The sequence below is a fragment of the Paracoccus sediminis genome (assembly GCF_900188295.1).
Classification (GTDB): Bacteria; Pseudomonadota; Alphaproteobacteria; order Rhodobacterales; family Rhodobacteraceae; genus Paracoccus; species Paracoccus sediminis.
Genome location: NZ_FZNM01000016.1, coordinates 1 through 57,671, shown reverse-complemented (window position 1 = coordinate 57,671; position 57,671 = coordinate 1). Strand labels below are relative to the sequence as shown.

The 57,671-nt window shown below is 61.5% G+C and carries 47 protein-coding genes and 1 pseudogene (1 of these 48 running past the window's edge); 32 read left to right on the top strand and 16 right to left on the bottom strand.

What is annotated here, in order from left to right; genetic code table 11:
- The 7 genes from CHB77_RS16035 to CHB77_RS16010 form a co-directional block, all read right to left on the bottom strand.
- Positions 1-741: the 5' portion of a phospholipase D family protein gene (locus CHB77_RS16035; protein WP_089389193.1), read on the bottom strand. 252 nt of this gene lie to the left of the window's left edge; only the first 741 of its 993 coding nucleotides appear in the window; the start codon lies at positions 739-741; its stop codon lies beyond the left edge, outside the window.
- Between the two features lie 324 nt (positions 742-1,065).
- Positions 1,066-1,440: a hypothetical protein gene (locus CHB77_RS18150; RefSeq protein ID WP_131023382.1), complete on the bottom strand. Its 375-nt coding sequence runs from the start codon at positions 1,438-1,440 to the stop codon at positions 1,066-1,068.
- A 186-nt stretch (positions 1,441-1,626) separates the two neighbouring features.
- On the bottom strand, positions 1,627-3,930 hold the full coding sequence (locus CHB77_RS16030; RefSeq protein WP_131023383.1) for a hypothetical protein: 2,304 nt from the start codon (positions 3,928-3,930) through the stop codon (positions 1,627-1,629).
- 237 nt (positions 3,931-4,167) lie between these two features.
- Positions 4,168-5,391, bottom strand: a complete 1,224-nt coding sequence (locus CHB77_RS16025) for an MBL fold metallo-hydrolase (protein ID WP_207303058.1) — start codon at positions 5,389-5,391, stop codon at positions 4,168-4,170.
- Positions 5,392-5,393: 2 nt separating this feature from the next.
- Positions 5,394-6,341 (bottom strand): hypothetical protein, encoded by a 948-nt coding sequence (locus CHB77_RS16020; protein WP_089389190.1) that lies wholly within the window; start codon positions 6,339-6,341, stop codon positions 5,394-5,396.
- A gap of 59 nt (positions 6,342-6,400) precedes the next feature.
- Complete coding sequence (locus CHB77_RS16015) at positions 6,401-6,847, bottom strand: WapI family immunity protein (RefSeq protein WP_089389189.1); 447 nt, start codon at positions 6,845-6,847, stop codon at positions 6,401-6,403.
- 2 nt (positions 6,848-6,849) lie between these two features.
- Positions 6,850-7,041, bottom strand: a complete 192-nt coding sequence (locus CHB77_RS16010; RefSeq protein ID WP_089389188.1) for a hypothetical protein — start codon at positions 7,039-7,041, stop codon at positions 6,850-6,852.
- Between the two features lie 106 nt (positions 7,042-7,147).
- Between CHB77_RS16010 and CHB77_RS16005 the strand changes: the two genes are divergently transcribed.
- Positions 7,148-8,434: a COG3904 family protein gene (locus CHB77_RS16005; RefSeq protein ID WP_131023384.1), complete on the top strand. Its 1,287-nt coding sequence runs from the start codon at positions 7,148-7,150 to the stop codon at positions 8,432-8,434.
- A gap of 69 nt (positions 8,435-8,503) precedes the next feature.
- Here the strand turns inward: CHB77_RS16005 and CHB77_RS16000 are convergent, their stop codons facing one another.
- The gene (locus CHB77_RS16000) at positions 8,504-9,301 is read right to left on the bottom strand and encodes a GIY-YIG nuclease family protein (RefSeq protein WP_089389186.1); all 798 of its coding nucleotides are present in this window, start codon (positions 9,299-9,301) and stop codon (positions 8,504-8,506) included.
- A gap of 330 nt (positions 9,302-9,631) precedes the next feature.
- On the opposite strand from CHB77_RS16000, the gene CHB77_RS15995 reads away from it, so the two are divergent.
- Positions 9,632-10,513: a recombinase family protein gene (locus CHB77_RS15995; RefSeq protein ID WP_089389185.1), complete on the top strand. Its 882-nt coding sequence runs from the start codon at positions 9,632-9,634 to the stop codon at positions 10,511-10,513.
- Positions 10,514-11,606: 1,093 nt separating this feature from the next.
- On the opposite strand, the gene CHB77_RS15990 is transcribed toward CHB77_RS15995, so the two are convergent.
- The gene (locus tag CHB77_RS15990; RefSeq protein ID WP_278185027.1) at positions 11,607-11,939 is read right to left on the bottom strand and encodes a BLUF domain-containing protein; all 333 of its coding nucleotides are present in this window, start codon (positions 11,937-11,939) and stop codon (positions 11,607-11,609) included.
- Between the two features lie 175 nt (positions 11,940-12,114).
- On the opposite strand from CHB77_RS15990, the gene CHB77_RS15985 reads away from it, so the two are divergent.
- Together CHB77_RS15985 and CHB77_RS15980 are read left to right on the top strand one after the other, a co-directional pair.
- Complete coding sequence (locus tag CHB77_RS15985) at positions 12,115-12,525, top strand: response regulator (protein ID WP_089389183.1); 411 nt, start codon at positions 12,115-12,117, stop codon at positions 12,523-12,525.
- 10 nt (positions 12,526-12,535) lie between these two features.
- Positions 12,536-13,372 carry a VOC family protein gene (locus tag CHB77_RS15980; protein ID WP_207303059.1) on the top strand — a complete coding sequence of 279 codons (837 nt, stop codon included), beginning with the start codon at positions 12,536-12,538 and terminating at the stop codon, positions 13,370-13,372.
- Between the two features lie 557 nt (positions 13,373-13,929).
- On the opposite strand, the gene CHB77_RS15975 is transcribed toward CHB77_RS15980, so the two are convergent.
- Complete coding sequence (locus CHB77_RS15975; protein ID WP_089389182.1) at positions 13,930-14,991, bottom strand: hypothetical protein; 1,062 nt, start codon at positions 14,989-14,991, stop codon at positions 13,930-13,932.
- Between the two features lie 390 nt (positions 14,992-15,381).
- On the opposite strand from CHB77_RS15975, the gene CHB77_RS15970 reads away from it, so the two are divergent.
- Positions 15,382-16,074, top strand: coding sequence for a type 1 glutamine amidotransferase domain-containing protein (locus CHB77_RS15970; protein ID WP_089389181.1), 693 nt, complete (start codon positions 15,382-15,384; stop codon positions 16,072-16,074).
- A 316-nt stretch (positions 16,075-16,390) separates the two neighbouring features.
- Here CHB77_RS15970 and CHB77_RS15965 read toward each other — a convergent pair whose 3' ends face one another.
- The 3 genes from CHB77_RS15965 to CHB77_RS15955 all read right to left on the bottom strand — a co-directional run bounded on the left by CHB77_RS15965 (position 16,391) and on the right by CHB77_RS15955 (position 18,261).
- Positions 16,391-16,672, bottom strand: coding sequence for a hypothetical protein (locus CHB77_RS15965; protein WP_089389180.1), 282 nt, complete (start codon positions 16,670-16,672; stop codon positions 16,391-16,393).
- A gap of 64 nt (positions 16,673-16,736) precedes the next feature.
- Positions 16,737-17,372 (bottom strand): ParA family protein, encoded by a 636-nt coding sequence (locus CHB77_RS15960; RefSeq protein ID WP_207303060.1) that lies wholly within the window; start codon positions 17,370-17,372, stop codon positions 16,737-16,739.
- A gap of 43 nt (positions 17,373-17,415) precedes the next feature.
- Positions 17,416-18,261, bottom strand: a complete 846-nt coding sequence (locus CHB77_RS15955; RefSeq protein ID WP_089389179.1) for a replication initiation protein — start codon at positions 18,259-18,261, stop codon at positions 17,416-17,418.
- Between the two features lie 483 nt (positions 18,262-18,744).
- Here CHB77_RS15955 and CHB77_RS15950 point away from each other — a divergent pair, with 483 nt between their 5' ends.
- The 19 genes and pseudogenes from CHB77_RS15950 to CHB77_RS18700 all read left to right on the top strand — a co-directional run.
- The gene (locus CHB77_RS15950) at positions 18,745-19,752 is read left to right on the top strand and encodes a purine-nucleoside phosphorylase (RefSeq protein ID WP_089389178.1); all 1,008 of its coding nucleotides are present in this window, start codon (positions 18,745-18,747) and stop codon (positions 19,750-19,752) included.
- A gap of 103 nt (positions 19,753-19,855) precedes the next feature.
- Positions 19,856-20,545, top strand: a complete 690-nt coding sequence (locus CHB77_RS15945; protein ID WP_341273567.1) for a pyridoxamine 5'-phosphate oxidase family protein — start codon at positions 19,856-19,858, stop codon at positions 20,543-20,545.
- 56 nt (positions 20,546-20,601) lie between these two features.
- Positions 20,602-21,786, top strand: a complete 1,185-nt coding sequence (locus tag CHB77_RS15940; RefSeq protein ID WP_089389177.1) for an ABC transporter substrate-binding protein — start codon at positions 20,602-20,604, stop codon at positions 21,784-21,786.
- Positions 21,783-23,759 (top strand): ATP-binding protein, encoded by a 1,977-nt coding sequence (locus CHB77_RS15935; RefSeq protein WP_089389176.1) that lies wholly within the window; start codon positions 21,783-21,785, stop codon positions 23,757-23,759. Before CHB77_RS15940 ends, CHB77_RS15935 begins: the two co-directional genes overlap by 4 nt.
- On the top strand, positions 23,752-25,023 hold the full coding sequence (locus CHB77_RS15930; protein WP_089389175.1) for a sigma-54-dependent transcriptional regulator: 1,272 nt from the start codon (positions 23,752-23,754) through the stop codon (positions 25,021-25,023). The genes CHB77_RS15935 and CHB77_RS15930 overlap by 8 nt, the downstream gene beginning before the upstream one ends.
- 162 nt (positions 25,024-25,185) lie before the next feature.
- Positions 25,186-26,508: an ABC transporter substrate-binding protein gene (locus CHB77_RS15925; protein WP_089389174.1), complete on the top strand. Its 1,323-nt coding sequence runs from the start codon at positions 25,186-25,188 to the stop codon at positions 26,506-26,508.
- A 69-nt stretch (positions 26,509-26,577) separates the two neighbouring features.
- On the top strand, positions 26,578-28,308 hold the full coding sequence (locus tag CHB77_RS15920) for an ABC transporter permease (protein WP_089389173.1): 1,731 nt from the start codon (positions 26,578-26,580) through the stop codon (positions 28,306-28,308).
- A 17-nt stretch (positions 28,309-28,325) separates the two neighbouring features.
- Entirely contained in the window at positions 28,326-29,369 is a 1,044-nt protein-coding gene (locus tag CHB77_RS15915; protein ID WP_089389172.1) for an ABC transporter ATP-binding protein, read from the top strand.
- A 3-nt stretch (positions 29,370-29,372) separates the two neighbouring features.
- The gene (locus tag CHB77_RS15910) at positions 29,373-29,930 is read left to right on the top strand and encodes a histidine phosphatase family protein (protein WP_089389171.1); all 558 of its coding nucleotides are present in this window, start codon (positions 29,373-29,375) and stop codon (positions 29,928-29,930) included.
- An 88-nt stretch (positions 29,931-30,018) separates the two neighbouring features.
- Positions 30,019-30,816 carry an HAD-IIA family hydrolase gene (locus tag CHB77_RS15905; RefSeq protein WP_089389170.1) on the top strand — a complete coding sequence of 266 codons (798 nt, stop codon included), beginning with the start codon at positions 30,019-30,021 and terminating at the stop codon, positions 30,814-30,816.
- Between the two features lie 134 nt (positions 30,817-30,950).
- Positions 30,951-31,175 (top strand): AbrB/MazE/SpoVT family DNA-binding domain-containing protein, encoded by a 225-nt coding sequence (locus CHB77_RS15900; RefSeq protein ID WP_089389169.1) that lies wholly within the window; start codon positions 30,951-30,953, stop codon positions 31,173-31,175.
- On the top strand, positions 31,172-31,558 hold the full coding sequence (locus tag CHB77_RS15895; protein ID WP_089389168.1) for a type II toxin-antitoxin system death-on-curing family toxin: 387 nt from the start codon (positions 31,172-31,174) through the stop codon (positions 31,556-31,558). The genes CHB77_RS15900 and CHB77_RS15895 overlap by 4 nt, the downstream gene beginning before the upstream one ends.
- Positions 31,559-31,732: 174 nt before the next feature.
- Positions 31,733-32,968, top strand: a complete 1,236-nt coding sequence (locus CHB77_RS15890; protein WP_089389167.1) for an exonuclease SbcCD subunit D — start codon at positions 31,733-31,735, stop codon at positions 32,966-32,968.
- A gap of 2 nt (positions 32,969-32,970) precedes the next feature.
- Entirely contained in the window at positions 32,971-36,693 is a 3,723-nt protein-coding gene (locus CHB77_RS15885; protein WP_089389166.1) for an AAA family ATPase, read from the top strand.
- A 117-nt stretch (positions 36,694-36,810) separates the two neighbouring features.
- Positions 36,811-39,447: a type I restriction-modification system subunit M gene (locus tag CHB77_RS15880; protein ID WP_242626680.1), complete on the top strand. Its 2,637-nt coding sequence runs from the start codon at positions 36,811-36,813 to the stop codon at positions 39,445-39,447.
- A gap of 196 nt (positions 39,448-39,643) precedes the next feature.
- Positions 39,644-40,738 carry a restriction endonuclease subunit S gene (locus CHB77_RS15875; RefSeq protein WP_089389164.1) on the top strand — a complete coding sequence of 365 codons (1,095 nt, stop codon included), beginning with the start codon at positions 39,644-39,646 and terminating at the stop codon, positions 40,736-40,738.
- Positions 40,739-40,753: 15 nt separating this feature from the next.
- Complete coding sequence (locus tag CHB77_RS15870; protein ID WP_089389163.1) at positions 40,754-44,020, top strand: type I restriction endonuclease subunit R; 3,267 nt, start codon at positions 40,754-40,756, stop codon at positions 44,018-44,020.
- Positions 44,020-44,772, top strand: a complete 753-nt coding sequence (locus CHB77_RS15865) for a M48 family metallopeptidase (protein WP_089389162.1) — start codon at positions 44,020-44,022, stop codon at positions 44,770-44,772. The genes CHB77_RS15870 and CHB77_RS15865 overlap by 1 nt, the downstream gene beginning before the upstream one ends.
- A gap of 536 nt (positions 44,773-45,308) precedes the next feature.
- Positions 45,309-45,482: pseudogene (locus tag CHB77_RS18700) on the top strand (IS21 family transposase); the annotation flags it as partial.
- Between the two features lie 212 nt (positions 45,483-45,694).
- Here CHB77_RS18700 and CHB77_RS18900 read toward each other — a convergent pair.
- Positions 45,695-45,847: a type II toxin-antitoxin system antitoxin gene (locus CHB77_RS18900; protein ID WP_131023385.1), complete on the bottom strand. Its 153-nt coding sequence runs from the start codon at positions 45,845-45,847 to the stop codon at positions 45,695-45,697.
- A 138-nt stretch (positions 45,848-45,985) separates the two neighbouring features.
- Here CHB77_RS18900 and CHB77_RS15855 point away from each other — a divergent pair, with 138 nt between their 5' ends.
- The 3 genes from CHB77_RS15855 to CHB77_RS15845 all read left to right on the top strand — a co-directional run bounded on the left by CHB77_RS15855 (position 45,986) and on the right by CHB77_RS15845 (position 49,784).
- Positions 45,986-46,510 (top strand): hypothetical protein, encoded by a 525-nt coding sequence (locus CHB77_RS15855; protein ID WP_131023386.1) that lies wholly within the window; start codon positions 45,986-45,988, stop codon positions 46,508-46,510.
- Between the two features lie 160 nt (positions 46,511-46,670).
- Positions 46,671-47,687: a hypothetical protein gene (locus CHB77_RS18405; RefSeq protein ID WP_165456303.1), complete on the top strand. Its 1,017-nt coding sequence runs from the start codon at positions 46,671-46,673 to the stop codon at positions 47,685-47,687.
- Between the two features lie 48 nt (positions 47,688-47,735).
- Complete coding sequence (locus tag CHB77_RS15845) at positions 47,736-49,784, top strand: AAA family ATPase (RefSeq protein ID WP_089389159.1); 2,049 nt, start codon at positions 47,736-47,738, stop codon at positions 49,782-49,784.
- A 712-nt stretch (positions 49,785-50,496) separates the two neighbouring features.
- On the opposite strand, the gene CHB77_RS15835 is transcribed toward CHB77_RS15845, so the two are convergent.
- Positions 50,497-50,742: a helix-turn-helix domain-containing protein gene (locus CHB77_RS15835; protein ID WP_089389157.1), complete on the bottom strand. Its 246-nt coding sequence runs from the start codon at positions 50,740-50,742 to the stop codon at positions 50,497-50,499.
- Between the two features lie 263 nt (positions 50,743-51,005).
- On the opposite strand from CHB77_RS15835, the gene CHB77_RS15830 reads away from it, so the two are divergent.
- The 5 genes from CHB77_RS15830 (at position 51,006) to CHB77_RS15810 (ending at position 57,463) form a co-directional block, all read left to right on the top strand.
- Positions 51,006-53,075, top strand: coding sequence for a hypothetical protein (locus CHB77_RS15830; protein WP_089389156.1), 2,070 nt, complete (start codon positions 51,006-51,008; stop codon positions 53,073-53,075).
- A gap of 62 nt (positions 53,076-53,137) precedes the next feature.
- Positions 53,138-53,614 carry a hypothetical protein gene (locus CHB77_RS15825; RefSeq protein WP_089389155.1) on the top strand — a complete coding sequence of 159 codons (477 nt, stop codon included), beginning with the start codon at positions 53,138-53,140 and terminating at the stop codon, positions 53,612-53,614.
- Between the two features lie 67 nt (positions 53,615-53,681).
- Positions 53,682-53,984: a hypothetical protein gene (locus tag CHB77_RS15820; RefSeq protein WP_089389154.1), complete on the top strand. Its 303-nt coding sequence runs from the start codon at positions 53,682-53,684 to the stop codon at positions 53,982-53,984.
- 353 nt (positions 53,985-54,337) lie between these two features.
- Positions 54,338-55,981, top strand: coding sequence for a plasmid recombination protein (locus CHB77_RS15815; RefSeq protein WP_131023387.1), 1,644 nt, complete (start codon positions 54,338-54,340; stop codon positions 55,979-55,981).
- Positions 55,982-56,590: 609 nt separating this feature from the next.
- Positions 56,591-57,463 (top strand): DUF927 domain-containing protein, encoded by an 873-nt coding sequence (locus tag CHB77_RS15810; RefSeq protein ID WP_089389152.1) that lies wholly within the window; start codon positions 56,591-56,593, stop codon positions 57,461-57,463.
- Between the two features lie 49 nt (positions 57,464-57,512).
- Here CHB77_RS15810 and CHB77_RS15805 read toward each other — a convergent pair.
- Positions 57,513-57,671, bottom strand: a 159-nt coding sequence (locus tag CHB77_RS15805; RefSeq protein WP_217896910.1) for an ATP-binding protein, incomplete at its 5' end; no start/stop codon positions are given.

Genomic DNA, 57,671 nt, shown 5'->3' with positions numbered 1-57,671 from the left:
TTTCCCGCGTTTCCCGCGATGAAGGCTGATGTAGTAGCCGTCCAGCTCCAGCGCCTTATCAAGGTCACTGAAGACATCCAGCTCGCTCTTCGGCACCCATTGTGCCTTTTCGACAACTTCCGACGAACGGTGAAGCGCCGACCTCTGCAGGCGCCGCCCGATTTGTTCTCTAGTAAGCAGATATCCCCACAACCCCGCCTCCTCCTCCGGTCCGGCGACAGCTTCAAAAAAGGTCTTAGCCTCGCTCTTGTGGCCGGACGGCGCACCACGCTTGTTCGCTTGCCATCGAACTCTCGCCCACTCGATGGCCTCGGGTCCGACGACGTTGGCATCCTCCCAAATCTCGTCGAACCAAGCTGTGGCAGCTCTGCAGGCCTTGTCGTCGGGTGCTAGAAAAACTGAAGCCTCGATGAGTGTCGCCTGCGACAGGAACCCGACCCCACGGTTGGAGAGGTTTGCAGACCCAATCACGCAACCCTCGTCGGAGATGTAGACCTTTGCGTGAAAGTTCGGAAGGTGGCGAAGACTGTCACCAATCTTCTTAGACAGCACGGTCAGAACCTCGGGATTAGTTCCCCCCATGCTGATATCGCAGATCACGCGGGTGCCTTTCGAGATCAGATCCTCCGCTCCCTTGCCCAGGAATGCCGACGCGATGCGGACATTCTTTCCCGCGAGGATGCTCTTGATCTGCGGACTGCTGCCAACCTCGGCTGCCGAGCTGACGAGAAACTGTGTCAAAATTATCTCCTTGTAACTAACCAATAACGATTTCTTAGCCAGCCAGGCTCAAAGCAGCCAGTCGGAAGAATATTAAGTGTCAAGACTACATATGTGTTCGCTAACGGCGGTCTCTACATGCGGCATGCTCCACGCTTCTATCAGCCGTGATGTTGTGCGAATTTGAGGGCTAAAATTATCAAAGTTTGTCCTTCAACTCCAACTCCCCGCTTGGCTTCCCAAAGCGAGCACTGCTTGGTCGATATTACTACGCCTACCAACAACGTCCGGTCTGGGGACACTGCGCTGCAGCATCTAAGCTGTGCTAACGGCTGCAATGAGTCGCTAAACGTTTTGTTGAACCCATCCAAGGACAGCATAAGCATCTTTTAGGTCCCGGAGGCGAATTTTGACCTCGTTCTTATTGTTAAGTTCAGCATTAGGAAAAACCCGCAACAGCATTTTGGCGTCTTTTAGTGGCCCGGTGAAAGCCGGCTTTCTGAAATACCAAAGCACCCACGATTTGTTCAGAACGGCCGAGAAGAGCCATCGCTCGTCTATTTCGAAGCGTAACTCTTTCTGTATATACCCATTGCTTGCAGGTCTTATCTGAAAGCCATCAGGCAACTTTGCCTGCGCGAGTAATAGATATACGGCTCGAACACGATCGTCGAGAGGATCAGCAAGCTGACGATGAAGTTGCTCGTCGTCGACTAGCATTACGTGCCCTCCACAACCTGTATGGCCACTATTAGTCGCTATCTGGCATTTATCTGCAAGTAGAGACGCTGTTTTTGAACGTCCGCTTTGGAGCAGCTACTGCGCAGCTAACGTGACTAGTGCGAATAGCAGCTTAGGGCCGTTCAGAGCTGACCAAGCGGCGACGACTACCCTGGACAGTTACATCTATTGTGACACCCTTCCGGCATGCCCTCGGATAGCTTCACTGACCTTCGCACCTAGTTCTTTCGCTGCGTCCGTGGTGGAGGGCTTCGCGGCAAGGCAGTGGGCAAGCCTGTGTCGAGCACGCAGAACGTTGTAATTAACCATATCGGTAGCCGAAGCCTTCACAAGCAGCTCCATTGCCGCCCGCAGGGACGAGGGCGGCGGCATCCGGTCGCGAGCTTCAATGGCGGCGATCAGATCATCTGCCATGCGCGCCTCAAGCCAGATGAACAGCTCACGTGGTAGCGTGCTGTCGGCCGTGCGGAGCCGATTCAGACGGAACGTTAGGGCTGTGATCTGACCGTTCGCCGCTTTCAGCAAGGCAGCATGCATGTCGCGCGCCACCTTAAGGACCTCTGCGCGCCATTCACTCCTGATTCCCCGATCCAGCAGATCATGCGCGCGTCCCGTTCCAAGCAATGCCGCGACCCCTGCAACCGGACCGAGTATCAGCGCACCCGCAGGACCCAGGGCCACAAGGCCCAGGATCGCGCCCCCCGCTTGTCCCGCCCCGGTCAGACCGCCACGGATGGTCAGGTCGATGACTAGCCATGCGGGCAAATCCTCAACCGGGATCTGTCCTGTCCACGCCTTGTGGGCTGCGCGCGCCCCACCAATGATCGTCGCATAGAGCGGCACAGGCACGTCCGCCAATCCGGCGGCTGCCTCAAGCGATCGGTCCACAAGGCTCTGGACATGATCGAGGTCGAAGCCGCTTGCGGTCGTCACCATTGGCGCCCAAGGCTCATCCAATGCTTGGGCCTGTGCGGCCAGATCAGTATCGGCGATGACCGGAACGTCGGGGTATTTCGCGAAATGGTCTTGCAGCAACGAGATGCTGGTGCCGCATTTGACTTGGACCGGAACGCCGTCGACGATCAGGTCGTAACCGGGCATTGTGGCACTCTCGGGCAAGACTACGTCGTGACCCTCTTCGATCAGCTGCGCCATGACCAGCTGCTCGGCGCTGTAGCCCCGCAGCGCAACCCGGGCACCCTGAGAGGCGAAGTTCTCGACATGAACCGCAAGATCTAGCGGCGTGTCGAACTCGGTCACTCGCGAGAAATCAACGGCAGCCAAGACTGCCGGATCGACCGCGGCCGCGTGATAGAGCATGTCGCCCGCTGTCAGACCTGCAACCAGAGCGGTGTCTTGGCGGTCGGTGCTTTGCTCGACGGCGATGTGCGCACCCCAGAGACCGGGCGCCTCCGCTGACATGGGAGGAATGCTCGTAGACATCGTGGCGATGATTGTCTCGGCTAGGCCGCGAACTGCCTTGCGCTGCTTGCCGTTGAGATGACGCAACTCGGTGTCGGGCATTTGGTGAAGCCCTCGAAACGCGTCTAAGAGCGCGGCCATCCCGTCATCCGCACCCTGACCGCGCACTGCCAAGAGGATCGCGACCCTCGCGGCGGCAACCTTGCGGGCGGCGCTGGCCCGGCCGCTGATTGCCAAATAGCCAAGGGCCGCGCTGCCGGCGATGACTGTCACGGGATTAATCATCACGAACAGTAGCGATGTGAGCGTCGGTCCGGCAACGAAAGGGATCACGGCAGACAGCTTGGCCGCTACCAGATAAGGTGCAAAGCCCGCCGATCCAATCGCACTGGCCATTGCGGCCCATCCGCCGCCGGCGAGGACCGCAGCCGAGATTGCCTGTTGCCCCTTGCGAATGGCCGCGGCAACCTCGGGGTCCAACTCGCCCCGGTCGCTTGCCGCCGCGAGGCCCTCCATCATGACCATCATCTCATGGGCGACGACATCCGGAAAGGTCACCGCCGCTCGCGCACGTCCGCCGGCGCCCGTCGCACGGCGCAGCAACTGCCGTCCCGCCCTACCCATGAACGACAGCTCGGCGTCCGCCCTCTCTTGCTGTGAATTGGCCACGGCGGGGGCAAGGATCTCAGAGGCGCGGACGGCGATGGCGGCAGCCTCCTTCTCTAAGCCGCGGGTTGAAAGAGGATAAAGGTCTGGCAGCCCCAGGCCCTGCTTGACGCCGAGCCACAGCCTTGACCGCAGCGTATTCGTCGAGAGTGGTCCATCCAATAAATCCTTGGCAAAGGCGGTCAAACGATCGGCGCGCTGTTTGTCGTCAGAGACAAGCTTTCGCCGGGCGGCCTCGCCCATGACGCCTACAATTTTCGAAAGCCGGGCGGCGTTCAGGAGGGCCAAGAGGCCACAAATTTCCTGGCGAGACGCGTCGCCTAGACCGGCGGCGATGTGGCGGGGAGACGGAGCGGCCCGCTGGCAGATCATGTTCGGCATCTTAGAAGCCTACCTAGAGGGTCGGATGCAGGGCACCCCAACTACATCGAAATGGCCCCTGATTTGGCCGAACTCTACTTGGATGCACATCAGCGACGTTCCTTTGTCAGTGTCGCTGCAGTGAGTATGAGCGGATGGTCTGGGGCCCAAGCTGCAGTTCACTGCTTGCCCGACCGGCAGCTTAGGGCCAAATCGACGGCCTCGTGGCTGGCGCGGCTTTGCTCACCCCTGCTGGAGTTAGATCGTGAAGGTTTCGGCGTCACCCAGCCTAATAATACTGCCGAAGCCATCCTGTTCGGTGTTCCAGTTGCTACCATGAACAGGGATCACCGCTTTAGCCGAGATCGCTGCGGCGAAGGCACGCAATGTAGCAGGCGAGGCATGGCCGCTCGTATGGATGTGCTTGATCGTGCTACCGGCGCTTCTGAACCAGTCCAGCATCTCGGTCTGGTCCTTGAGATAACCGGACCACATCGAGAAGCTGTAAGCATCTTCGGCTGTCGGAACGACTCCCTTCGCCAAGTAGTCCCGGTGCAAGTTACCGCGGCGGATCATTGCGATGTAGTTGTCGCGTTCCAGATCCGCGGCCCCGAAGCCAACCTGGGCCATTTTTGCCAGCCAATCCTCCCGGCCAAGCCGCTTATAATAGGCAACGAGGTTGCGGGTCAGCACGACTTTCAGCTTGTCGATCCCCAGATAAGGCGCGCTCAAATGCTCGCGGAGGGCGTCGAGGACTTCCGCCGTGTAAAGGTCGACCGCTAAGGTCCGGCCCGATTTCGATGCCGCGCGGTAAAGCGTGACCGTCCTGTCAATGTTCTGGCCCGACCAGGTAACAAATACCCGCCCCGCCGTCCGTCTGGCCAAGTCGACGAACCTGGCCTCAAGCTCATCCTCGCTTTCTGTCGGCTTATTGGTCCCCAGATTGGTGCCCTCGATGATCAGGACATCAACGTCTTCAGGTGGCGCCGCGATCAGCCTGTCGACAAGGTTGCCCTTGCGACCATGGTTCCGAAAATCTCCGCTGTAGAGGATCCGTCGGCCGTCGACTTCGATCAGCAGCATGTAGGCATCAAAACCCGAGTGATCCGTTAGGTAGGGCCTCACCTGAAATGCGCCCCGTGAGAAACTTCGTCTGCTGCTCCAGGTGGAAAGCTCTCGATCAAGGGGTTGTTGTGCGAAACGGGCCGTGATGCCGATCAGCTTCGCCGAAGCGACGCCGGTCATCACTTCCCAGCGCGCTGGCAGTTCGTTGATGAGCCCCCAATGGTCTTGGTGCGGGTGGCAGATCAGCACTGTCGCATCGCCGGTGAGATCAAGCGACTTGGGCAGAAGCCCGGTGGCGCCCGGTGGCGCATCCAAAGGGCGTCCTGCATCGAGGATCAGGCGCTGGCCCGAGGCCGATCTGATCTCAATGCAGGAGCCGCCGATTTCCGCCGACCCGCGATGGACGGTGACGGACACTTTCAAGGCAGCTGGTCCAAAACGAAAGAACCATCAACTCCGATGAGCTGCACATGACCTTTGGTCTCATCCCGCAGCTTCTTGTCATGTCTATTTTCCACAAAGCTCTTGCCTGAGCGCCCTCGGGTATCGACCACGTATCGCACAACGGGATCCACGGTCAGCACAATGTTCTCTCTCGAGCCTATGGCGCGGATACCCTCGCCAAGCGGGTGCAGCGTGATCCCCGATTCGGACGCGAGATCATGAGCATGAACCAGTGATCGGCACGCGTCGCGCGCTCCTTGCAGGAAGTCGGCGCGGTTCTGTTCGGAGCGGAGCCACGTCGTGTAGGCCTCATACTGCTTCAAGGTCTTAGGGTTCGTCAGAGACCGGCTGCCAGAATTGGCAGCCAGTTTCGCTTCCCACAGCACGATGCGCCAGCCCCTGCCGTGCGGCTCAAGTGCAAGAAGATCCATCCTCGGCGCCGTGGCCCCACCCGGAAGACCAATCTCGACGTCGAAGACGTCTGCATTCGCTCCGATCAGTTCTTCGACGAAGACCTTTTCCCCCAAGACCAGTGCTCCGTCCTTGTCCCGGCCCTGCTTGTAGAGGGAGCGCTGGATGCGTCGATCAAGTTCAACGCCCTCCTCGCCGGGCTGACAGGGAGGCACATCAACCGTCTCTGCTTTGAGTGGCTTGTCATCCTGCAGGTAGGTCAGGTCTGCACTTGCGTGGAACTGCTTCTTGGAGCACTTCACCTTCGCGATCTGCTGCCCACCACAATAGAAGGTCATGATGTCCTGGGATCGGATCGCCAGTCTGAGAGAGAGGATCTGACCCCTCTCGTTCTTCAGCGGAGCCTGGCCAGCAGGCCGCCACCGTTTCAGAAGCTCCTCGAACCAAGGATGCTCTTCTACCAGCTTCGGGGTCAAACGGGATAGTTCGACACGCCTTTGAAATCTGCTCATCCTTGGTCCTGTGAAATGATGATCTGCGTTGGAGAAATGGTGGTCGGGACGTTCACGCTTCACGAAATATTTTGCAGTGTCGTGCGCGGAGGGTAATCTCGCAAGATAGCTGCAAGGCCATCGATCCAGTTCCGCAGATCCTCGTCTGTGACGATGACGTATGCCGTGTCGCCACTCTCATGACCGAATCCAACATCAACCTGCCCATCGCTTCGCCGCTTCGCGGTGATCATGCAAATCTGCTCGGTCGGATAGAACCCGAGTTCTGATGCAGCATGATCGGCAAGTGCGATCAGGTCAGCCTGAAACCGAGCCAGTTCTACAGCTTCAAAGCTCGTAGAGCCTGGCGATGTCGTATGCTGCCCCTTGAAGGTCGAGCTTGTTGTGAGCCAGTCAAAGTCAAAAGGATCGGTTTCTTCCGGGTGGAGGCGGCCCTGGATCCGGATCGTCAGAGGCCCGATCAGGAGGTCGTGGGCAGAGGATTGGTCTAAGTGAGAAAGAGGCATCTTCAACCTGCATGAGAGTGCATGCCTCTATATTCACGTTGCCCCTTTTTCTGATGGACACCTGGGGAGAAATTGTGAAGGCGCTGCGACATTTCAGCAACGTCAGAAATCCCCATGATCGGGAAAGTATTCTCTACTCGTCCCTCGAGCAGCTTTTGGCTGTATTCAAGATACTCTTCCTTGCCGCAGATCATCCCATTTCCTTGTCACTATGGTCAGGACCCATAAACTTGCTTGAAGGCGCATTCCTGTCTGCCGTGCAGCAGGGGCACATGCCGGCATTCCGGAATGCTATTGGCCTTGAACAAAGAACGCACCCAGGGAAAATGCGGCGACCTCGCCTTTCGGCTCCGCTGGCGCAACTCGAAGAACTTCCACAGGAGCCTTGCCCTTATGCATGTATTCCAATTCCTGTTATGTCTTTCCTTGCTGATCCCTTGGGCGACCGTAGCCCATTCCCAGCAGACAGGCGGCGAGTGCCCTCGCCCGCTAGCTATGGAAGAAGGGGCTTTCGAGCGACCCATGGTCTTCTCGATGGCGACCTCGAAAGGCAACATGACGACGTCGACATGGATCGCGGCGACAGGCCGGATCGAACTGGATTCGGCGGATCGGTTCCGTGAGTTTCTGGCGCGGGAAAACCTGACGCAGTCTCAGGTCGTGCTGCATTCCCCGGGTGGAAGCCTCCAAGCTGGCATGGAACTCGGCCGCCTGTTTCGCGAACACGGCATGACGACCCATATTGGCCGGACCCGGCGCGACATCGAGAGCTACGCGTCTCCATGCGATACTTGGTTCGACATGGTGGAGGCAGGCATCTGCGCCAGTTCCTGCGCCTATGCGTTCCTTGGCGGCGAGGTCCGGTTCGTTGACTCCCCTTATTATCCCACCGAGAACAGCCGTCTCGGCTTCCACCAGTTCTACCGCGGCAGCTCCGAAGAGGGTGCCGAGATGCTCACCTCGCAGCAGGTTGCAGAGCTGAGATCGAGCACGCTTTCCGTGGCCCAGGCGGTGACTGGGCAGATCGTCCTCTACGCTATGGAAATGGGTATCGACCCTCGTATTGTCGCCCTGGCTGCCGCAACCCCTAGCGACAGCCTGTATTTTCCAACCGCCGCCGAGATGGAGGAACTCAGCATCGCTTCCGGGAAGGGCCTGTCCACCTGGTTCATGGAGCCATATTCGGACGGGCTAGTTACCGCGACACGGCCGAACCGAAGTGACTCGGTCCTCCAGCAGGTCACAGCCTTCTGCTCCGGGCCGAGTGGTGAGCCTAAACTGCTGATCAAGATGCGGATGGGTTCGACCGGCGATCCTGATCCCGTGCGATCCTATGTGAATGCCATTCTCATCAGTGTCGATAGCAAGACATATGCGATCCCGAAGTCCGACCTCTCGATACGATACGAAGGAGGTTCTGCCTTCCTGACCGTTCCGGTGGTGGGCCTGCCTTCGCTCTTGGTCAGTGCGCACCGCCTCGAGTTCGGAATCGACGCGGCACGCGTGATGGGCCTCTTTCAGGAGGGTGGCGAACTCGACCCGATGTCCCGGAGTGCGCTGGCTCTGGCCTGGAAAAACTGCATATGAGCGGAGTTCCTCTTCCGCCTCTACACGTGCCAGGGAGAGGCCCATGCGGCAGATGCGAAAGGACGCTTTTCAGCGGACGAGTTTGCTCACCACGATCCGTTTCTGCGCACGGATGACACAGGAAAGTTGATCGTCCGGCTCGCAATTGGCGACGAACCAGTCGCGCAACCCTACACAGCGGATGCGCGCGGAGCCGTTCGGGTTAGAAACGCGGTTGATGAATGCCCCGACTGAGGGCGAACCGTCCTCGAAGTCGATGGTGACAGGATCGCCATGTGCGCCGAGGTGGACGCTGGCAACGGTCGGGACATTGATTACGCCATTCTTGCGATACCAGTCCGTGAGGGTCACAGTGAAGACGGCCTCCGCCGGAGCAGGGTCGCTTTCCTGCGTTTCGCCGGCTGTGCCGAAATCCTCACTTTCGATCTCGGCTGTCTCGGTGACCACGCGGCCACGGTCCCGTCCGTTCCATGACGGCGAGAACCGCGCAATGAGATCGTCCTCGAGTCCTGCAGCCAAGTTCAGCCGAAACTCTCCGATGCGCAGGTCGGTCGTGGGCACGAAGCCCAGAACGCCGATCACCTTATCAGCAGCAATCGCTTCGAGGATGTTGCGGTTGCAGCGCACATTGGTAGACTGGTTCGACCGCGGATTGGCGTAATAGTAGAAGCGCTTGCGGATACCCTGCGTGGTCTTGCCGATGTAGAGGACTTCCGTCTTCTCGGTGAAGGCATAGCAGGCATTGGGCACGAGCGTGAGCTTGGCACCAATCTCGCTTGCAAGGCAAAGGGCGATCCTGTCCTCTGTGTCGAGGCGCCATTCGCCGATTTCAACAAACCCGATCCGCTTGAGGTCTTCAACATCCATTGCGGACCTATACCGGCTTTCTCCTCTTTCACCATAAGACACCGCAGTATGATTTGCTTCATGCCCGCTCGTATAATTCTTAGTGCGGATTACAGAATTGATTTTTATGTCACGGCCGCTCAACGACAGAGGGGTCTTCAGGATGCAGGTAGCAGGGTGAAAGTTCCAGTTGTGGGAACGCCCGCAGACAGGAGAAGAAGTCAGCTAACGCTTCCGCTTGGTGAAGTGCTTCTAGAAGGCGGCCACTAATAGGCGCCTTCAAACGACCGTTTTATCCTGCGATTTGATTGTGTATGGAGGGTTACCAACAGCCTAAACCTGGAGCCATCCATGCCTCTCATCGGCTATGCCCGCGTCTCGACGGGCGAACAGACGCTCGATCCGCAGCGGATGGAGCTGCGTGCGGTAGGCTGCGCCATCATTCACGAGGAGCACGCCTCAGGTGCCGACCGCACTCGCCCTGCCCTCGCGCGGCTTCTGGCGACGATCCGACCGGGCGAGACGCTGGTGGTTGTGCGCTTGGACCGGCTGGCCCGCTCCCTGAGCCATCTTCTGCAGGTGATCGAGACGCTGGAGGCCAGAGGCGCGCATTTCCGGTCGCTGGGCGATCCCATCGACACCACCACGGCGCAGGGCAAGTTCTCGTTGCAGGTGATGGGGGCGGTTGCGGAACTGGAACGTGCGCTGATCCGCGAGCGCACCAAGGCCGGGCTGCGTGCTGCGCGCGCCCAAGGGCGGGTCGGCGGCAATCCGGCGCTGAAGGCGGGCGATCGCGAGGCGATCCGCAAGCTGCGCCTCGCGCGTGACGAAACCTACTTCCAGAAGCTCGAAGCCACGGCCGACACCTGGCTGCCTCTGGTGCGCCGCCACCGACCCGAGATGGCCTGGGACGACCTGACGCGGCTCCTGGGCACACGCACCGGTCAGCCCTGGACAGTCGAGCGGCTGAAGCGCGCGGCCCGGCGCTATGTTCGCGACGGGCTACTGCCTGCCACGGTGCTGGATCGCGCCCCGCGCCGCACGGCCGACGACCGGCTGCTGGCCATCATCGCCGGGATGCGCCATGCCGATCCCGACCTGACGTTGGCGGGCATTGCGAAGCGGCTGGAGGACATGCGCGAACGCACCCCGCGCGGCAGTTCGAAGTGGTATCCGTCTTCCGTGCGGTCGCTGCTGTTGCGGGCCGAACGGCTGGGGCTGATCACGGCCTAGACGCCTCTGCTGGGTCAAGCTGACCGATGCTGGGCGGCAGGTCCTGGCCCATCCTGCTTCCGCGCTTGGCGCCGAAGAAGGCAGGAAGGGGCACTGCACAGCCTGTGCAGGACCTCGATTAGGAAGACCGGCTGGCGGAAAAAGAAGCCCCCCGGTGGGAGCCTGACATGCTGCACCGAGGGGCTTTGCAGGGGCGGAGCTTAGGGCTTCACCAGGTCAGTAACCAGGAAGCCAGCCCACGACCGCGCTGACACAGCAACCTAAGCACAGGTCACAGCAGCCGGGGAGAGGCTTTCTCGAAGCAGACTTAACGCGGTCTTAAGAGAGGGGGCTTTCCAGCCGAGCGGCAGAACTCGGAAAACACAACACACGGAGCCGCTCGGCTGATGGGATGGTTATGCTTCAAGCTGACCTTCTCGGCAACTTGTCCAAATGGACAACTTCCGGTTGCGAACCACGGGAGCCGTGCCTGCTATGGTTAACGAGTTCCTCCGAGGCGACCCAAGCGCACAGGCGGTTAATCATCTTTAGTTTGTAAGTATCTGAATTTTATAGAAAGTCGCGGAACCTTTTGCGGTTCAGGACGTTCTTACAGAGTTGACGAGTGTTTGTGTGCCGCGTGTGTTGTTCCCAGTGCTGTGTTTCAGCAGGCCCCGCCCCTTCCCGGCGGGGCTTTTTGCTGCCCGGCAACCAGGGGCCGGTTCAACCCCCGGCTGCGATGCCCATGAGAAGAGGTTTTATGACGCGGGATGGGCAGGGGCGTGGGAGCACGCGGGATGGGCAGGGGCGTGGGAGCACGCCGGATTGTGGGGTCTAGGAGACTTCGGCCGTCTTGTGCCGTGCCTCCCGCAAGGCCTCGGGTTACGTCCACCGAACTGGTGTAATTTTCCAGATGTCCTGAGGGCGATCAGGCGGGTTTCGTAGTAATGTTGAGAATGAGGTCGATCTCCTCCTTGTCAATCTAAGCAAAGGGCTCGACCATCATGGAGCAGGTCGAAGTCTGCCATTCGTCGTTTTGCTCGAACAGCACTTTCCTCAGGCTTGCCAGTGCGCCCAATCGCAGACTGTTGCGACCCAAGCGGCGGTCGACATCTCACTCCTGCCGTGCAGCGCATTCCGTCATGAACGCCAGAACATCGGAAACTCGCGGCGGGTGAAGAGGTGCATCGTGGTCGGCCGCCCAGTCGAAGAGGGAGGTCGTCTTCGAGTTGCCATAGCCCATCGACCATGTCGGAAAGCTGCGGGTTTCTGTCTGCTGCCGGTCCAGGACCTCGACATCACCGTGCCTGTCGTCTGACCTGATCCTGTCGAAGGCTTTCAGGACTTCAGGTTCCGGGCCCTCGAGCCACTGGTAGTAGATGTCGCTTTCCCTGTGCAGGAAGCCGGTCAAACCGACCGCGGCATTCTTGCGCCGCGATGTAGCCAGAATATCTTGTTCGGCAGCCCCTCCTTTCGGCGTGCCTCACTCCGATAAAGGATTGCCATGTATCTCATCCCCATGACGTCACCGGCATTTTTGTGCGTGTCAAGTAACATGTGGATTGCCGGAACTCCTGCCAGTCCGCAGTCCTTTTGCCCGTGAACAAGAAGGATCAGGCGACATGGACCGGCACAGCCCTTATGCCCTTGTGGCAGACGATGACGCGCTCATCCGGATGGATGCTTGCGAGATCCTGAAGGAGGCAGGCTTTCGCTGCCACGACGCCGCAACGGCTGAGCAGGCTGTGGAGCTTCTCGCCACGTTCGGCCAGAATGTGCAATTGCTCTTCACGGACGTAAGCATGCCCCCGGGCAAGATGACCGGGTTCGACCTGGCGCGGCACTGTGCGCAGAACTGGCCGCATATCGGCATCCTGGTGGCCTCAGGCGGACCTCCGCCCGATCCTGGAGACATGCCGGACGGTGCCCTCTTCATCAGAAAGCCCTTCACTCCTGATGTGGTTCGCGAGCACCTCCTGAAGATCCTTCCCGAAGGCCGCCGCCCTGAACCGCTCGGAAAGGGCGTCGACTGAATTCTGCCCAATGAAGGAGCGCGCGATGCGTCATATCGATCATGTCGTGGTCGCTGTCCGGGATCTGGACGGGGCCGCCGATCTTTACGCCCGCCTTGGCTTTCAGGTCGGGCCGCGCAATCGCCATCCCTGGGGGACCGAGAACCGGATCATCCAGTTCCGGCACTCGTTCATCGAACTGATCGCGGTTCCTGCGAATGCAGACATTCCGCCGCACGCTCCGGGCCACTTCAGCTTCGGCGCGTTCGTGCGCGATTACCTGCAGCGGCGCGCAGGACTAGCCATGCTGGTGCTGAGCAGCGTCGATGCGGCAGCCGACGCCGCGCGCTTTGCACAGGAGGGCATCGGCGACTTCTCCCCTTTCCGATTCGAGCGGACCGGCAGGCGCCCCGATGGCAGCGCCACGCATGTCGCCTTCAGCCTGGCCTTTGCCGTCGACAGCCAGGCACCCGACCTTGGCTTCTTCACCTGCCAGCAGCATTTTCCAGAGGCTTTCTGGAACGAGTCCTTGCAACGCCATCCGAACGGCGCCACCGCCATCACAGGCGTCACCATCGCCGCGCCGCGTCCCCAAGATCATGGGGGCTTCCTTTCGGCCTTCACCGGATCGCCGACGGCGGAGCCGATGCAGGTTCCTCTTGCCGGGGGCGCGATCACAGTGCGCCCGGGCACGGCGCCAGCCTTTCTGGGCTTCAACGTCCTGGTGCCGGAACTGGGACCTGTGGCCCGAAGCCTCCGCGCCTCAGGCATTGCGGTTGCCGAGCAGGCAGGAGAGATCGTTGTTGAGCCTGATGTTCTTCATGGCGTCCGACTGACCTTCGTCTGCCAGCCAACCTCGCAGACGTGACCTCGACAAACGGTGCAGCTTGACCCTTCACGCGGCGTCGATGTCTGAGCCACCGGATGATAAACCCGCACTGGATCACTCCCTTCGCCTCACACGCGGTCACAACCCATGGCCGAGGCGGAAAAGGAAAGCCCGGCGCAGGAACGCCGGGCATCAAAGGAGGGAGAGAGAAAATTGTGACCGCATCCGCCGGCCACTGGGCTTCGGGGTGATGAACGCGTTGCCGTGATCGCGGTTCCGCTGGAAAACGGAGCGGCTCTGTCGGCACGCAGGCTTGCCACTGTTCGGCCGGCCTTCAGGTGCATGAAGTCGATCACCAGGATCCGGGCCTCCTGTTCGCCGTGACCAGTGCCACGATTGTTCATGCAAATACGCCCTGCGGCTCGAACGATAACTTCGTCCGCTCTCAAAACATAGAAACACCACTCTAGGCACTGCGGACCTATCACACGTTTGAGTTGTAAATGGCCTGTTGTCTTGCCCCTCTAGTATTGTTAGCCTTCATGTTGACCAAGGCAAGAACCAAAGGCCCGCCCTGCCAGGCGGGTCTTTCTTGTTCACAGAATGGCCCGCGCCACGCGGATCATCTGAAGCAGCTCGTAGTTCCTGTCGTTCAGTTGCACGACCTGACCGTTCACCACGGCATAGTTCTCATCGTCACCCAGTTGCGGCAGACGGTATACGCTGGCCAGTTCATCCTGGGTCAGGGCTGCCGTCGGAGCGATCGGCATGCCCAATTCTAAATCAGGCACCTGTGCCATCTGGTTCACCAACAGCAGCGCGTCGTAATCCTTCTGGTCGAGCAGAACAGGCATTCCGTCTATCAGGGCATAACGATGGCCAGCGGGGGCAGGATCGAGGTCGAAGAGGGTCTCAATCTGGTCCGACTGCAAGAGCAGAAGCTCTGGATCGGGATCGACGTCGGCCTCGGACCTGAGCCATTCATCGCGGCGCTCGACCCAGATCGTGTCATAGTCATCCTGATCATATGATGCCCACTCGTCGTAGGTTACGCCTTTCCGGGCCAGTCCGGGGGGAACACAGGGAGGATCCTTCCTGGCAAGGCCCGGCGGACAGTTGCGGTAGGCGATCAGCTCATCGTCAGGGATATCGGCGACGAGCAGTTGAGGGGTGACCACTGCAAGCGCTGTTGCGGCCAGAAGGCGCTTCATGTCACGCCCTGCGGGGGCCGGCGTGGAAATGATGCGGCTCAGAACCTCTTCGCGTTCTGCTGCCGTAAATCCGCGGCGGCCGTTTCCATGTCCATGCGATGCGTGCTCGGCAGCCTTGCCATTCATCTTGAGCTTCGGCCCACTGGCATGGTCCGGCTTTCCGGCGCGACTGGGGGGATGATCCCTCCCCTTCCCTGCCCCGGGCTGTTCGTTGCGGCCATGGGCCCTGTCCGGGCCGCGGTTGCCTTTCCCGGCATTGCCATGACCCTTCCCCGTCGCCTTGCCGTTACCCTGCCCTTTGCCGTTGTTGTCCTTGGCCAGCCAGAGCTGTTCCACAGACGTAGCTCCAAAGGGTGCGATAGGACTCTGGATCTGGATCGGCCCGGCAGCCAGATGGGTCGATGTCAGAGCGAGCACCACGGCGCTGCTGATAAGGAACGTGTTCATGTCAGACGCCTTTCGTTTCGAAAAAAACAACATGGCACTCCTGCGAAGCGTTCCCTTCGCCCTGGAACCAATGAAAGAGGGCGTGCAGGACCTGTCGTGGCGGACCGTGGGAAGAAGCTGACAGAATAGCGGCAGAGCTTATCGAAAAGGTCCTGACCGAACGCGGCTATCACCAGCATCGCACCGCGACGATCCTGGCGCCGCCCCTGAAGCGCCCGGCACTGCCAGGGCCGGTAGTGTCACGACAACCAGGAACAGGAACTGCAAGGGGCACGGGGCGTTCCTGACACCGATCAGACATATTCACTGCAAGGCCATGACGTCTTCACTGCAAGGCAATGACTTCGAAAGGATGGTCTTCGAACAGGCAAAGAAGGGAAAAAGCGTATAATGAAGATCCTCATGGTTCTCACCTCCCATGATCAACTGGGAAACACCGGCAAGAAAACCGGCTTCTGGCTGGAAGAGCTTGCTGCGCCCTACTACGTCTTCAAGGATGCGGGTGCCGAGATCGTGCTGGCATCCCCGAACGGGGGCCAGCCGCCGCTAGACCCCAAGAGCAACGAGCCTGACTCCAAAACCGACGCAACCAACCGCTTCGAGGCCGACGCCGAGGCCCAGGCAAAGCTGGCTTCGACCGAAAAGCTTTCATCCATCAACCCGCATGACTTCGATGGCATCTTCTATCCGGGCGGTCACGGTCCGCTCTGGGATCTTGCCGAGGACCCTGCCTCTATCTCGCTGATCGAGACGTTTATCGGCGCTGACAGACCCGTTGCCCTGGTCTGCCACGCTCCGGGCGTTCTTCGGCATGTGAAGGGTCAAGATGGCAAGCCACTTGTTGAAGGCAAGGAGGTCACGGGCTTTACCAACACCGAAGAGGAAGCTGTTGGTCTCACCAAGATTGTTCCCTTCCTTGTGGAGGATGAACTGGCTGCAAAAGGGGGACGCTTCACTAGGGCCGACGACTGGGCTTCTTACGTGGTGCAGGACGGCCTTCTGATCACGGGTCAGAACCCGGGTTCATCCGAAGAAACGGCGCAGCGGCTTCTGGCCGCCCTGAAGAGGTCGCAGACCGGCTGATCAGCGGCTTGCCAAACGGAACCGCCTCTCCCCTTCTGGTAGGGCATAGGGACATTATACTGGGGAAATCATGCGCCGAGGGCCTACCCCGGTATTTTTTGCTGCCTGCCTCGACGTTTCTCCTCTTGAGCCGGTTACGGGCATCGTCGCCCTGCGCCGGCGCTGCATGGCTGCAATGTCCTGACCTATCGCTAAGAGAAGACTCTAACCTTTGCTCAGAACAAGTGCATGCAAGTGGCGTCATAGCGTATCTTGATCAAGCAACCTTTTTGTGCACAAGTGCACAAGTGCAGAAGTGCAACTATGCAGCCATGCGCTAGTCGCCGAATGCTCTTTTTGCTTCATGCCGCTTCCATAGCTCATTAAGCGCGTGCTCAATCAACTCCGAATTGGTCATGTCCAGGCGGGCGCGCAGAATTGCCACTCGCTCAAGAATTGGATCTTTCTTATCGAAGTAGGCGCCTAGGTGCTTCTGCTCTGCCCTCTTGCCTATGGCCTTTCCGGCTGTCTCAACTTTAGACCGTTCCGGTTCGATCGTTTCCGGTTCGGGATCCGCTGCCTTTCCCATCGCCGCTAACAGCGGGTTTGGTTTCTTCATTTCTGCACTCCTGCCATCTTTCTATTCTGCAAATGTGCACAATTGCACTAATGCATAGGTGCATTTATGATTTTTTGCCGTTTTGCATTTCAGCACGGACCCATGCCCACAGGTTAGCGACTTCATTAGCGGCCTTGCTATTCGCATCCAACTCCTGCACCGACTGACCCGAAGCGCTGGCGTCTCGATGTGCCTTTCTCCGGTGCAAGACGACGGGGGCAGCTTTAGCACCCATTGCCTCGATCACCTCCCGCGTCTGCGTCACTTCCGCCTGGCCGGTCGGGTTAGCCATGTTGATGACGGCCCAGACCGGGCGATCAAAGCCGCGGCACAGGCGCAGGGTTCGCGGCATCTGCTCCAAGGGCTCAACGTCTGGCGTCGTTGGGATCAGCACCAAATCAGCAATCTCAACGGCGGCTGGAGCTTCAGTTGAGCGAGCAGGGGGCGTGTCGATGATCACTAGGTCAGCTGCGCCCTTGGCTTGCTCCAAGCGCCTAGGCAATTCATTCTCGGTTGAAAACACGACTACCGGCATTTCGGCCTCCCGGCGCTCACCCCATTGGCTCACACTCTGTTGCGCGTCCATATCAAGGATCAGCACTGAAAGCCCATCACGTGCCGCAGCAACAGCCAATGATCGCACGAGAGTAGATTTTCCCACTCCGCCTTTCTGCATTGCAATCGTGATAATCTGCATCATTGCCCCTTTGCATTTGTGCACATGTGCACTTTCGGCATGTTGGTTATTTGCTTAATTCTTCAATCAGCATCTCGGGAAGGGCAGGGGGAAACAGATCGCCCTGTTGTCCTTTTTGGGCCTGCCACTGCACTTTTTGCTCCTCGACTGTCTTGAGCCACCACGACACCCTGAGTTTGGTGATCTTGCGACCTTGCTTCTCGGTTACGTCGATCCGGCAAGAGAAGGGAGCAAGCAGGTTTACCTCGCCGACAGCAGGTTCAATCGCCTTGCGGCGCAGGGCGGCAAACGAGACCAGCCTGCCTTCAGGCACACCAAGATAATCACGCAGCTCCTCAGTTTCGAAGTCGTTGTAGTAGACGTGCTTCAAGCCAATCCGCTTTGCGATGATTTCATAAAGAGCCATGCCGTATTTCGTCGCAAAGCCATGAAGGATCTGCATCTCCAAACGCGCGAATATTTGACTGTCGCGTAGGATCGGCAAGAGCTTAGGATGCAGCTCATAGGTCAGCATTGTGGCGATGCCTGGACCAAATTTTTCGATGTCTGTCGGACCGAGCAGATGGACGTTGCGGGTCGATCCGTCAGACATGCGCACGCGAACAACCGTCTGCATAAGGCTTAGAATGGCCTCCGCAACACGATCGTTGGAGGTATGGTTTCCGCGAAGCTCAGAAAAGGGGATGCGGTGTTCTTGCCCCTCGGCCGCCATCTCGGGTCCGAACGCATTAGATAGCAGCTGATTGTATATCCGTCGCGCAGCCAACGTAATTTTTTCACCGCCACGAACCTCGATCAGCTCTGCCGGTTTGATGACTTCACCGCGCCGCTGGAAAGCGTTGAGTGTGCCGCCATTGCTATTGTGACTTTTGGGGCGAGGTGCGTCCTGCATGTATTGTAACCCGTGGTGTTTGGAGGGTCACAATAGGGGAAATCCGCTTGATTTGGAAAGAAGATTACGAGCCATCACCCTGATATCGCGTGACCTCGCCCCAAAAGTCACAATAACATCGGTGACGCACAGTAACGTCGCCCAAAAAGTCACGATACCTCGCCCCATAGGTCACGATACCTCGCCCCATAGGTCACGAAACCTCGCCCAATAAGTCATTCTCGGCGTTAATTTACTATATTTATCATGATGTTATTTCTCACAAAATGGAAGAAACTAAAAAATATAAAGCCTGCCGGGCTAGGAGACCTGTTGGGATCCTCTAATCTTCATCTCAATCCTAAAGTCAGCCCTTTTCCAGCAATACCATCCGCAGTGCCTGACAGCCGCCCTGCCTTGCTCTATCCTCTCGGTTATCCTTGATGACAGCTGCCGCGGCTCACGTTGGCCTGCCTGTCGGCAGCAAAGAACAGGAGAGAACCCATGCATGTTCTTATCAACTCCCTCGCAGCCTCTGCCCTTACTCTGGCCTCAGCCGGAGCGGCATGGTCTGAGCCGATCCAGGTCAAGGTGTTCGTAGGCTCCATGTTCGAGATCGGCGAGAACACCGGCGATCGCGCGGGTGAGTATCAGCACTGGTATGAACGCTATTGGCAGGACGCCAAGGCAAACGACGTGCCGGGTGCCTTTGCGCCGGTCCACTGCAACGATGATGGCGTCTGCGGCTCGGTCCTGGGGATGGGCAAGGTCAATGCGTCTGCGTCGATGCAGGCTATCCTGCTGAACCCAGACTACGACTTCTCGCAAGCCTACTACCTGATCACCGGGGTCGCGGGAACACCACCCTCCAGGGGGACCATCGGCGATGTGGTGTGGGGAAGCTGGCTAATCGACTATGACCTCGGCCACCGCTGGGCGCCTGAAGAGGGCGAGACGGGCGCGCCCGTCTTCATCCCGCGCGAGGGCTACGAGGATTATCGCGTGCATGAGTTGAACCCGGAGCTTGTGGCCTGGGGCATTCACCTGTCATCGGACGTCGATCTGAAGGACTCCGAGGAGGCACAGACCTACCGGACGCGGTATCCCGAAGAGGCGGCCCAAGCGGCTCCCTCAGTGAAGGTCGGCACCCACATGACCGGCGACACCTTCTTCCATGGCCCCGGGCTTTCAGCCGAGGCGCAATACATGGCCGAGCTTTACGGAGCCGACGATTACCTAGTCACCGAGATGGAGGACAACGCCATCGCCCAGGTGATCAAGCGGCTGCACGGCACCGACAGGATCGCGGCCATCCGGGGCTCGGTGAATTTCGACCAGGGCAACCCGAGCGAAACCACCCTGCAGCACCTAGATCCGGCGCCAGGCGAAACAGCCGGTGGCTTTGCGGAAACGGTCGAGAACATCGCCCTGGTGGGCGCGCCTCTGGTCGATCACATCGTCAGCGAGTGGGAGACATGGAAGAACGGCGTGCCGGCGGCACCGGAAAACTGAGCCCACACCATCCAGAGCAAGTGATTGCGGTCTAAGCCGTCAGGCCGATGCCGCAATTGTCGATGACATTGCCTTTCATCAACCGACAATGGGTGACGCCTGAATGATTGACATGGATTATTTAGGGGCGGTCAATCAAATGTCTGGGGATGTATCAAACGCCATAGTATCAGAGGAGATGCCCGTGCCAGTTTGGGTTGAGACGCTGGAGGACCTGCATCGCTACTATGGAACACCAGCTGAGGCTTCGCAGATCAAGGTGACTGCACAGCTTACTTCGGGTTACCGGGCTCATATTGAACGTGCCCGCTTCTGCGTTCTGGCAACCGTCGGACCTGAAGGCACAGATTGCAGTCCCCGAGGCGACGAGGGATCAGTGGTTCGCATCCAGGATGATCGCACGCTGCTGCTGCCTGACTGGAAGGGGAACGAGCGGATCGACTCGCTGCGCAACATTGTCCGTGATGGCCGTGTCAGCCTGCTGTTCCTGGTAGCAGGGTCGAACGTGGCCATCCGCGCCAATGGGCAAGGAAAGATCTCTGCCGATCCGGAGTTGTCCAGACTGTTCGAACGCCAAGGCAAGCACCCTCGAACCGTAATCGTCATCCACCTGAAGGAGGTCTACTCGCAGTGTGCCCGCGCCTTGATCCGTTCTGGCCTGTGGACCGACGGCGACAGCTCTGCCGGTCTCCCAAGCATCGGTGACATGCTCAAGGAGATTACCGCTGGTGAATTCGACGGCGCGCGCTATGACGCCGAGTGGCCGGAGCGGGCGGCGCAGACCATGTGGTGACCCAAGTTGCCCTGTCAGCCGTGAAAGTGCCACAAGCCTGCAGGGGGAGGGGGACCATGCTGCAGGCAAGATTGATCAGGGACAGGATATCCAGGCTGTGCGCGATCCTTGGCGGGCTCATTCTTCTTCATGGACCATCCTCGGCCGAAGAGCTTCGGATCATCACGTCCTACCAGGAAGAAGTTGTCGAGCCGATGCTGGAAGCCTTTGGTCGTCAGCATCCTGACATCCGTATCAGGGTCCTGAACAAGAATACCAATGCCGCAGTCACTGAAATGCTCGCCGGTAACGAGCGGCGTTTCGACCTGTTCTGGGCGTCGGCACCTGAGGCTTTCGTGGTGCTTGATGAGGGAAAACGACTTCTCGATCTGAGTGATGGGCCCTACGCAGATTTCGCGTGGTCTGCACTTGGCTGGTCCTGGCATGTCTCCCGCGATCGTCCGGTGCCGCAGGATTGGGACGATCTCCTCGATCCTGCCTTCGCAGGTGAGATCGCCATGTCTCATCCGATGCGATCGGGCACGATGCATTCGCTGTTGGAGACGATACTGCAGCAACGAGGGTGGCAGGAAGGCTGGGCGTGGATCCTGGAATTGGCAGGCCAACTCAACACCATTTCCGCCCGCAGCTTTGGTGTTCTGGAGGGCGTAGAGGAAGGGGAATTCGGCATTGGCCTGACCATCGACTTCCTGGCGTTGACCCGGGACAACCTGGAATTCCGCTACGGCACCCCGATCACCCTCATTCCGGCGCGAATTGCTGCCTTGCAAGGTGGCATGGAGCCCGAAGCGGCAAGCCTTTTCATCACCTTCGTTCTCTCGGAGAAAGGACAACGCATCCTGCTGCGTCCCGATGTGCATCGCATTCCCGCCCACGCCGGAGTTCGAGAAGAAGCGTCGAGCCTTCTGGATCCGGGTTGGGCCGCATTGGACTTCACTCAAGTCCCCTATGATCCGAAGCTCGCCGCCAACCGGTATTGGCAGGTCAATCAGCTTTTCGAGGCCTTTGTCGCTCGAGACCTGCTCCTGCGGAGGGACTTGTGGCGCCGGCTCAACCGGCTTGCCGCGTCTCAGGCGGCCGAAACTGACAAGATCCGCCGACTGCTGACATGGATGCCATTGACGGAAGACCAGGTGCGCGCTGCGGACTCTGATCAGGCAACTGTCCTGGAGTGGGCCGCCCGATCATACTCCCTGCTGAATGAGGCCGATGCTCTGATCCGTGTGTTGGAGCAACCATGATACGTCGAGATTCGATCCGGTCGCGGCTGGTAGCCGCCCTGATCGCGATGGTCGTCGTCGCCACGGGTATCTTGGCGGTCGGAATGCTCGTGATGCTGAAGGCCGAGCGAGACTTTCGGGAGCTGGCGCAGGATCGTATTCCGGCTGTTGCTCTGGCTGGCGAACTCGCTGAAGCAACCGGTGAGCTGGCTGCGTTGGGCATGCAGGTGGTGGCTGATCCCCTGGTAGCTGCGGACCGGATGAACCGGGCAATCGAAAACGCCTCTTCGACTGTCGCAGGGGTGCTGGCCTCTCCTGTCTGGTCAGCTGAACCTGGACGGGAGGCAACCCGAGGAAAGTTGGAGGCCGCCACGCATGACCTGCAACGCGCTCTGAAGGACTTTCTTCGGATCAGCGCCCGACTGGACCGGCGGGCGCAAACCGAGGCCCGTGCGGGGACGGAGTTGCGATGGGTCCATGCTGACATCCAGGATCAGGTGCAAGGGATCCTGACCGATTTGTCGTTCAATCTCGATACTCAATTGGCAGTGCTGATGGCGGGTTCAAGTATCGGGCCGCGTTCTGACGCCGAGCAAGCACTCTCCCAGGACTGGCTCCTTCGGGACCGTGTGCAGCAGCTAGGCTCAGAGGCTGCAACCCTGACGGCACTTCTCCTGCAGGCGCAGTCGGCGAATAGTTCGGACTCGCTGGAACAGACGCGGGCGCTCGGACGTGACACGCTGGATCAGTTGAGCCTGGGACAGCTTAACCTGGCGCCCCGGGTCGATGTGGTGCTGTTGATCGAAGCCCTTGAACGGCTGAAAGAGCTTGCCACAGGAGGCGATGGCATCTTCGCTCAGGTTCAGCAGCGGCTGGATTTGCATCGTGCAGCCGTAACCCGGCTGCAGATGGCACAAGATGTGTTGGCCGAAATGCAGGCGCTGCTGACTGACATGGGCCGGGCCGAGCGCGTCTGGGCGCAACGGGGGGCCGATGCCGCGGCAACTGCAATCTTGCAAGGTTCGCTGTGGCTGGGGATCGTGACACTGCTGGGCGCAATGGCAACTGCAGTCATTCTGGCTGTGTTTGTCCACCAACGCATTCTCGTGAGGATCGAGGCGCTGTCCAGGGACCTTATCCGCATCGCGCGTGGCACGTCCGAATTACCTGAGCCGGTGTCAGGAAACAGGCAGCGGGACGAGATCGAGGAGATGGCCGCCGCAGTCGAAGTCTTCCGCGCTTCCATCCAGGAGCGCCGGCAGGCGGTGGAGCGACTGGAGGCAACACAGCGCGAACTGGTGCAGGTCGGAAAAATGGCCGCGCTCGGGCAGATGTCTGCTGCGATCAGCCACGAAATAAACCAGCCACTGGCCGCAATCGGCCACCGCCTTCATAACCTGCGTGCAACCCATCCGGATGCTGGACTGCCGATCCAGCGGATAGAGGGTCTGCTGGAGCGGATCACACGGACCATCAGTCACCTGCGCCGCATCGCGCGCCGCTCGGCCCATCAGAATTCCTGTGTTGTTCTGGCCGAGCCATTGAACGCGGCCTTGGAATTGTTGGACCACCGCTTGCGGAACGAGGGTGTTCGTATCGAATGTGCCGATCTGGCTGGTGTAAAGGTGTCTGCCGACGAGATCCTGCTCGAGCAGGTCCTGTTGAATGTCCTGGGAAATGCTCTGGATGCGATTGAAGCTCGGGAGGGGGCTTCCGAAGAAGGACTGATCCACATCGACGTTCGAGGTTCCAACCCTGTCGAGCTTGTCATTCGTGACAATGGCGTGGGCTTGGGCGGGCAGAGTGGCCAGAGCCTCATCGACCCATTCGTAACGACGAAGGAGGTGGGCAAGGGCCTTGGCCTCGGGCTTTCCATTGCGTTCAACGTCATGCAGGACATGGATGGAAACCTCGAGATCGAGCAACACGATGGAGGTGGCGCCGAGGTCCGGTTGCGCCTGAACCGCTGGAAGACGGAAGAGCGACATGCCTGACGTGATGCTGGTCGAGGACGATGCCGACCTTCGGCATGCAACGATCGAGACTCTCGAACTTGAAGGTTTCCGGGTTCATGCTTTCGATGCCGCCGTGCCTGCGCTCGAGGCGCTTGCTCCGGATTTTCCAGGCGTCATCCTCTCGGACCTGAGAATGCCGGGGCTTTCGGGCCTCGAGTTCCTGGAGCAGGCGCAGGTTCGTGCGCCAGACGTGCCGTTCATCCTGATCACAGCTCACGGCGATATTCCGGCAGCAATCCAGGCCATGCGTGGCGGCGCACATGACTTTCTTGAAAAGCCCTGTTCGCCCGATCTGATGCTGAACGTGCTTCGGCGCGCGCAGGCCATGCGGGACATGCATCTGGAAAACAGCCGTCTGCGGCAAATCCAGATTGATGAGCGCATGATCGGGCGGTCCACCGTCATGCAGGAGTTGCGGCAGCGACTGCGTGTCCTCGCAGGGCTTCAACTCGATCTCCTGATCGCAGGGGAAACCGGGACCGGCAAGGAGCTGGCTGCCCGGATCCTGCATGACCTGTCGCCTCGCTCCCAAGGTCCCTTTGTCGCCGTGAACTGCGGCGCACTGACCGAGGCCGAGGTCAATCGCGAGCTTTTTGGAACTAGCGAGTCCCCGGGGTTGGTCGCGCGCGCAGATGGTGGAACCCTGTATCTGGACGAACTCGAAGCCATGCCGGACAGCCTCCAGGTGCGTCTGCTACGAGTTGTGGAAACGCGCGAGATCACGCCTCTGGGCGCAGCTCCACACCCAGTCGATCTTCGTGTCCTGGCCAGTGTGAAGAGCCCACCAGAGAGACTGATTGAAGAAAACAGACTTCGATCTGATCTTTTCCATCGCTTCAACGCCACGCTGCATTTGCCCCCCCTTCGCGACCGCGAGGAGGACGCGCATCTGCTGGTTGCCCATTTTGTTGCCGAAGCCGCCAGGCGCCATGATCTGCCCAAGCCTCATCTTGACAGCACCTTACGCCGACGGGTCGCAGGCCATGATTGGCCGGGTAATGTTCGGGAGGCCAGGAATTTTGCCGAGGGGCTGGTGATCGGGCTGGAGATGACTTTTACGCCTTCGACTGATGCAGGCCATGAAGGAGGCCTGGATTATGATGCAGCAATGGGGTCCTTCGAAGCCCGGCTGCTGCGGTCCGCCTTGATCCAGACCGGCGGGCGGAAGTCGGAGGCCGCCGAACTTCTGGGCATCCCCCGCAAGCGGCTTTACCTGCGACTTCGTCACCACGATATGCTGTAGCAAAGGCATGGGTCAAAACCGACACATAGGCCGGGTCAGATTTGACACAGAAAATATAATTAAAACAGATAGTTGATTAGATATGTTACTTGTTGCAGAGTTTTGGTTGCGTCCGTTGAGATCCGGCTGAATCGGCTCGCTGACGCCTCTGGGAGGAGAGACATGCACAAGATTTTCAAGCTCAGCGCCATCGCGCTGATGATGACTTCGGCTGCCGCATTCGCGGATACCGTTACCGTGGTGACGTCGTTTTCCAAGGACCTGACGGACCCGTTCAAGGCGGCATTCGAAGCCGCCCATTCAGGCACCACCCTGGAAGTGGTCAACCGCAACACCAATGCGGCGGTCTCCTATCTGCAGGAAACCCGCAGCTCCAATACCACCGACCTGATGTGGGCTTCGGCTCCCGACGCCTTCGAGGTGCTGAAGGGGGAAGGGCTACTCGCGAAGGTAGATGTGCAGTTCGAGGGAATTCCCGACGAGGTCGGCGGCTACCCGGTCCATGACGCAGACGGGACCTACTTCGGCTTCGCCGCCTCGGGCTACGGGATCATGTATAACACCCGCTATGTCGAGGCAAACGAACTGACTGTTGCCAAGGAATGGGAAGACCTCAAACGCGCGGAATACAATGGCCATGTCGCCATGTCCTCGCCGTCGCGTTCCGGCACCACCCACCTGACGGTCGAGACTGTCTTGCAGGGTGAAGGCTGGGACAAGGGCTGGGCCACCTGGAAGTGGATCTCCGGCAACATGAATACCGTGACCGAGCGCAGCTTCGGTGTGCCGGACGCGGTGAACTCGGGCTCGACCGGCTTCGGGATCGTGATCGACTTCTTCGGTCTGTCGTCCAAGGCCTCGGGCTTCCCGGTCGAGCTGGTCTATCCCAGCGTGACGTCGATCGTTCCGGCCAATATCGGCATCATCGAGAATGCCCCCAATCCTGAAGGGGCCAAGAAATTCGTGGAGTTCATCCTGTCCCCGGAAGGACAGAAGGTTCTTCTGGAGCCGGCGATCATGCGTTTGCCAGTGAACCCCGACGCCTATGCTGACGCCCCCGAGGACTTCCCGAACCCGTTCTCGGAAGACTTCGCGCCCGGGGCCATCGAGTTTGACGTGGACAAGTCCGGCGCGCGCTACGAGTTGGTCAACTCTCTCTTCGACGTCTTGGTAACCTACCGGCTGGATGACCTGCGCGCTGCCGTCTCGGCCGTGCAGCAAGCCGAGGCCGCCCATGCTGACAGCGGCAATCAGGAAGCCGCCGCACTGATCGCCGAGGCGCGCGCTTTGATCGAAGCCATGCCCATCACGGAAGAACAGGCACTCGATCCCAGCTACGCCCAAGCCTTCACCGTCTCGCGTGCTGACCCCGAGACAGAGGTTGTCGGCCGTCAGGCCGAGATCGAGCAGGAATGGGACCGCTTTGCCGTCGAGAACTACGGCAAGGCAAAGCAGTTGGCCGAGCAGGCAATCGCGCTGAACTGATCGAACCCTTCCAGACCAGTCCCGCGCCGCCCGGGGCGGCGCGGGTATCCGTGATGCCCCGAGGATCCCATGTCCGCTTCAACCGATACTGCCGCACGCCGCTTCACGCTGTTTCCCACCTTGTCGGGTGCTGCGGTCGCGGGCATCGCCATCGCGATCTTCCTGTTGGCTTTCCTGGTCCTGCCGGTCGCGCAGGTCCTCTATGTTGCCTTTCTGGATGCGCGCACCGGAGCCTTCACGCTTCAGAACTTCCAGGACTTCTTCAACACGACGCTGTTCCGCGAAAGCTTCGTGAACTCGTTCTACGTCTCGGCGATGTCAGTGGTCGTCGCGACGATGATCGCCCTCCCGCTTGCCTACATCACGACGCGCTTCAACTTTGCGGGCACGGCGGCGATCCAGGCGCTCGGGATCATCCCGCTGATCATGCCTCCCTTTGTGGGCGCGGTCGCGATGTCCCTGCTGTTCGGGCGTAACGGTTCGATCAACCTGCTTCTGAACCAGTATTTCGGCTTGCGCATCCCCTTCATGGAAGGATTGAACGGCGTCATTCTGGTTCAGTCGATCCACTACTTCCCGTTCATCCTGATCAACCTGTCGGCCTCCCTGCGCAACATCGACCGGTCCATGGAAGAGGCGGCGCAGAACCTCGGCTCGCACGGCATGCGAATGTTCCGGCGGATCGTCTTTCCGCTGGCAATGCCCGGCTACCTGGCCGGGGCGGCGCTTGTCTTCATCAAGGTCTTCGACGATCTGGGCACGCCCTTGCTGCTCAACGTCAACAACATGCTGGCGCCCCAGGCCTACCTGCGGATCACCGGGGTCGGGATCAATGATCCCATGGGCTATGTGATCTCGTTCATCCTTGTGGTCTTTTCGGTCTTTTCGCTCTGGGCATCCTTCCTGTTCATGCGCGGCAAGGACTATGCCACCGTGCAGAAGGGCGGTGGCGGGCTGTCGCGGCGGGATCTGAAACCGCGCGAGAAGTGGCTCGCTTGGGGCGTGATCCTGCTGATCCTGGCCCTGGTCCTGTCGCCGCATCTGGGCTTGCTTCTTCTGGCCTTCGGCACGATCTGGTCATTCTCGCCACTGCCGGACGGTTTCACCATCCAGCACTTCGGGACGATCTTCACCCAGTCGTCGCAATATGTCTGGAACACCCTTGTCTATGCAGGATCGGCAGCCCTGATCGACGTCGTGCTGGGCAGTGCGATTGCCTATATCGTCATCCGCACGGGCCTGCCTGGCCGAAAATGGCTGGACTACATGGCCACGGCAGCATTGGCCGTGCCCGGGGTGGTGCTGGGGATCGGTTACCTGCGGATGTTCCATGGCACCCAGCTGCCCTTCGGCATGGGCCAGATGTCCAGCTTCTGGGGGATCATCATCATCGCCCTGGCTGTGCGGCGGCTTCCTTACGCCTTGCGGGCGTGCATGGCTGCGCTGCAGCAGGTCTCGATCTCGCTCGAGGAGGCTGCAGAAAGCCTTGGGGCATCGCGGTCCAGCACCATCCGCCGGATCGTGGTTCCCCTGATGACAGGCGGCATTCTGGCCGGCTTCGTCACCAGCTTCGCGACCGCGGCAGTCGAGCTTTCTGCAACAATCATGCTGGTTGGCCGGTCTTCTGACGCACCGCTGGCCTATGGCATCTACCTTTACATGCAATCACCGGCAGGTCGCGGACCAGGTGCAGCGCTTGGCATCCTCGCGGTCGTGATCGTGGCGCTTGGCACTTACCTTTCGCAGCGCATCATCGAACGCGAGCGGTCCCGCCAGACAACCGCCGGCGATCAGCATTGAGTTTCGGAGAAGAACAGATGACACAAACCAAGGCCGGGATCCGGATCGAGAACCTGCACCTGTCGTTTGGTGAAACCAAGGTGCTGGAAGGCATCGACATGGTGATCGAACCCGGCGAATTCTTCGCCTTTCTCGGTCCCTCCGGGTCGGGGAAATCGACGCTGCTCCGTGCGATCGCCGGCTTCGGGCCGACACCGCGCGGCCGGATCCTCATCGGCGATCGCGACATCGTCAACCTGCCGCCCTGGAAACGCAATGTTGGAATGGTTTTCCAGTCCTATGCCTTGTGGCCGCACATGTCCGTCAGGCGGAATGTGGCCTTCGGCCTCGAGGAACGGCGGATGCCCACCAGCAAGATCGCGCCGAAGGTCGAGGCCGCACTGGAAACTGTAGGCTTGCTGCATTTGGCCGACAGGATGCCTGGGCAGCTCTCGGGCGGGCAGCAGCAGCGCGTCGCTCTGGCAAGAACGATCGCCATAGAGCCGCAGGTGCTGTTGCTGGACGAGCCGCTGTCGAACCTCGACGCTGCCCTGCGCGTGCAGATGCGACGGGAATTGCTCGCCCTGCAGCGCAAGCTGGGCCTGACGACGATCTTCGTGACCCATGACCAAGAAGAGGCCAACACCACCTCGGACCGGATGGCCGTTCTGGACATGGGCGTGATCCAGCAGATCGGCACGCCGCAGCAACTCTATGACCACCCCGTGAACTCTTTCGTGGCCGGCTTCCTCGGTACGGCGAATGTTCTGGATGGGGCGTTCGACGGAGCGCACTTCGTGACAAAGGCCGGTCAGCGCCTGCCCGTTACTGCAAGGTCGGATAAGGCGACCCGCATCGTGTTGCGGCCTCAGAACATCCGGATCGCGAGTTCCGGCGACGGGGTCTCTGGAACGGTGAGGCACCGTGAGTTTCTGGGCAGCCAGATCCGTTATCTGATTGATACACCGGACGGCCAGATGATCGTGGATACGCTCCACGCGACGGGTCAGCCACCCTACGGCGAGGGGGCAACAGTGGTCCTTTCAATCGACAGCCAGAGTGCAGCCTTGCTGGAGGACTGAACCATGAGCGAACTCTGGTTCATCCGCCACTTCCGCACGCCTTGGAACACCGAAAGCCGCTTGCAAGGCCAGCGAGATGTTGCCCTCGATGATCCTTTGGGTGCCGATGACCTCGCGGTGCTGGAGGCAAACCGCCAGGCATTGGCGGGCCAGGATTTCGCGCTTGTGCTGACCTCGCCGCTCGGCCGCGCACGGCAGACAGCGGCGCTGCACGGCTTTCCAACGGCAGAACCCGATCCTGATCTGGCAGAGCTGTCATTCGGATCCTGGGAAGGCCGGACCTGGGCCGATCTCGAAGCTGCTCATCCCGGCGTGTGGCGCAATGAGCCGCATCGGTTGACCCTGGGTGAGCCATTTGCCGGTTTCACGCGGCGGATCCTGCGCGTCCAGCAACGTGTTCTTGCGGCAAACGGTCCCGTTCTGGCTTTCGGTCATGGCGCTTGGCTTTCCGGCCTGAGGCAGGTGCTTGATGGGACATCCGGCTTTCCTGCGAAGAGTGTCGGTAATGGGAAGTTGGTGAAGTTAGACCTGACCCGGGATGGGCGGGTCCAGGTCGGGTAGGTGAACATCATTCGAGAGGGGCAGCATCTTGCCGTCCATCAATGCAACTGAACGCTGCAGGAAGACGCAGCACGATCAAGATCGGCCCATGACATCCCAGGTAATGCTTCCCAGCAACGCGGCAATCATCAGCGACCTCGACGGAGTGACCTATCGGGGCGATGCTCCCATTCCCACGGCAGTCCGCGCCTTCCAGCACTGGCACGAACAAGGGGTGCCCTATGCCTTCGTGACCAACAACTCGACGAAAACGGCCGAGGAATTTGCGGACAAGCTGAACAGGATGGCCATTCCGGTGACGCCGGACCGGATCGTCACCAGTTCCCTAGTCGTTGCCAGGCGCGTTCGAGCTGAAATCCCTGCAGCCTCACGCGTGATGGTGATCGGCGCGCCCTCGCTGGTGGGGGCAATGGAAGCGCAGGGATTTCAGATTGCGGACAAGGACGTCAGGGCAGTCGTCGTGGGCCTCGACCGCGCCTTCACGTTCGAGAAACTGCAGCAGGCGCAGTCGGCTCTTCTGGCAGGTGCGTCCTTCTTCGGGACCAATGCGGATCGAATGTTGCCGCATGGCCTCGGATACGAGCCCGGCGCCGGATCGATCCTGGCTGCCATCGAGACGGCGTCGGGCGTGGCCCCAATCGTCACCGGCAAGCCGCAGCCCGACCTGGTCCACATGGCGCTGGAGATCCTGGGCAGCGACCCTGCGACGACATTCATGCTGGGCGATCAGATCGAAACCGATATCATGGCAGGGCAGGCCGCCGGGCTAAGGACGATCCTGGTTCGCACAGGCGTGCCGCCGAGGGAGGTGCCGGGTGTAGCGGCAGACATTGTTGTCGAGTCTCTTTTGGAGCTGACGTTGTCCTGGGAAAGGACGCTGTTTTAAGTAACGCGGTATTCGCACTTGAAGCGGCCTCTTCTGAACTTCAGGAACTTCGTGCTCCCTGAGGTGAGTGGGTTCGAACCTTGACAAAGCCTTAAAGAGAACGTATATACGAATGTATTAAGGGGGGCAGATCCATGATGCACAGCAAGGTCCGTAAGGTTGGCAACTCCGCCGTGATGACGCTGACGACCGAGATGCTTGCCCTGCTGGACGTGAAGGAGGGCGACAGCCTGTTCGTGCTGCGCGGAGATGATGGCTCGCTCCGCATCACTGCGCACGACCCCGAGGTGATGGCCGCACTCGAGGCTGCCGAGATCGTTATGGACGAGAACCGCGACCTGCTCGCAGCCTTGGCATGACAGACCCGATCTGGGTTCCGCTTGCCGCCGTCATCGCCATTCATGATCGCCAGATCGCCCGCCACGGCGGCGCTCCCGGGATACGCGACCGCAGCCTGATCGAGGCGGGCTGCGCCCGCCCGCTGAACCAGGCGGCCTATGGCACGCCTACGCTGCCCGAGCTTGCCGCAGCCTATGCCTACGGCATCGCCAAGGCGCACGCCTTTGTCGATGGGAACAAGCGGACCGCCTTTGTCACCGCCCTGACATTCCTGCGCCTCAATGGCTTGGGCTTCCGCCCTGACCCAATCCAAGGCGTCCGCATGATGGAGGATCTTGCCTCGGGCGATGTGACCGAAGCTGCCTTTGCTGCGTGGCTGAGCACGGAAATCACACCTTTTTAAGCGCGTCAAAACGACTGCTTGCAGCTACGCCGCCAATCGGCATCTCGCCGCATCCATCATCACCTCACGATGAATGTCCATAGGTCCTAGTAAGGAGTAGCGTATTTAGCCATTTTCAACTTCTAGAACGCAACATATAGTTTCTGCATGTAGATCAACGATGGTTACTTGCGGATGCGTATCCTGCACACTGCCGATATCCATCTCGGGCTTAGCCTGAACGGCTGGTCGCGCGATGCGGAGCACCGGATCTGGTTCGATCGGCTGGCCGATGTAATCGAGGCCGAAGAGGTCGATGTCCTGATGATCGCGGGGGATGTCTTCGACGGGCTGAACCCCTCAGGCGAGTGCCAGAAGCTCCTTTACGACTCCATGGTGGAGTTCCGCAGACGGCGTCCAACCCTGACCACCGTGATGACGGCGGGCAATCACGACCCGGCCCACCGGCTCGAGGCGCCAGGTGCGCTCCTGGCTGGAATCGATGCGCATGTGCTGGGCACCATCAAGCGCAAGGCCGATGCGATCGACATGCGCCGCCACATGATCCCGCTCCGCGCCAGCTGCGGAACCGTCAAGGCCTGGGCCGTGGCGATCCCCTTCCTGCGGCCGGCCGACCTGCCAGGACTGGCCGTGGCCGACAAGGACGGGGAGGGCTCGCCTATCATCCGCGCCGCCGCTGAGTTCCACGAACGCTTCGCGGAAGCCGCGCGCGCAGAGGCGGGCGATCTCCCCCTGATCGCCATGGGCCATCTCCATTGCGCGGGCGCCCAGGAAAGCGAAGGCGCCGAGCGCCGCATCCCGATCGGCGGCGAGCACGCCGTGCCCGTCTCGGTCTTTCCGAAGTGCTTTTCCTATGTGGCGCTCGGCCATCTCCACGGGCCGCAGAACCTCGACAACGGTCGGGTCCGCTATTCCGGTTCCTGCTTCCCCTTGTCCGTTTCAGAGATCGGCCACCGTCACGGGGTGACGATCCTGGAGGTGGATGGCGCCGACATCCGGCACCGCCATGTCGAGATCGAAAGACCCGCGGCCTTCCACCGGATCCCGCAGCGCGGCGTCCTTGATCCATCGCTTCTGGCGGATGCCGTGGCCGGGCTTGACCTCGATCCGGATCTGCCGCGTGACCTGCAGCCGTTCATCCATGTCACGCTGGAGGCGACGGGACCCGCCGGCGTGGTCCTTTCCGAAGCCGAGGCCTGCCTCGCCGGCCTTCCGGTGCGGGTGGGCGGCATCCGGGTGATCCGGGCCGATATGGCGGCCCAGGCGCAAGAGGATGCGGGCATGCCCCGGACACTTGCCGAGATCAATCCCGAGGAGCTGTTCCTTGCGGCCTTCCGCAAGACCAACATGTCTGACGCGGAGGACCGCCATGTGCTGGCCTTCCGCGAAGCGATGAACGGGAGCGACTGAGCATGCAGATCCTGGCCATCCGCGGCGAGAACCTCGCCAGCCTCGCCGAGCCCTTCGAGATCGACCTCGCCTCCGACCCGCTGCGCTCGGCAGGCCTTTTCGCCATCACCGGTGAGACGGGCGCGGGCAAGTCGACCATCCTCGACGCGATGTGCCTCGGTCTTTTCGGCAACTGCCCGCGCCTCGGTGCCGGAGGCGTCGACGACGATGTGCCGGACGCCTCGGGCGAGACCATCAAGGCTTCCGACGCCCGCGGCATCCTCCGCCGTGGCTGCGCCCTGGGGCGGGCCGAGGTCGATTTCATCGGTCTCGACGGGCAGACCTATCGCGCCGGCTGGACCGCGCGCCGCGCCCGGGGACAATCCGACGGCAGGCTTCAGCAGGTGTCGCGGCAGCTTGTCCGCCTTTCCGACAACCAGGTCCTCGCGACCCAGCAAACGGAGGTGAACAACGAGGTGGTCCGCCTTTCCGGCCGCACCTATGAGGAGTTCCGCCGCACCGTGCTGCTGGCCCAGGGGGATTTCGATGCCTTTCTGGTGGCGAACGCCGCCGATCGCGCCTCGACGCTGGAGAAGGTCACGGGCACGGAAATCTACCGCAACATCTCGCGCAGGGTTTTCGAGCGGCATGCCGAAGCCCAGGCCGCGCTGGAGGGGCTCATGGCCCGGCGCGGTGAACGCCAGGTGATGAGCGACGAGGATCGCGACGCGCTGGCAACCGAGCGGCAGGAACTGACGCTGACGGGTGAGGAGGAAGCAAAGGCGATCGAGGGGATCGAGGCGGACCTGCGCCGGCACGAAGCGATCGAGGCGGCTCGGAACCGGCTGCGGCAGGCCGAGCAGGCCGTCGCGGATGCCGAGCAGGCCAAGGCCAACGCAGCCGAAGACTTCAGGCGCATCGACATCATTGATCGGGCTCTTCCCCTGCGGGCAGAGCAGGGCGAGGCCGCCACGGCAGCCCGCACCCTGACCGAGGCGCAGGACGCTGCCACGAAAGCGGCCGAGACGCTGCAGAACGCGACGGAGTCCCGGCGCAAGGCCAAGGACTATCACGTCAAGGCGCTGGACGGCCATGACAGGTTAGAGCGGGTCTTCAAGGAATATGGCCCCATCTTGGACCGTGCCGCCACGCTCGACAGCCAGATCGGCGATGCCACCCGCGAGGCCTCGGAAGCCCGCGCTGCTGTCTCCCAGGCCGCAGGAGAGAAGCACAAGGCTGAGGTCGCGCTGAAGGACCTCCAGAAGGAACAGGATGACGCCACGCGGGAAAAGGACCGCGCCGAGGCGGAGGTGGCCCGCGATCCGCGCATGGAGAAGCTTGCCGTGGAATGGACAGGCATCGAGGAGTGCTTTGCCGAGCGCGCGAGGCTGATGGAGGTCCTGAAGAAGGCGAAGGGCGACCGGGCCACTGCCCTGAATGACAAGAGGAAGCAGGAAGCGGCCATTGCGGAGCGGGAGGAGACTGATCGCGAGGACAAGGCCTGCCTGGAGGAACTGGATGGGGTGATCGCGGCTAAGGCCCAGGGGCTCGATGATCTCGAAGCGGGTCAGCCCGAGGCCGAGAAGGACAGGCTCGAGGGCGCTGCGCGGCTCGTCGAGCGGATGCGGGATGAGGCACAGGCAGCCGCCCAGGCCGACGACGACGGGGTGGAGGAAGCCGGGAGGCTTGCTGACGCCCAGAAGGATGCCGAGGCAGCGCAGGCTCTGCATGATGCGGCCGAAAGCGATCGAAAGCGGACCGAGGGTGCCATGGAGGCGCTGCGCCGACCCCTCGACCGGGCAGAGGCCGCGGCCACGCAGGCCGCATCGGACATGCGAGCAAGGCTGGAGGAGGGAGAACCCTGTCCGGTCTGCGGCTCCGCCGACCACCCGCTGATGCATGACGAGGGGTTCGCCCGGGCCGCGCGCGAGTTGCGCGAGGACATGGTAGCGGAAGAGGCCAGGCTGCGCGACGCCCAGGGACGGATCTCCGATACCGGGCGCCGGATTGCCTCGGCGGCTGAGCGGGCCTCGGCGGCCCGGCGCGGGGCCGAGCAGGCCGCGGGGCGGGCAACAACGGCACGCGGCCGTCTTTCGGCATATGCGGCAGACCTCGCCGCCAACGGCCTGGTCGATGCCCCAGGTTCCGACGCCTGGACGATCGAGGCCATCGCGGGTGCAGGGGAAGACCTGGCCGGCAAGGTCGAAGCGGTGAAGGAAAGGATCAGACGCTGCACTGAGCTGCGCGGGGCCTTGACCGCGGAGCGCAGGAACCGCGACACCATCGCCCAGCGCTGCGGCGCCCGTGCGGCGGAAGTCGGGACGATGAAGGCGGCGCTGGCCGAGGCCGTGCAGGCATTTGCGCTCGCCGGCCAGGAAATCGGTGCGGCGGAGGAGGATATCGAGCGGGTCGATGGCAGGCTCGCGCCTTACCTGGCCGTCCTGGATGCGTCCCGAGACGATCTCGAAACCCAGCCTGCCGAAATCCAGTCCCGGCTTGCCCGGTCTGTCACCGAATGGCGCCGCAATGCGGAGAGCCTGGCCAAGGCCCGTGAGCGCCTGGTCGAGCTAGGGCCCCGCATCGCCTCCGCGACCACCCGCATGGAACAGGCCGCAGAGGCGGAAGCTAAGGTCACTCGCGAGTCCAAGGATCGCGAGGACCGGCTCTCGAAGCTCACGGTCGAGCGCAGGGGGCTCCTGGAGGGGGAGGCCACCGGCACCCATCGGACGCGCGTCAATGAACAACGCAAGGCAGCCCAGGCGATCCTGGAGGCGGCCACCACCGCCCTGTCAAAGGCCGAAAGCACCTTGGCGGGCGCGACCACCGGCCATGAAACCGCGCGGCGCCACGTGGAAGCCTGCGAGAGGCGGCAGCGGGAGGCGGAGGAGGCGCTAGGCAAGGCCCTCGAGGGCGCAGGTATCGAGCGCACGAAGCTCGATGCTGTCTTCTCCTGCGCCCCTGAGGTCATCAGCCGTATCCGGGAGCGGGTCAAGAAGGTTGTGGACCAGGGCCTGGAAGCCGCCACTGCCCTGCGCGAGCGGAAGAAGGACCTTGATGTCCTGATCGAGGAAGGCGTTCCCGAACGCGACGTCCTGACGCTTCGCAATGTGCGCCAGCCCCTTCTCGATGCTCGCCGCACTCGCGACAATCGCCTGGGCGCCATCGCCACCATCCTGGAGGCCGATGACAAGGTTCGGGAGGGGCTCAAGGAGCTTGACGCCGAGATCGCCAAGGCGCGCGCAACCAGCGAGACCTGGTCCGCCATCAACGCGGCGATCGGAGCCCGCAGCGGCAACAAGTTCGCCCAGATCGCGCAGGAGGTCACCCTCCATATGCTCGTGGAGCGCGCCAACCAGCACCTTGCCGATCTGAAGCCCCGCTACAGCCTGGTCAAGGCCGACAACCTCGCCCTGCACGTGATTGATGCCGACATGGCGGGCGAGGTGCGCTCGACCCGCAGCCTGTCAGGCGGCGAGCGCTTCCTGGCTTCGTTGTCCCTGGCCCTGGCGCTCTCCCGCATGGGCGGGCAGGGCGGCGTGCCTGCCACGCTCTTCATCGACGAGGGCTTCGGCTCCCTCGATGGCGCCAGCCTCGATCTGGCCATCGATGCGCTGGAACGGCTGCAAAGCCAAGGCCGAACCATCGGCGTGATCAGCCATGTCCAGGCGATGAAGGAGCGGATCCCGGTCCAGGTCCTGGTGAGCAACCGGGGTGGCGGGCGCAGCACGGTCAGGCTGGCCGCATAAGATCAGCGTCACCGCCATCTTAATCGATAATTAACGGATGGGTGTGACCTCGCCTCCCAGTCGTCCCGCGTTCATAACGAGAGTCTTTTGGGGCTTGCGCTCTACCCAGCTGCGGAAGTGCTTGACGAGATCGAACTGTTAGCCGGCGAGGAAGGCAGGCTTGGCCGGCAGAAACTCGGCACCGTCGGCGACCATCTGGCTCTGCAGCTCAAGGCGGCGCCATTCCCTCGTTGCTCTCATCATTCAGATGCAGCAATTAGAGTTCAAAATGATGAGAAAATTCTAATGCCATTGACGCTTGCACAGCTTGAGCGGCACCTGTTTGCCGCCGCGGACATCCTTCGAGGGAAGATGGACGCATCGGAGTTCAAGGAATACATTTTTGGGATGTTGTTCCTGAAGCGCTGCTCCGATGTATTCGAGCAGGCCCGGCTGGAGATCATTGAAAAGCGCATTGCAAATGGCATTTCACCGGAGCAGGCGGCAGCAGATGCTGAGAACAAGGTCTGGTATGGCCGGAGTGGGACCTTTTGGGTGCCACCGCAGTCTCGCTTTTCTTACCTTGTCGACGAAGCCCATGAGAACATTGGCGACAAACTCAATAAGGCCCTAGGGGGTATTGAATCCGAAAACATCGCGCTGGAAGGCGTGCTCGACCACATCGACTTCACCCGGAAGGTTGGACAAAGCAAGATCAGCGATCAGAAGCTGCGCCAACTCATCAACCACTTCGGGGAAATCCGCCTGCGGACCGAGGACTTCGAGTTTCCCGACCTCCTCGGCGCAGCCTATGAATACCTTATCGCAGAATTTGCAGACTCCGCCGGCAAGAAGGGGGGTGAGTTCTATACCCCGCGGTCTGTCGTCCGGATGATGGTCCGCCTGTTGAAGCCGACACTGGATCACGACATCTATGATCCCTGCTGCGGCTCGGGCGGCATGTTGATCGCCGCCAAGGAATACATTGACGAACACGGGCAGGATGGACGCAAGGCGAACCTCTTCGGCCAGGAAAACGCCGGCACCGTCTGGTCCATCGCCAAGATGAACATGCTGTTGCACGGCATCAGCAGCGCTGACCTGCGTAACGAGGACACCCTTGGTCAGCCCCAACATGTCGTCGAGAACGGCGAGCTGCGCCGGTTCGACCGCATCCTGACCAATCCACCATTCTCTCTTCCATGGGGATCGAAGGACAAGGACAGGTCCGGTGAATACTTATGGCGGCCGGAATTTTCCGAGCGCTTCTTTCACGAGGTCCCGCGCGGTGCCAAGAAGGCCGACCTCATGTTTCTTCAGCACATGCTGCACGTCACGCGCGACGGCGGCATGATCGCGACCGTCATGCCCCATGGCGTTCTGTTCCGCGGCGGGGATGAGGGCAAGATCCGCCAGAAGATCATCGAACAGGATCAGATCGAGGCAGTCATTGGCCTTGGGCCGCAGCTTTTCTACGGCACTGGTATCCCGGCCTGCGTCATCGTCCTTCGCCAACGCGTCCACGACGGTGCCAAGCTTGTCTCCGGCAAGCCGAAGGATCGGCAGGGCAAGATCCTCTTCATCAACGCCGACCGCGAATACTTTGAAGGCCGGGCGCAGAACCATCTGATGCCCGAGCACATCGAAAAGATCGTCACCACCTTTGAAGAATACCGCGAAATCCCCGGCTTTTCGGCCATCATCGATATCGATACCCTGCGCGAGAACGACTTCAACCTCAACATCCGCCGCTATGCAGACAACGCGCCCCCGCCGGAACCGCATGACGTGCGCGCCCATCTGGTGGGCGGCATCCCGAGGGCCGAGGTCGAGGCAAAGGCGGATCTGTTCCGCGCCCATGGTCTGACCCCGATGGACCTTCTGGATGTCCGCGATGACCGGTATCTGGACTTCGCTCCGCACCTGACCGCGAAATCCGACCTGAAATCGGCTATCGAAGCCAACGCGGGGCTGCAAGAGCGTGAAGCCGAAATCAGGGACGCCTTCAACGCCTGGTGGGGGGCGCATCGCGACAACATCGTCGCCCTTGCCGGGGCCGATCAGGCCGCCGCGCTCGTCAAGTTGCGGGATGAGCTTCTGTCCAGCTTCTCGGAAACGCTGGAGCAGCTGGCCATGCTGGAACCCTTCACCGTGCGGGGCATCATTGCGCAGTTCTGGCAGGCCTCGCGGTTCGACTTCCTGACCCTCATGGCGCGCAACACGCGGGGGGTAGTTGATGCCTGGCGGACCTCTATCGTCACAGCGCTGGAGGACAAGGGCAGCAAAGAAAGCTCACTGGATCACAAGCTGGTCAGCTTTCTGATGGGCGGTTTCGTGCGCGAGATTGCGGAACTGGAGGCGCGCAAGGCGGAACTCGACGCCCAGATCAAGGCCGCGACCGCCACGCCCGAGGAGGGTGAGGAAGAGGATGACGACGCCGAACCGGTGGACGAGGCGCAGGTGAAGCGGTGGAAAAAGGAATTTGCCGAGGTCAAGAAGACGCTGAAGGCCAGGCACGCGCAGTTCACCGATGCGATCAACGGGGCCGTCGACGGGCTGACCGAGGCGGATGCGGCGACGCTGATCCTGAAGATCCTGCATGATGACATGGAAAAGATCCTGACCCGCTACATCGCCGCGCAGCGCGGGCAGATCGTGGCGGCGTTTGAAAACTGGTGGGACAAGTATCGCGTGACCCTGACCGAGATCGAAGGAGCGCGGGCCGAGGCGACGGAGAAGCTGGCCGGGTTCCTGAAGGGGTTGGGGTATGTCTGAGGTTAATCCAAAGAGATTAGTCCATCCTAATTATCAGTCTTGGGACTATAGTGGACTGGAAGATTTATGCCTTCATATTGGACGCGGCACTGCTCCAAGATATGTTGAAAGTTCAGAGATTTTTGCGATTGGACAGCGCTGTGTTGCGGCTGAAGGCTTCTTACCTCAGTTCGCAAAGCCACATTCAGAACGAGCAATGCAGAACGTTCTCACGGCTGAGGTCGGCGACGTCCTCCTAAACTCAACAGGCACTGGCACAGTTGGTCGATCTGCGGTCTTTGACGATGTTGGCCAATACATCATCGATGGGCACATTACGCTCTTGCGTCCCAAGAAAAGCAAATGCTCACCCTCTTGGCTTAACTCGGTTCTCACCTCGAACTGGGGGCAGAAGCACCTTGAACGGTTTTGCTATGCAGGGTCCACCAACCAGGTGGAACTCTCGGCGTCCGCTCTGAGACGCACAGAACTCCCTACGCCCCTTTTCGAACACCAATCCAAAATCGCTGAAGTCCTCGACACCCTGGATGCGGCGATCCGGGGAACCAAGGCGGTAGTAGCCAAACTGCGAGCGATGAAGCAGGGGTTGCTGCATGACCTGCTGACCCGCGGCATTGACGCGAACGGCGACCTCCGCCCCCCACAGCCAGAGGCCCCCCACCTCTACCAGAAAACCCCGCTCGGCTGGCTGCCGAAGGAGTGGGATGAGACGACGCTGGGAGCAATCGCAGAAGTCGACCGGGGGCAGTTTACACATCGACCGAGGAATGACCCAAGGTTTTATGGTGGCGAGTTTCCGTTCATTCAGACTGGCGATGTAGCGGCTGCGAAGGGTGATTTCGTGACTCGATACTCTCAAACTCTGAATGAGCGAGGGGTTTCTGTCAGTCGAGAGTTTCCTGCCGGAACGATTGCAATCACCATCGCTGCCAATATTGCCGATACGGGAATTCTTGCGTTTCCCATGTATTTTCCAGACAGCGTAGTAGGCGCAGTGGTTCATGAAGGTCTGAATACTCGCTTCGTCGAACTGTGGATCCGTCGCGCGAAACGTCTACTTGACGCGCGAGCGCCACAAAGCGCGCAGAAGAACATCAATCTTCAAGACTTACGGCCTTTGGAAGTGTTTCTTCCACACAAAGAAGAGCAAGATGCGATTGGTGACAGCTATGAGGCATTGTTCTCAAAACTAAATCGCGAGCAGCGTTTGCTCGACAAACTCCGCCTTCAGAAATCCGGCCTGATGGACGACCTGCTGACCGGCCGGGTTCCCGTCACGCCCTTGCTGTAACCGAGGGGTCTGTTCATGGGTCACGAGTATGACGATGTGGAACTGCCCTTCCTGAACCAGTGCCGCGCCATGGGCTGGCAGGTGCAGGAGGGTTCCAAGGACGACCCCAGCCTGACCGGGCGCAGCACTTTCCGCGACACCATCGCCGAGGCCACGCTGCGCGAGCGTCTGCACGCCATCAATCCTGGCCCTGATGGCCAACCTTGGCTGGACGACGCCCGCCTTTCTGAAGCCGTCAGCGCCCTGACCCGCCACGGCCACCGCGGGCTGATGGAGGCCAACCAGGCGGTGACGGAGTTGCTTCTGCGCGGCCTGACGGTCGAGGGTCTGCCCGGCTGGGACGGCGGGCGCGGCCAGACCATCCGCTACATCGACTGGGACGATGTTGGTGCCAACACCTTCACCATTGCCAACCAGTTCCGCGTCGATTGCCCGCCGGGCCACGACGTGGGCAAGGGCTTCATCATCCCCGACCTGGTGCTTCTGGTGAACGGCATCCCGGTGCTGGTGGTCGAGGCCAAAAGCCCTGCCATCCCCGAACCGCTCGCCGAGGCGGTCAAGCAGCTTCGCCGCTATCACAACGCCCGGAAGGCTGCGCTGGAGGTCGAGGAGAACGAGGGTGCACCCGCGCTGTTCGCCTCCGTCCAGTTGCTGATCGCCACAAGCTTCGATCAGGCCCGCGTGGGTTGTGTTGGCGCCGGGCTGGAGCATTATGGGCAGTGGAAGACGGTAGTCGGCCCGGATGGAACAGGTTCCGAGGATGAAGTGGCGGCGGACCTGGGCAAGAAGGGCCTGTCGGAACAAGAACGCCTCGTTGCGGGCATGCTGCGGCCCGCGCATCTGCTGGATATCCTGCGGCATTACCTGCTGTTCATGAACGTGGGCGGCCAGACCATCAAGACCGTCTGCCGCTATCAGCAATACCGTGCTGTGAACCGCGCCCTGGAGCGGCTGCGCACCGGCAAGACCCGCGCGCAGGACGGGGAATATGATCGCCGGGGCGGGATCGTCTGGCACACCCAAGGGTCGGGCAAGAGCCTGACGATGGTGTTCATGATCCGTAAGATGCGCACCGACTCAGCATTGCGGAAGTTCAAGGTGATCATGGTCACCGACCGCCGTGACCTGCAGCGCCAGCTGTCGGAAACCGCCACCCTGTCGGGCGATGTGGTGGAACTCGCCACTAATGCCGTATCGCTGAAGCATCTGGCTCGACGCAAAGGGCCGGGCTTGGTCTTTGCCACGATCCAGAAATACCGGACGGATGAGGACGTGGCCGAGGTCACCAAGGGACCGGCCTTTGAGGTGCTAAACGAGGACGAGACGATCCTCGTGGTGGTTGATGAGGCACACCGAACCCAAGCCGGCGACCTGCATGCCAACCTGATGGCAGCGCTGCCAAACTGCGCCCGCATCGGCTTCACCGGCACGCCGATCATCATGGGTGAAAAGAAGCGAACGGCTCAGATCTTCGGCGACTTCATCGACCGTTACACGATCAAGGAAGCCGAAGCAGACGGCGCCACCGTGCCGGTCCTATACGAAGGACGGACAGCCGAAGGGGCGTTGAAGGACGGCGCCACGCTGGACGGCCTGTTCGAGGACATGTTCCGGAACCACACGGAGGAAGAACTCGAAGCCATTCGCAAGAAATATGCGACCAAGGGCAACATCCTAGAAGCCCCCGCCCTAATCGCTGATAAGGCGCGATACATGCTGCGGCATTACGTGACCAACCTCATGCCCAATGGTTACAAGGCACAGGTGGTGGCCTACAGCCGCACCGCGGTCATCCGTTATCACGCCGCATTCCTCAAGGCGCGGGATGAACTGCTGGAGCAGGCCAATGCGCTCCCAGACCAGGACAAGGCCATAGATGATGAGGCACTCTGCACGAAATCGCCTCTGACCCAGGCCCTGGTTCAAGCGTGGCGGTATCGCGATACCCTTGCTCGGATAGAGTTTGCGCCTGTCATGTCCGGTAGCAACAATGACGACCCGACTTGGCGGCAATGGACCGACGGTTCAGCCCAGGAAACCCGGATCAAGCGCTTCAAGAAACCCCTCTTCCACAAGGATCCTGCAAAGACCGATCCACTCGCCTTCCTGATTGTGAAATCCATGCTGCTGACGGGGTTCGATGCGCCGATCGAAGGCGTGATGTATCTGGATCGTTCAATCCGCGAAGCAGAGCTTCTGCAAGCCATCGCCCGCGTCAATCGGACCGGCTTCGGGAAATCCTGCGGCATCGTCGTGGATTACTTCGGGGTCGCCCATCACCTGAAGGCGGCGCTTGCCGCATATGCGGAAGAAGATATCGAAGGCGCGCTTGTGGGGCTCAAGGATCAGATCCCAGTGCTGCGGGATCGTCATATCCGGGTCGTCGACATCTTCCGTCGGGCCGGGCTAGAGAACCTTTCTGACGATGAGGGCTGCCTCAACGTTCTGGCGAGGGAGAAGGCCCGCGCGGAGTTCACCGTCAAGCTCAAGGACTTCCTGACCTCGCTCGAGATCATCCTTCCGCGTCCAGAAGGTCTGCCCTTCGTCAAAGATGCTAAACGCCTCGCCTATATCCATGCGCGCGCTCGCAACCGATACCGTGATGTCATGGCGCTGGGATCTGATGTTGGGGCAAAGGTCCGGAAGCTGATAGACGATCATGTGATATCCCTCGGGATCAATCCGAAGATACCACCCGTTCAACTGACGGATGCCGAGTTTGACACCCATGTTGGCCGGACAAATGGAAATCGCGCTAAGGCGTCGGAGATGGAGCACGCAATCCGCTCGCATATCCGAAAGCACCTTGAGACAGACCCCGTTCTTTTTAAGAAGATGTCAGAGCGATTGAAGCAGATCCTCGATGGGTTGGGGCAGCAATGGGATCAGATCGTCAAGCAGCTCCAGGCCCTCATCGACGAACTTCGCTCGGACAGCCAGCCGGTCGAGAGTGCAGCATCGGATATCCCGGAGGTTTACCTTCCATTCCTTCGAACGGTTCTTGAAGCATGTTCGACTGGCGAGAATATGGATACAAGGCAGTTGCAGGTGATCCACCAGATGACCAGGGATGCGGTGGACCGCGTCGTCGAGGAGGTCTGCACCAACCGATCAATCTGGAGCAGCTTCAAACTGGCTGATCAGGAGAGCCTTCGCTCAGAGGTCTTCGAGATTATCTTTGATACCAGGTTGGAAGGATTCAGTATCGCGGAGGCCGAAAGGCTGGCGGATCAGTTGATGCAGCAGGCGAAAGCCAACGAAGATAAGCTTAGGAGAGCTTGATGCCAAGGCTCCCCCTTTCTCCTATCAGGACCGGCGGCAAGGCCGCACGCATCAGCAACCAAAGGCTTGATGTGGACGGTCTGTCCTTTGAGGTGCATCGCAGTGAGAGGCGCAAGACCCTTCAGATCACAGTAGAACGGTCAGGAGAGTTGTCGATCGTTGCTCCGTTGCAGGCGGAACACCACCAGCTGATCGATTTTGTCCAGGAGAAGCTGGTCTGGATTCACACCAAGATCGAGGAAAAGAGCAGGCTGCAGCAGCGTGCCCCGATTAAGGAGTTCGTGGACGGCGAAGGCTTTCTATATCTCGGCAAGAGCTACAGGCTCCGCCTAGTTGACGAGCAGCTTGTAGACCTTTCGCTGAAAAACGGCCGCTTCTGCCTTCGCAAGATGTCGGCGCACCGTGGACGCGAAATCTTCATATCCTGGTATACACGCCGTGCTCAGGGGTGGTTTGAAAAGCAGGTGGCAGAACAAGCGAACCGGATGGGCGTCGAAGTGGAAGAAGTAAAGGTTCAGGACCTTGGCTATCGATGGGGATCTTTCGGGACCGCTGGCCGAGTCCATTTTCACTGGAAGGCTGTTCTTCTACCCCCTCGGATAGCGCAATACATCGTTGTCCATGAACTGGCGCACGGACATCACCCGGACCACTCCGCAGGCTTCTGGATCAAGGTCGAGCAGCATCTTCCGGACTGGAGGTGGCGAAAATCGTGGCTCGCGGAAAACGGGATACAGGTTGAGGGGATCTAGAAAAGTGGATCGGTCGCGCGGATCGACGCAAAGGACCGTGAAAAACGGGCGTAGGCATCGATGAGATGATGATCAAATTCGAAAGCGCGCATAGCGGGGCCCTAGAGATTCTTGCTGCGGCCGCGACGCGCCGGCAAATTCGTTTTTACAAAGGTTCTGTTGATCCGGAATCATCTTCTGCCGCTACTCCGCAGCAACATTAGTGCCGGTAGCGCTCAGCCGCTGCACATAAGATTTAAAGGCGGCGGCCGAGGTGAAGCACCGAAAGCCGGCAGCACTGGCCATTGAAATCAGTTCTGCACTTTCTCCCAGGAGAACTGCCGTAACCACCCGATTTCCACCGCCTGCCTGAGCGGTGCTGCGCGACAAACAGGGTGAGACTCCACGTCAATCTGGGTGAGACGCCGTAGTGGGCTGTGACGGAAGGAGGGCATAGCCCGACTGGAGGCACAGCCCACTACGGTGTGCAAATCCTGCGTCTGTGATCGCGGCCGGTCCGATATGCTGGCGGTTTTCTGGAAGGGAGAACCACCTTTGTGCCGGGTCGCCATGTAACTGATCAACAGACGAGGCTTTTCATGAAGCTCCGACAGGACCACCCCCTCGAGGTGGCCGCCGCCAAGGCCGATATCAGCCGGGCAACGGGTTACCGCATTGCGCAGGATCCGCGGCCTCCATCGCAAAAGGCGCAGCCGCGGGGGCGGCGGCGGCAGGGCATCCCATCACTTGGGAGGGTGTGGATCGAGACGAGATGATCAATGCTTCGATCATGGCTTACAGCGGAGACTGCGAGAGGCTCGAGGGCATCTTGGTCAGGCAGATTAGAGCTGCGTCACAGGACGACGATTGAATTTTTGTAGTTCAGCGAACTTCGAGAGGTTAGCTGAGCCGGTTAGCTCGGCATTTGGGGCAGACCACACCGCTACTTTGGGAGATATCCTTCTTTCTTCAAATGGGTCGTCAATAGTCGCTCCACATAGGATGCAACCGAACGACCGTCCTCCTCAGCTGCCTTTTCAACAGCTTGTTTGGTTTCGTCAGAAACCCTCACGGATATTGCTGAAGTTTTTGCCATGGATTCGATTGTGTGCAGTTGACATTCATCTCTGATGAGTGCATATTATCTTCAGTTGCACACAAATGCAACGGGCTGAGGGGAAGATGGAAGCTCCCCGCCCAGCCCTAACCACAACTGATCCTACGGAGATCAATCATGGCTACTTCATCACCTACCACGCCGTTCGGCGTGACAAAACCCTCTGCCCACTTCACGCACACCGAGATCTCGCGGACTTTTTCCCGCCTGATCGGCGCAGTCAGCACCTATATCGAGGCCGAGCGCGACATCGAGGATGCCGCGTCCTGGCATCCGGCGTTCCTGCACTGGCATCGCGACGCGGAAACCGCCCGCACCCAGGTGTTGACGCCGATTGACCGGATCCGGTCCTCTGCTGTCGTCCGGCTCGAGGATCTGCCCCTGAAGCGCATGGCGCTGCTGTTGTTCGCGCTGATCGAGTCCGGCTCATCATCCGAGTTCCTGCGGCTTGCCGCCTGCCTCGACCAGCCGGACGGTCTTTTCGACTGCCCGGGCACTGATCCTGTCGCGCGGCGCGTCGAGGCGATGCTGACGGCGGCGCGGATGCAGGTCGCGGACTTGACCTCACTGTCCGCGTTTGTCGATCCGCTGGAGATCGCGACGGCAAACAGCCCCGACCACCCGGTCCCCGCCGCGGCCTGACGCCCGCCTTTCCCTAATACCCATCCATGCCGTGACCGGTGCGCGCCGCGCGCACCGTCCAGCGGCGCATCGCCGCGTGCCCGCCTGTCGGCTTCCCGCGAGGGATGCACGGCGATGTCCCCGCCCGGCACTTTCACCCATGTCTTTCAGGAGCATTCCCATGACCAGCCTGCATCATTCCACACCTGCTGCGCCGCATCTTGCCGATCTTGCCCCTTATCCCGGCCCTCTCCACGCCCGCTGGGCCGAGGCGGCACAGCAAAAAGGCTTTGACCTGATGGCGCGGGTCCAGGACCGCTATCACCTGGCCCTGCGGTGCCGGCACTGCGGGGCCGTCAGCGTGACAAAGCTCTTCGTGCTGATGAACAACCGGCCGCTTTGCCGGTCCTGCCTGGAAACGGCGCGGGCCGCGCGCGCAACGGCGGCGGGCCTTTCCTATCTCGGCCCGGACCCCGATCATCCGCAATACGGCCTGTATCGCGCGGCCTGCGGCCATTGCCTCCGGCGGCAGTTCGAGATTGTCGACCGCGTCGCCGATGGCCGGACCGGCCTGCGCTGCGAAACCTGCTTTGCCGAACGTGAACGGCAGACCGCCGCCCGACATGGCTGGACCCGGGTGAGCGCCGATCCCCGTGGCAATCCCAACTATCACCTCTACTGTCACGACGCCTGCGGCCACACCCAGCGGATCGCCCGGGCCAATCTGGGCTGGGGCCAATGCGATTGCGCGGGCTGCGGGGAAAGCTGGACCGCCAAGCCGAGCTTCCTCTACCTGCTGGCCATCCACCACGGCGGCGTGGACCTGCTGAAGTTGGGCTACAGCGCCAATCCGCTGAAGCGCCAGAGGCACCAGCTGGGCCTGCCGCGCGCGGCGCAGGTCAGCCTGCTGCGCAGCGTCGCCATGCCCACGGGACACGCGGCCTGCACGGTCGAAAAACGCCTGCATGCCCGGTTGCGCAGGCGCCATCCCGATGCCGTGGTGGTGCCCGAAGACTACCGGGGCATCCTCAATGTGGTCAGCGAGGTCTACCGGCCCTGGCTGCGGCCCGAGCTGGAGAACCAGCTCGACCGCATCGCGGAGGCCGCCCGGGGCGACGGGTCATCTGGAGCCGAGGAAAGCGAAGGCAAAGGCGGCGACCGGCAGGACGATGGGGGCGAAGACGGGGCGGCCTGCTGAGCCGCGCCTACTCCCCTCCCGTCCGCGCCTGTCCCGAAGGAGCTTTCCATGCCCACCATGCCTGCCTGGCTGACCCACTACCACACCGTCGCATCCTGCCTGGACGCGACACCCTGCCCGCCTGCCCCGGATGAGCCGGAGATGTCCGAGGCGGTCTTCCAGGCCCTCGTCGAGGGACGCCTGGATGAGGTCGAGGACCAGATCGAGGAGCTGCCCGAGTGGGGGCAGCGCAAGCGTCCGGCAGCCCCGCTGGCGGGCGACCCCCTGCGCGCCATCGCCCTTGCCGGGCTGTGCCGCGCCCTGCCCGACTCAGAAGCCATCGCCGCGCTGACAGCGGTCGGCGCGGTGACCGTGCTGCATTGCCCGCCCGGCGGGATGATCGATGATGCGGCGTCCTTGCTGGCGGCCGTGCTGGCCCGGGGCACCGGCAGTCCGCCGGTGCAGATCGTCACCCTGCGCCTGGCTGCGGACGCCCGCGCGAAGGACCGCGCCTCAGAAGCCCTCGACCACGCCATGGCGGCGATCACCGCGACAACCGCCCCGCATGTCCTGCTGATCGAAGAGGGCGTGGCCCTGTCCGGCGAGATCGCCGCCATGCTGCCCGCGCCTCTGCGCCTCGGACCCGTGGACGGGTGGCTGATCGCCGCCGCTCTCGCCCTGCGCGGCGGCGGCGTGGCGCGCCTGCGGGCCCGCCTGCCCAATGACGCCGCCCTGCGCGCACTGTCGCCTGGCCAGCTGCGCTTCGCCCTGCGCCACCGCATCCGTGACCGGCAGATCGACGAGCTGCACCGCCTCGTCCGGTCCAACCGGTCCAACAGTCCAACATTGGACGACATCAGGGGCTACGGCACGGCCGAGGAGGCCGCCCGCCGCTTGGTCGCCGATCTCGCCGCCTGGTCCGCGGGCCGGATTGCCTGGTCCGACATGACCCGCTCGATCCTGTTCTGCGGCCCGCCCGGCACGGGCAAGACCTGGCTTGCGCGCGCCATCGCCGCCTCGGCAGGCGTGCCGCTGATCGAGGGAAGTTTCTCGGCCTGGCAGGCTGCCGGGCATCTGGGTCATATGCTGGGCGAGATGCGGGCGAGCTTCGCCGCCGCTCAGGCCGCCGCCCCGGCGATCCTGTTTCTGGACGAAATCGACAGCGCCGGCGATCGCAACAGCGTCGACCGACATGCCGAGAACTATCGCCGCCAGGTCATCAACAGCCTCCTGGAATTGCTGGATGGTGCCACGCGGACGCCGGGTGTGGTCGTCGTCGCGGCCTGCAACGACGTGGACGCGCTTGATCCGGCGCTTCTCCGCCCGGGCCGGATCGACCGGATCGTCGAAGTGCCTCCGCCCGGTCACGCCGCCATCGTCCATATCCTTGCCCGGCATCACGACGGCCAGCTTTCGGGAAAGGCGATCGATACCCTGGCCCGGCGCGCCATCGGCCACAGCGCCGCCGCCATTGACGGCGCCCTGCGCGAGGCCTGCAGCCGGGCGCGGGCGGCCGGCCGCGCTCTGACCGCCGCCGATGTCGCCAAGGCCATGGGGTTGGCCCGGGAAGAGCCCGCCATCATCCGCCGGGTGGCGGTCCACGAGGCCGGCCACGCCATTGCCGCCACGCTGCTCGCGCGCGGCCGCGTCCACGAGATCCGCGCCGGCATGGCGGGCGGGCAGATCATGCTGGTGGACCAGGCGCCACTACTGACCCGGCGCGACCTGGGCGACCACCTGACCTATCTGCTGGCGGGCCGGGCGGCAGAGGAACTGGTGCTGGGCAGCGGATCCAGCGGCGCCGGAAGCGGGGCTGACAGCGATCTGGCGAAGGCCACCGAAATCGCCCTGCGGCTGGAACTGGTTTATGGCCTCAGCGGCCATTGCCTGGTCCGCATCCCCGACCCCGCGCGGATGCTGATGTCCGACCCGGGCGTGCGGACCCAGGCCGACCGGCGGCTGCGCGCCGCATTGCGCCGCGCGCGGCAACTCCTCGCTGTCGAGCATCTCTGGCTGCGCGATCTCACCGAGCGGCTCTGCGCCGAGCGGGTCATCGTGTTCGGCGACGACGGCTTAGACCGGCCCGGCCCAGACCCGGAGGCGGGCCATGAGCCGTGAGACGGACCTACCGGCGCGCCTGGCTGAGGTGCGCGACGAGGCGGCGGTCGTGGACAAGATCCTCGATCTCCTCTTCCTGGCCGCCGCAGGGACTGGGCGGCAACTCCGGCGCTACCCCGGCCCGCGACCCCCCTGCCCCGTCCGGCGGAGCGCCCCATCAGCAGGCCGTGGCCATGGGGCGCAGGGGGTTAAGGATCACGGTCACGGCCCTTTCAAGACCTGTGGGGTCATCCGCCCCGGAAGGATCCAATTCCTCTTCCAGGCGCAAAAAGGCCTTCCTTGAGCGGTCTGGCGAGGTTTTTGGTCACGACCCTGCCGATCCGCTCCTCTGGAAGAGCTTTCTTCAAGGAACATTGCCAAAAACAGAGAACGGCAAAAGTTCCAAGATTTGTGTTCGTCAGAAGATTTTTTCCGGGGAGATGAGCAAGAACACCGGCGGGGGACGCAGGCGCCTCGTCTCGGGACAAGGTCGGCGGCTGTCGCACGGGACGTGGGCCGGAAACGGGATCCAATCGGCAGCGCGGCTCTCGGGAAAGGCCTTGCCCGATCGCAGGCCCGCCCGCCAGGAAGATCGGCCACATCTGACTATACGACCTCATCGCCAGCCCTTGCGCCGAGCGCGTTATCGAACCTGACGCGGGCGATTTGGAAAGAACCCATACAGCTGCTAGAGGCACATCATGAACCGCAAATTGACCTTCAGGTTCATCCCCTACCCGTGCTCGCCTTCCAGGATCAGCGCGAGGAGGCGTGCCGGCTCCACCCCGATGGCACGGGCATATTCGACGAACTCGACCACATCCAGCCGGCGTTCGCCCGTCTCGACCTTGGCCACATATGACTGCGCCCGGTGCAGGCGCCCGGCCAGATCGGTTTGTGTGAGGTTCCGGCGTGTCCGCTCCTGCCGAAGAACGGTCATCATCGACAAATGGAGCAGGGACCGGAGGGAACGGGGCATGCGCAAGCCTTTGCTTTCGCTTGCGCCAATAATCCTATTTCAGTATTATCCCATTTTGGGATATTTACATTTCATTCCCCGGAGATTGCCTGACCCTTGAACATCTCCAGCCGGTGTTCCCGTTTGACAGGCCCTGATCTCATCGGCGTCCCAGATGTCCGGCACGCCAGGGATTCAGGGCCCCGTCCGCGGCACCCGCACCCTGCCCTCCCACGACTTGCCACGCCTGCCTGCTGCTCTTGCCCGCACAAGAAGGAATTCCCATGACTCGATCTGTCACCGCCCTCCTCGGCTCCGTCGCCATCCTGTCTCTTGCCACCCCCGCGCTTGCCGACGAGGCCCGCTACTACACCTCGCAGTCTGTCACCTGCGACGGCCGCAGCCATGTCCTGGAGCTGCGCGTCGCGCCCAATGACGAACCGAACATTCGTCTCTTCTGGCGCGGGCAGGACAACCGCATCTCGGGACGAGACTGGCACTTGCCTGCGGAGTTCCTCGAAGGGCAAAGCGTTGTGCTGGACCAGCTTGCGAACTACCCGAAGGGTCAGGTGAGCGGCCTGGAAAGCGACGCCCCGGAACTGCAGCTGCTGGGCTTCGATGGCGCTCCCCTGCCGGGCTGCGAGGCCTTTAGGTTTGCGCCCGCCAAGGTGCCCCAGGCCCGCTACGACGCCGTGCTTGCCATGCTGGAGGCGGACGCGCCCACCCCCGCCGCCGTGGCGGCCGCGCGCGCCGCCGCCGAGGCCCTGCCCCCGCCGGTCCTCCTGCCGCCCTTGGACCAGCAGGGCAAGCGCCGGGCGGTTCAGGACGGGCTGAAGACGATGGGCAGCCGCATGGTCGAGCGTGCCCGTGCCCTCGCCGGCGAGATCGAGGGCGACGAGGCGGCGGCACTGTTGCCTGAGCTGCGTGACGCCTGGCGCGCCAGCCGCGACCGGGCTGACGCGGAACTCCTGACCGAACTGCAGGACACCCGTGCCCTGGCGCTGATGGTAGCGGGCCGCGACATGTCTGCCATGGCCGAGACCGATCCTGCGCGGATTTGCGCGACCGTGGACGGCGTTAGCACCAACATGATGTCGCCGACCTTCAGCAGGGTCGGCGAGGAAACCTTGCTCGAGATCGCCTCGGGCGTGCCGGTCCAGCACTGGACGCGCGAGTTCGCCGAGACCACCATGGATCTGTCGCAGTCCTGCGCCGACGATCGGTATGAGACGCTGGCGGCACAGGCCTGGCCCCGGATCGAGGCGCGCATCGCCGGCATGGACAAGCTGCGCGCGACCGTCGCCACCCTGGCCGCCACGCCGGTCACCGTTGATGCCTATCGCGCGGCCAACTGGCTCACCGTCGATCCGTCGACGCTGCGCGACGCCGGTCTTTCACGCGAGGAGATCGACCGGGTCCTGCGGCCAGCCACGGCGCGCCTCCTCGAGAACGCGGTCCCGGTGCTGGCGGAGGAACTGGCCCAGGGTGTCGCGGATGAGTCTGACATCCCAGCGGTCACCAGCCACTGCGCGCGCCGCATCGGCGCCGTCATGGCCGGCATGGACACCATGGTCGCCGCGCGCATCACCAGAGCCTGCGAGGACATCGCTGCTGCGCATCTGACCCGCGTCGGCATGGCCCGGATCGCCGAGAAAGCGGCGCGCGCCGAGGCGGCGGGCGAGAGCTATGAAGATGCCCTGGCGACCGACGGCTACGCGGTCCTGCCGGACTTCGGGCCGCGCCCGGCAGGCGCCGCCTTTGACGCGGCCGTGGCCGAGTTGAACGCCGCCGCGCAGGAGGCCGAAGCGCGGGTGGCCGACAAGCGCGCCCGGGTGCTGGCGGCGGAGGCCGAGCGCCTGGCGGCGGCCTATGCCGGCCTCGAACCGGGCAGCCCAGATACGGCGGTGCTGCTCAACTGCACCCGCTACCCGGAGGCGCCACTACTCACCGGCCTTCACGGTCAGTGTCAGGAGCTGTCCGCAGCGTTCCAGGCACAGCACGGCGAGACCCACTGTGCCCGCCTCTACGAGGAGGCCAAGGCGGACGATGATTTGCGCGACGCGCAACTCGACCTGGGAGAGAAGGGCCTTCTGCCGCTGCGCAGGCTCCTTTGCCACCTGCCGGCCGCCGCAACGCTGACCCGGCATGGCGGGCTGTTCCGGGATACGCGCTACGAGGTCGGCCTTCAGGCCCAGGGGAAAAGCGGCGTGCAGACCCTGACCGGCACCCTTGCGCCGGCCGGGGCGCCGGGCGTCTGGCGCCTCACCGAGATCGCGCTTGAGCCGGGTCCGCTGCGCGACGCGCCCGCCACGCTGGATCTCTGCCTTGGCCATCCCGACCGCTGCGTAGACTGATCTTCCTGCCTGCCCTTTTCGAAGACTTAACCCGAAGACCTTTTTTGATTGTGGAGATACCCATGAAGCCCTTCCTCCTTGCCGGCGCCCTCGTCCTGCCTGCCGCCCTCGCCCAGGCCGAGCCTTATCTGGCCCGCTGCCAGATGGGCGAATGCATCCATTACGACCAGACCTCGCGCCAGGTCGTCGGCCAGGGCAGCGCCGCCGTGCCCGGCGACCTGGTGCTGGTCACCCTGCGCCAGGCCGTCTCGGGCGATCCCGACACCCCGGCCGGCGGCCTCGACTGGGGCGAGCCGTCGCCGGTGCAAGTGTTCTGCAGCGGCACGCGCCCGGCCTTCATGGCAGGCGACGCCAGCTACACCGCGCTCGACCTGTTCACCCCGGCGGGCGCCACCACGCTGATCACCACCATGTATCTGCGCGCCTGCCATCCCGACCTGGGTCCGATCGGGGATCCCTTCGCCGCCGCCGCCAGGCTGGGCTACCGCGCCACCGAGACCGGCAGCTTTCCGGACTTTGCCGCCCTGATCCGCCGTTAAGGCGCCCCCGCGACACTAGCATCGGGGCGGCAGGCCGCCGCCCCCTCTTTCGGAAAGGACAGAAAGCATGACCCGCAAGCGCATCCTGATCACGGCCGCCGGTGCCGCCATCCTCCTGATCGCCGTGAGCGCCGCCATCACGCTGTTCCCGGGTGGACCGCTCAGCCGCAAGGAGATGCGCCTGGCCAAGGACTTCGTGGCGGCCTTCACGCGCTGCGCCGACATGCGCGCCGACGGCAGCCATTTCGGCGCCTGCAAGGAGGCCGAGATCCTCAAGGATCAGATCGACGCGGCCGGGCTCTGCATCGACTACGACAATACCCGGAAGGACACCTATGAGGACTTCTATCGCTGCGGCAGTCCGCATTAAAACGAAGATCAGAAGATGATAGCATAATAGAATACTATTACAATAGTATACTATTATCCAGCCGAGGGGCCTGCCCCCTCTGGAGCAGAACTATTATAATAGCAATCTATGCGGTTGATGAGGCATCAGTGGCATAGGAACGATATTAGGGTGCCAGGCTCCCTGCTCGCGGTGCAGAGTTCCGACAGCGGCCATTTCCAGATCGGAATGTTTTTTAGGTATTAATTCGTTCGCATGACGTCCCGCACCGGACACTGGGGGAAAACAGGTGGAGACTTTTTCTTTGCAGCGGAAGATAGTCCTCCTTACCCGAATGGCGGGGAAATACTATCACTAGTAGGTTATGACATAAAATGCCTGACGACGCCAAGAATATCCTTATGGATAATGTGAAAAACGGAAATCCCCGGGCGGTTATCATTCGCCTGGGGGCGGCCAGTAGCAAGGTCTATTCAGGGCAGAAGCGCCACGATCTGCGAATCGGAGCCCAGCCGAAATATGTGGATGCCGCGCGCCGCGACCGTAACCGAACCCTGATCGAATATGCGAAACCCGCCGATCTGCGGGCCGTCTGCGCGGCGCGACGGGACCAGCGCACCGTCAAACGGCGCATGAAGTCCAACGCCGCAGTGGCGACGCGAGGCATCATCGGCTTTGGCCATGAAGCCGCGCAGCTTTTCGAGACCCTGACCCCCGAGCAGCAGGACGCTGCTTTCCGGGAACTGGCACAGGCCATTGCCGTTCACTTGAAGACAACGCTTCATGGCCTGGAGATCCACGGCGACGAGGCCACGATCCACGCCCATTTCGTTCTTGCCGCCGTTGATCTGGACGGTCAGCCGCTTTCGACAACCACCAGACCTGCGGTCATGGCCGAGTTGCAGAGCCTGGCCGCCGAGGTCATCGCCCAGCATTGCGCGGGCATTGAGCGCGGCCGCCGATACGGTGACCGCTTGGCGGCGGGCGCTTCCTTCTCCGAGGTGATCCACAAATCCGTCCGGCAGTTGCAGCGCGAACTGCCCGGGGATCTTTCCAGGAAGCGCGCGGAACTGGCCACACTGACCGAACAAGGGGCCGCTCTTGCAGCGCAGCATGGCAAGATTGAGGGCCAGATCGCAACTGCCACCGAAACCCTTGCGTCGCTCAATGACCGGTCTGCGGCCAAGCAGGAGGAAGAGCGCGCCGCCGACGAAAGGCTCAAGGAGAAGAGGCTCGCCCTGGTGGAGCTTGATGAGGAACTGCGCCTCAAGAACGAAAGGGCGGTCGAGATGGACGCGCACATCGAGAGGACGCAGGCGGCCGTCGTTCAAGAGACAGGACGGGCCGAAGCCGCACGGCGACAGGCGGATGCCCAGACCCATCGCGCCGAACAGGAAACCGTCCGCGCGGACCAGGCGGGCGAGCAGCTGGCGAAAACCCTTGCGGGCCGGGATGCCGCCAAGCAGGAGCGTCAAGCCGCTCTCGATGACTGCGAGAGGCTGCGCCGCACTGCCGAAGAGTTGACGAAGGAAGTCGACAAGGCCATCCAGGACCGGGACGAAGCCTCCGCTGAGGCTATGCTGAGCCAGCGGCGAGCGGTGGATGTCGGGAAGGCCTTGATCGCCATCACCCATGAACTGGTGGCCGGGACGCTGCTTGAACGGGACGGCGCCCCCATCGCGGACGATCTGAGCGCCTTGCGATACGATCTGCCCGAGATGAAGCCTGTCGTCCGGGCGGCCGCAAAGCAGGGCACCTGGCTTGCGAAAAAGAAAGCCAAACTGCATCAGGAGATCGAAGCGGCCGGCAAACGTCAGGCGCAGCTCCAGAGGGCAGCCGACGGCCTGATGGTCTGGATCAAGCGCAACGACGTCGACCTGCGGGAGAGTGTGGCTCTTACGGCAAACTGCAAGGAAGCAGGCATCCTCCCCAAGCAGGACTACGGGAACGTCGGGCGCATGTTTCCTGCCATACGACCGCCCCGTCAGAGCGACGGTCCAACTCTTCCGACAGGCTGACCGTTCAGATGGGCATGGGGCGGCCCCGCTTTGTGCGGCTGCGGTCCAACAGTCCGACAGTCCGACAGATTTACGGTCTCAGAAGCAAGAAGAAGGTTGAAGCGCCTGACACGACAGCAGTCGGGAGGGCGTTCCCAATACCAGACCATCTGCGCTGAACTGGATATTCTGCTGGGGTGCCGTCCGGGCCGGCTGCTGAGCACCGTTCCTGACATGCCTGTCCGCATCAACCGGCGCGCGTCTGACCCAGAGAGAGATTGCTGACGCTACGACCAGTCATCAGCCTGGAGCCGTTACAGGGCGTCACTCTAAAATGAAAATCACCAAACTATCTTAAAATAACCGCAAATCAATTTTTAAAATAATTTCCATAACTAATAAAAATAACTTTTGGGAAAACTGTTTGTCAGACGACTAGCCTCGTCTTCATGCCGAGAGTATTGCTTTTAGGCTGCGCAGTGATTTATTATAAGTCGGTTTGGTGTACATATTTTAACATTTTAACAGGGAGTTTCGCGCCCTTCCGCAACCACCCCATGTCGTAATTCCGGAGTTCAGGGGTTGATATTTCTGTCGCCGGTCGAGCAGAAGAACAGGAGAGTAGCAGCAATGGATGATCGGTTTCTTGAGGGTGACCAGCAAGACGGAAAGCCCGTTGATAATCCTCTAATCAGCGCGGATTCGGCCACCTCCCGGCTCGCCCGGCATCCTCCCCCGGCCTGCATCCCGAAAGAGAAGGCTGAGTCCGATGGTGACAAAAATGATGCTCGTCATGCCCTGGCGGCCCGGATCCAGGCAACTCTTCCCGGCAACCTTGATGTGGATGCCGACAAGGAAACCATTCATTTCTTCTCCAGCCCGAAGCCGGTCTGTGGCCTGATCCTTCCCGTTCTCACGCTTCGTCGCCCGGCGACCGGTGACGGCTACGCAATCCTTTTCGAATTTCTGGACCTGTCCGGCCAGTTGAAATCCACCTTTTGCGACATGGCGGAACTTGCTTCCGGTTCCGGCTTTGCAAGGAGGCTGACGGGACTTGGATTTCCGATCCACGTTTCGCCCAAGGAATTCCTTGAACTCCTGAGGACATGGACAGCACGGCCTCAACCACCCCTGGGATGGCGCCTCGACCGCGCTGGCTGGGTCTCTCTGCCGGAGTGCGATCGTGTCTTCGTTCAGCCCGATGGCCGGGTTGTCGCGAAAGACGTGGATGCCGTGCCCAACCTTGCGCTGCTCCACGCCTCACCCTTGCCGAGGGCGGGATCTCTCCCAGGCTGGTCAAGCGGCGTCGCCGCCTATGCCCAGGGGAATCCGCTTCTGATGGTAGCTCTCTCCGCAAGTTTTGCGGGTCCGCTTCTTGACCTGGCGGAGATGGAAACAGTGGGTTTGAATTTCTACGGTGGACCTGGTTCTGGCAAATCCCTGTTGCTGCAATCAGCCCAGAGTGTCTGGAATTCTCCAGTGTTGATTTCCACCCAGAACTGAGCCGGCATTTCCATCGAGAAGTGAGCCACCTCTGACTATGGATTTCCGGTCATTCAGTGGTCAAGGCGTGATTGTTCTCCTTCTTCTGGCGCGCTGCTGCGGCTGAGCTTGCCTTGAAGCGGAAGCTGTCGTTTCCGGTCTCCAGGATGTGGCAGCGGTGGGTAAGGCGGTCGAGCAATGCGGTGGTCATCTTGGCATCGCCGAAGAC

Bases quoted from the DNA above. Each gene is read 5' to 3' on its own strand.
- CHB77_RS18150 (WP_131023382.1), bottom strand. From the start codon at position 1,440: ATGCTAGTCGACGACGAGCAACTTCATCGTCAGCTTGCTGATCCTCTC.
- CHB77_RS16030 (WP_131023383.1), bottom strand. From the start codon at position 3,930: ATGCCGAACATGATCTGCCAGCGGGCCGCTCCGTCTCCCCGCCACATC.
- CHB77_RS16020 (WP_089389190.1), bottom strand. From the start codon at position 6,341: ATGAGCAGATTTCAAAGGCGTGTCGAACTATCCCGTTTGACCCCGAAG.
- CHB77_RS16015 (WP_089389189.1), bottom strand. From the start codon at position 6,847: ATGCCTCTTTCTCACTTAGACCAATCCTCTGCCCACGACCTCCTGATC.
- CHB77_RS16010 (WP_089389188.1), bottom strand. From the start codon at position 7,041: ATGATCTGCGGCAAGGAAGAGTATCTTGAATACAGCCAAAAGCTGCTC.
- CHB77_RS16000 (WP_089389186.1), bottom strand. From the start codon at position 9,301: ATGGATGTTGAAGACCTCAAGCGGATCGGGTTTGTTGAAATCGGCGAA.
- CHB77_RS15995 (WP_089389185.1), top strand. From the start codon at position 9,632: ATGCCTCTCATCGGCTATGCCCGCGTCTCGACGGGCGAACAGACGCTC.
- CHB77_RS15985 (WP_089389183.1), top strand. From the start codon at position 12,115: ATGGACCGGCACAGCCCTTATGCCCTTGTGGCAGACGATGACGCGCTC.
- CHB77_RS15980 (WP_207303059.1), top strand. From the start codon at position 12,536: ATGAAGGAGCGCGCGATGCGTCATATCGATCATGTCGTGGTCGCTGTC.
- CHB77_RS15975 (WP_089389182.1), bottom strand. From the start codon at position 14,991: ATGAACACGTTCCTTATCAGCAGCGCCGTGGTGCTCGCTCTGACATCG.
- CHB77_RS15970 (WP_089389181.1), top strand. From the start codon at position 15,382: ATGAAGATCCTCATGGTTCTCACCTCCCATGATCAACTGGGAAACACC.
- CHB77_RS15965 (WP_089389180.1), bottom strand. From the start codon at position 16,672: ATGAAGAAACCAAACCCGCTGTTAGCGGCGATGGGAAAGGCAGCGGAT.
- CHB77_RS15960 (WP_207303060.1), bottom strand. From the start codon at position 17,372: ATGATGCAGATTATCACGATTGCAATGCAGAAAGGCGGAGTGGGAAAA.
- CHB77_RS15955 (WP_089389179.1), bottom strand. From the start codon at position 18,261: ATGCAGGACGCACCTCGCCCCAAAAGTCACAATAGCAATGGCGGCACA.
- CHB77_RS15950 (WP_089389178.1), top strand. From the start codon at position 18,745: ATGCATGTTCTTATCAACTCCCTCGCAGCCTCTGCCCTTACTCTGGCC.
- CHB77_RS15945 (WP_341273567.1), top strand. From the start codon at position 19,856: ATGATTGACATGGATTATTTAGGGGCGGTCAATCAAATGTCTGGGGAT.
- CHB77_RS15940 (WP_089389177.1), top strand. From the start codon at position 20,602: ATGCTGCAGGCAAGATTGATCAGGGACAGGATATCCAGGCTGTGCGCG.
- CHB77_RS15935 (WP_089389176.1), top strand. From the start codon at position 21,783: ATGATACGTCGAGATTCGATCCGGTCGCGGCTGGTAGCCGCCCTGATC.
- CHB77_RS15930 (WP_089389175.1), top strand. From the start codon at position 23,752: ATGCCTGACGTGATGCTGGTCGAGGACGATGCCGACCTTCGGCATGCA.
- CHB77_RS15925 (WP_089389174.1), top strand. From the start codon at position 25,186: ATGCACAAGATTTTCAAGCTCAGCGCCATCGCGCTGATGATGACTTCG.
- CHB77_RS15920 (WP_089389173.1), top strand. From the start codon at position 26,578: ATGTCCGCTTCAACCGATACTGCCGCACGCCGCTTCACGCTGTTTCCC.
- CHB77_RS15915 (WP_089389172.1), top strand. From the start codon at position 28,326: ATGACACAAACCAAGGCCGGGATCCGGATCGAGAACCTGCACCTGTCG.
- CHB77_RS15910 (WP_089389171.1), top strand. From the start codon at position 29,373: ATGAGCGAACTCTGGTTCATCCGCCACTTCCGCACGCCTTGGAACACC.
- CHB77_RS15905 (WP_089389170.1), top strand. From the start codon at position 30,019: ATGACATCCCAGGTAATGCTTCCCAGCAACGCGGCAATCATCAGCGAC.
- CHB77_RS15900 (WP_089389169.1), top strand. From the start codon at position 30,951: ATGATGCACAGCAAGGTCCGTAAGGTTGGCAACTCCGCCGTGATGACG.
- CHB77_RS15895 (WP_089389168.1), top strand. From the start codon at position 31,172: ATGACAGACCCGATCTGGGTTCCGCTTGCCGCCGTCATCGCCATTCAT.
- CHB77_RS15890 (WP_089389167.1), top strand. From the start codon at position 31,733: ATGCGTATCCTGCACACTGCCGATATCCATCTCGGGCTTAGCCTGAAC.
- CHB77_RS15885 (WP_089389166.1), top strand. From the start codon at position 32,971: ATGCAGATCCTGGCCATCCGCGGCGAGAACCTCGCCAGCCTCGCCGAG.
- CHB77_RS15875 (WP_089389164.1), top strand. From the start codon at position 39,644: ATGCAGAACGTTCTCACGGCTGAGGTCGGCGACGTCCTCCTAAACTCA.
- CHB77_RS15870 (WP_089389163.1), top strand. From the start codon at position 40,754: ATGGGTCACGAGTATGACGATGTGGAACTGCCCTTCCTGAACCAGTGC.
- CHB77_RS15865 (WP_089389162.1), top strand. From the start codon at position 44,020: ATGCCAAGGCTCCCCCTTTCTCCTATCAGGACCGGCGGCAAGGCCGCA.
- CHB77_RS18900 (WP_131023385.1), bottom strand. From the start codon at position 45,847: ATGGCAAAAACTTCAGCAATATCCGTGAGGGTTTCTGACGAAACCAAA.
- CHB77_RS15855 (WP_131023386.1), top strand. From the start codon at position 45,986: ATGGCTACTTCATCACCTACCACGCCGTTCGGCGTGACAAAACCCTCT.
- CHB77_RS18405 (WP_165456303.1), top strand. From the start codon at position 46,671: ATGACCAGCCTGCATCATTCCACACCTGCTGCGCCGCATCTTGCCGAT.
- CHB77_RS15845 (WP_089389159.1), top strand. From the start codon at position 47,736: ATGCCCACCATGCCTGCCTGGCTGACCCACTACCACACCGTCGCATCC.
- CHB77_RS15835 (WP_089389157.1), bottom strand. From the start codon at position 50,742: ATGCCCCGTTCCCTCCGGTCCCTGCTCCATTTGTCGATGATGACCGTT.
- CHB77_RS15830 (WP_089389156.1), top strand. From the start codon at position 51,006: ATGACTCGATCTGTCACCGCCCTCCTCGGCTCCGTCGCCATCCTGTCT.
- CHB77_RS15825 (WP_089389155.1), top strand. From the start codon at position 53,138: ATGAAGCCCTTCCTCCTTGCCGGCGCCCTCGTCCTGCCTGCCGCCCTC.
- CHB77_RS15820 (WP_089389154.1), top strand. From the start codon at position 53,682: ATGACCCGCAAGCGCATCCTGATCACGGCCGCCGGTGCCGCCATCCTC.
- CHB77_RS15815 (WP_131023387.1), top strand. From the start codon at position 54,338: ATGCCTGACGACGCCAAGAATATCCTTATGGATAATGTGAAAAACGGA.
- CHB77_RS15810 (WP_089389152.1), top strand. From the start codon at position 56,591: ATGGATGATCGGTTTCTTGAGGGTGACCAGCAAGACGGAAAGCCCGTT.